This is a genomic window from Falsiroseomonas sp. (assembly GCF_041690465.1).
Classification (GTDB): Bacteria; Pseudomonadota; Alphaproteobacteria; order Acetobacterales; family Acetobacteraceae; genus Falsiroseomonas.
The window spans coordinates 1-54,284 of record NZ_JAWLHG010000022.1 but is presented as its reverse complement, the minus strand read 5'-3'; the positions used below and the strand labels follow the sequence as shown (position 1 = coordinate 54,284).

Here is a 54,284-nt window from a genome sequence, read left to right as displayed (position 1 = left end):
CGTCGAAGGCGCCCTGGCGGGCGCGGGCGTAGCGGCCCTGGTAGCCGGAGGGGTCGTTGTCGGGCCGCGCCTGCGCCTCGAGGTCGGCGCGGGCGTTCGCGATCATCTCGTCCGTGTAGGGCACGCCGATCGCTCGCTGCGCACGCAGGTGATCGGCGATGTCCGCGTAGTCTAGCGGCCGGTCGAGAAAGGCGTAGGGCGGCATGATGCTTTCCGGCACCACCGCGCGCGGGCTGCGCAGATGCGCCGCCTGCCAGTCATCGGAGTAGCGGCCGCCGACGCGCGCGAGGTCCGGCCCCGAGCGCTTCGAGCCCCACTGGAAGGGATGGTCATACATGCTCTCCGCGGCCAGGCTGAAGTGGCCGTAGCGCTCCAGCTCGTCGCGGAAGGGGCGCACCATCTGGCTGTGGCAGGTGTAGCAGCCCTCCCGCACGTAGATGTTGCGTCCGGCAAGTTCGAGCGGGGTGTAGGGGCGCACGCCCTCCACCCGCTCGATCGTGGTGGCCACGGTGAACAGCGGCACGATCTGCGCGAGCCCGCCGATCGAGACAGTGATGAGCGTGAGCACGCCCATCAGCACCACGTTCTTCTCGATGACTGCGTGGTTGAACCATTTCATCTTCCCGCCCTCCTTCACGCGGCGGCGGCCGGCACGGCGGCGATCGGCGCGGGGGCGGCGACCGCCTCCGAGCGCTCGCCGCGGGTGACGGTCATCCAGAGGTTGTAGACCATGATCAGCGCGCCGGTGAGGTAGAGCACGCCACCCATCATGCGGATCACGTAGTACGGGTGCATCGCCGCGACGGTCTCGATGAAGCTGTACTGCAGGAAGCCGTTCTCGTCATAGGCGCGCCACATCAGGCCCTGCAGGATGCCCGACACCCACATCGCGGTGATGTAGAGGACGATGCCCAGCGTCGCGATCCAGAAGTGCCAGGAGATCAGCTTCTCGGAGTACATCCCCCGCTTCGCCCAGAGCTTCGGGAACAGCCAGTACATCGCCCCGAAGGTGATGAAGCCGACCCAGCCCATGGCGCCGGAATGTACGTGGCCGATGGTCCAGTCGGTGTAGTGGCTGAGGCCGTTCACCGCCTTGATGGACATCACCGGGCCTTCGAAGGTGGACATGCCGTAGAAGCCCACCGCGGTGACGGAGAAGCGCAGCGCCGGGTCGGTGCGCAACTTGTCCCACGCGCCCGACAGCGTCATCACGCCGTTGATCATGCCGCCCCAGCTCGGCATCCAGAGCATCACGCTGAACACCATGCCGAGCGTCTGCGCCCAGTCCGGCAGGGCGGTGTAGTGCAGGTGGTGGGGACCGGCCCAGATGTAGAGGAAGATGAGGGACCAGAAGTGCACGATGGACAGGCGGTAGGAGTACACCGGCCGCTCCGCCTGCTTCGGGATGAAGTAGTACATCATCCCGAGGAAGCCGGCGGTCAGGAAGAAGCCCACCGCATTGTGGCCATACCACCACTGGATCATCGCGTCCTGCACGCCGGACGCCAGGCCGTAGCTCTTGGCGTGCCCCATGGTGATCGGCAGCGCGAGGTTGTTGCCGATGTGCAGCATCGCCACGGTGACGATGAAGGCGAGGTAGAACCAGTTCGCCACGTAGATATGCGGCTCCTCACGCCGCGTGATGGTACCGCCGAAGGCCACGAGGTAGTGCACCCACACAACGGTCAGCCACAGGTCCACGTACCATTCGGGCTCGGCGTATTCCTTGCCCTGGCTGATGCCGAGCACGTAGCCGAGCGCGGCGGCGACGATGAAGAACTGGTAGCCCCAGAACAGGAACCACCCCATCGACTCCCCGCCGAACAGCCGCGCGCGGCAGGTGCGCTGCACGACATAGAGGCTGGTGCAAATCAGTGCATTGCCACCGAAGGCGAAGATCACGGCGCTGGTATGCACCGGGCGCAACCGCCCGAAGGTGGTCCATTCGAGATCGAGGTTCAGCAGTGGCCAAGCGAGCTGGGAGGCGATGAGCACCCCCATGAGGAAGCCCACCACGCCCCAGAAGACGGTGGCGATGGCGAAGGCGCGAATCGGCGCCTCCACATAGGCATCGACCCGCACGGCGCTCGGCGCGCCCGTTGCGGGTTCGGCCAGCCCTGCGGCGTAGCCTGTTGCTGACATGAGGTGGTCTCTCCCTCCGCGCGCCCAGGGGCGAAAGCCGAGTCGGGAACCGACCGGCACGTGGCGGCAGAAGACCTCCCATTGCGGGAGGCGTCCTTGATCAGGATCAAGTCCTGCTGCACTGCACTCCGCCTAATGTCGCGCCACAGGGTGAGGACCCCTGGGGAGGAGTGCCGCCATGCCCAACGACATCGTCGAGCCTGCCGGCCCGGCCGCGCCGACGCAGATCCGCCTCGTCTCGAAGGACCGGCCGTGGAAATGGGTGGAGGCCGGCTGGCGCGACCTGATGGCCGCGCCGCATATCGGCTTCTTCTACGGCGGCGCGGTGGTGGCCGCGGGCTGGGCGCTGGTGCTGCTGCTGATCGCGGTCGATGCGATGTGGGCCGTGCTGCCGGCCGTGGCCGGCTTCTTCCTGGTGGCGCCGCTGCTCGGCGCCGGCCTCTACGAGACCAGCCGGCGGCGTGAGCTTGGCGAGCCGATCTCGTTGCCCATCGCCTTCATGGCCTTCCGCCGCAACGCCCCGCAGCTCACCCTGATGGGCGCGGTGCTGCTGATCATCAACCTGTTCTGGGTGCGTATGGCCGGGTTGCTGTTCATGGTGTTCTTCGGCCTCGGCTTCTCGCCTTCCATCGAGCAACTGCCGCTGGCGCTGCTGCGCTCCGACCAGCTGCTGCCCTTCCTGGTCGTCGGCACCGGGGTGGGCTTCGTGCTCGCCTCGATCGCCTTCGCGGTTTCGGCGGTGTCCATCCCGATGATCGTGGACCGCGACATTTCCGCGATCGAGGCGGTGGTGGTTTCGATCCGCGCGACGCTCGACAACTGGCGCGCGATGGCGTTCTGGGCGGGCCTGATCGTGGTGTTCACCGCGATGGCGCTGGTGCCGTTCTTCCTTGGCCTGGCACTGGTGCTGCCGCTGATCGGCCACGCCACCTGGCACGCCTATCGCGACCTGGTGCGCTGATCCGGCCGGGTCTCAGCCGATAAGGATGTCCTGCACGCGGATCGCGCCAGGGCCGAGGCCCTCGATCAGCACCGACCCGCCGAGGGGAAAGGCGAGTTCCAGCCCCCCTCCCACGGCGCGGATCTCGGCGAGAGCGGCAGCGGCGCTGTGATGGCCGGTGCCGACCAGCAGCAGCACATCGAGGCCCGGCGCGAAATCGGCGATCCGGTCGCGCCCTGCCTCGCCGCGTAGCGCGAACACATCCTCCCCCGCGCCGCCCAGCAGCGTGTCGTCGCCCGCCCCGCCATCGAGCGTGTCGGCCGCGCCGCCGCCGGCCAGCAGGTTCGCTGCCCCGTTCCCCGTGATCAGGTTGGCGAGCCCATTGCCGTAGCCCGCGACCACGCCGCCGAGCAGCGCCAGAACCTCGACATTCGCAGGCAGCGCATAGATGCCGCCCGACATCGAGACGCCGACAGTGTCGATGCCGGCCCCCGGCTCCTCCAGCACGCGGTCTTGCGGACCGCGCACGAGATAGGTGTCGTCGCCCAGCCCGCCGAACAGCAGGTTGCCCGCACCGGTGCTGCCAGTGGCGTCCAGCGTGTCCGCGCCCTCGCCGCCGCGCAGTTCCGCACCGCCATCGGGGCCGGCCCGCAGCAGGTCGTTGCCGCCACCGCCGTCCAGCCGGTCGCGGCCCGGCCCGCCCTCCAGCGTATCGGCGCCGAGCCCGCCGACCAGCGTGTCGTCATTGGCATTGCCGCGCAGCAGGTCGTCGCCATCCTCGCCCATCACCAGATCGTTGCCGCCACCGCCTTCCAGCAGGTCATTGCCGCGGCCGCCCGCGAGCACGTCGCTCCCCTGGCCGGCGAGCAGCGAATCGGCCCCTTCGCCGCCCAGCAGCATGTCGTTGCCGAGGCCGCCCTCCAGGCGGTCATTGCCGTCGCCGCCCTCGAGGAAGTCGTCCCCCGCATCGCCGGCGAGCGTGTCGTCGCCGGCCTGCCCGTGCTGCCAGTCATTGCCGGCGCCGCCGGCGAGGCTGTCGGCGCCGCCACCGCCGTCCAGCGTATCGGGGCCTTCGCCGCCGTCGAGGGTGTCGGCGTTGGCGCCACCCAGCAGCAGGTCGTCGCCGTCGCCGCCCAGCAGGGATCCGCGCCCCGCGATGCCGCGCAGCGTGTCGGCGCCGGCGCCGCCTTCCAGCGTGTCCGCACCGGTGCCGCCTTCCAGCAAGTCGTCACCGGCCTCGCCCGCCAGCCGGTCGTCGCCCTCGCTGCCCAAAAGCGTATCGCGCCCCCCGCCACCCAGCAGCGTGTCGGCTTCGGTGCCGCCGTCGAGCCAATCATCCCCATCTCCGCCGGAGAGGCTGTCCGGCCCCGCGGAGCCGAACAGCGTGTCGTTGCCTGCGCCGCCATGCAGCGTGTCGGATCCGGCGCCGCCATCGAGGCTGTCGGCGCCGGCCTCACCGAACAGGAGGTCGTCGCCGGCCTCACCGAAGAGGGTGTCCTCGTCATCGGCTCCGAACAGCAGGTCGTTGCCGCCGCCGCCGAGCAGCAGGGCAGCATCCGCGCCGCCCTCCAGCGTATCGTCACCGCTCGCGCCCTCCAGCGTGTCGGCGCCCCCCTCGCCACGGAGAAGGTTGTTTCCCTCGTTCCCGACGAGCTGGTCGGCCAGCGCGGCGCCGTAGGCAGCCAGGTCGCCGGCGCCCTCACGGATCCGCAGACGCTCGATCCCCGGCAGGATGGTGGCGAGGTAGCGCACCACCATGGTGTCGAAGCCCTCATCGGGCAGTTCCAGCACCAGGTCGCCGTCATCTTCGAGCAGATAGATGTCGTCGCCCTCGGCTCCGGCCAAGCTGTCCGCGCCCTCCCAACCATCGAGCGTGTCCGCCCCCTCCCCGCCGAACAGCGTGTCGTTGCCGAGGCCGCCGAGCAGCTGATCGTTGCCCGCGCCGCCGTCGAGCAGATCGTCCTCGGTGCTTGCATCCAGCACGTCGTCGCCATCGCCGCCGTGCAGCGTGTCGAAGCCGGCGCGCCCCAGCAGGCGGTCATTGCCGTCGCCGCCGTGGAGGAGGTCGTCACCGGTGCCGCCATCCACGATGTCACGGCCGGCGCCGCCATCCAGCGTGTCGGTGCCGTTCAGCCCGCGCAGCGTGTCGTCGCCGTCGCCGCCACGGAGGATGTCGTTGCCGCCAGTGCTGGCTCCGCCGACGATGCTGTCGGCATTCGCACCGCCGTCCAGCGTGTCGTTGCCGAGCCCGCCATCCAGCGTGTCGGCTCCATCGCCACCTTCCAGGATGTCGTTGCCGTTGCCACCGCTGAGCCTGTCATCCCCACCGAACCCGAGCACCAGGTCGGCGCCGGCGCTGCCGTCGAGCGTCTCGCCCGCCTCGGTCCCCTCCTGCAGGAGCACAGCCGGGCCGGGCGCGAGCACGGTGACCGGGAGCAGGTAGGCGACGGGCGGATTGCGGCCGTCCCAGGCCTCGACCATCACCTCCCGCGTGAGGCCGGCGAAGGCGAGCAGGTCCACGCCCGGCAGCAGCGTCAGCACGTCGCCGACCATGCGGAAATAGGCCGAATCCGGCCAGGCGACCTGGTAGGTCAGCGGCGTTTCGGTATCCGGGTCGGTGCCGATGACAGTGCCGATGGGCGCGCCGACATCATTCGCCAGCACCGTGCCGCCGCTGAGCCAGGCGAGGCCGGTGGGCGGCGTGTCGTCGAGGTCGAGCAGCGCCACCTGCCAGCCGTCACCCACCGCCTGCCAGCCAGCGGCGGTGCGCACCGACAGGCCGAAGGCAAAGACCGCGGGGCCCAGCGCCTCGGAGTCGAAGGCCTCGACAGGCGCGAGGGTGAGCGTCTGCCGCGCGCGATCGAACACCGGCTCGAAGCGCATGGCGTCCGGGCCGGTGAGCACGGCTTCGAGCACGCCGCCGGACAAGCGGAGCGTGGCTTCCCAGTCGCCGGGACGGGCATTCTCGAAAATGGTGTCCGGTATCGTCCCGGATACCGTGACGGACATGGCGGCCCCTTCTGGGTCGAGGCCGGGCTTAGCCCCGCAGGGGTTGCGCGGAGGTAAACCCGGTCAGGCGACCAGCCGCCACGCCATCCCGGCCAGCACCGTCGCGTTCAGCGCGAACAGCGCGGCGCCGGCGAGCTGCAGCCCCTCCCCGGCGCGGCGGAGGAACAGCCGGCCCAGCAGCGCCACGCCGACCAGCGCCGGGATGGTGCCGGCGACGAAGGCGGCCATGGCGATGGCGCCGGCCAGCGCGCTCCCGGTCGCGGCCGCGCCCGCCAGCGCCGCATAGAGCAGCCCGCAGGGCAGCGCCGAGAGTGCCAGTCCGAGGCCCACCCCGCGCCAGCCACCCGGTGCGGCGAGCAGCGGCGCTATGAGATTGCCGAGCCGAGCCCCCGGAGCCGGCAGCGCCGGCAGGCGCAGCCACCTGCCGGGGCGGAAGCGCTGCGGCAGGCGGGAGGAGGCCTGGGCCGCCATCAGCAGCGCCGCCGCCAGCAGCAGCGCGGCGAGCAGCCAGCGCAGGCCGCTCAGCTGGCTGATCAGCCCCGCCGTGCCGCCCGCCAGCGCGCCGAGGCCCGCATAGCCCAGCATCCTGCCGAGATGGTACGGCACCAGCGCCGCGCCGGAGAGCCGCGCGAGCATGCCCCCCGCTGCGCTGCGATCCGCCAGTGCGCCGGCCTGGGCCAGCACGAAGGGCGCGCACATCCCCGCGCAATGGGTTACGCCACCGGCCAGCCCGGCGAGGAACAGCGCCAGCGCGACCGCCGGCAGGCCGCCGGGGCCGATCGCCGTCAGGTCGTGCAGGCAATTGGCGAGCATGCCCCCTTCCACCATGGCAAGCCGCGCCCGTCCTTGCGGTGGATCAACCGATGGGACGCTGCGCGCGTACACTCCAGGGTTGCAATCTCGGTCGCCACGGGGTTTGTTGCGGGGATGACAGCGATCCACCTGTGGCGCGGGGCCCTCCCTGCCCTTCTGGCGCTGGCCTGCCTCGGCCCGCATCCCGCCCTCGCCTTCGAACCGCAGCGCGGTACGGCCTCGGTCTATGACGCGGACCAGTTCGCCGGGCGACAGATGGCCAATGGCGACCGCTTCGACCCGGCGGCGAACCATGCCGCGCATCGGCACCTGCCCTTCGGCACGGTGGTGAGCGTCACCAACCTCCGCACCGGCGCCTCCACCATCGTGGTGATCTCGGATCGCGGGCCGTTCATCCCTGGCCGGATCATCGACCTCTCGCCGCGCAGCGCACGGGCCATCGGCATGGGCATCGGCCTCGCCCCGGTGGAGATCCGGCCGCTGGAGGAAGTGGCGCAGGCCCCCTGAAACGGGCCGGTAGAGGTGCCGCCGGGCGTGATGTGCCGGGCGCGCCGTGGCAGCATGGCCGCGGTCACGGAGAGCCCGACATGCTGCACATCCGCAAGCTCGCCACTTGGCGGGAGGAAATCCACGGGGAACTCGGTACCGTGCCGGAGCGGCCTGTGGTGCGCGCCGTGGCCCTCGCGGCCATCCGCAACCCCTTCGCCGGGCAGGCCGCAGTGGAGGATCTGACGCCGCTCTGGGCAGCTGGCGCCGAGTTGGGCGAGCGGCTGATGCCGGGCCTCGTCGCGCTGCTGTCCGGGCCGGCCGTCTCCTACGGCAAGGCCGCGGTGGTGGGCGTCGCCGGGGAGGTGGAGCATGGCGGCGCCTGCGTGCATCCTCGGCTCGGCAAGCCGATGCGCGCGGCGCTCGGCGGCGGCCAGGCGCTGATCGGCAGCGTGGTGAAGGTGGCAGCAGCGGGGACGCCGGTGGACATCCCGCTTGGCCACAAGGACGACCCCTGGAGCTTCGCGCATTTCGACGCGATCACCGTCGCCATGGCCGATGCGCCCCGGCCGGACGAGATCCTGGTGGCCATGGCGATCGCCGATGGCGGCAGGCTGCGCAACCGCTGCGGCGGCGCGCCGGCCAGGTAATCCGCGAGTCCGGGGGAGGCGGCGACCTGCCGCCTCAGCCCGACGTCGAGGGGGCCGGCTCCGTCGGTGCGGTGCGCACGCGGTCCCGCCCGTACAGCACCATCGCCCGCCGCTCGAAGGCGCGGACCATCAGGCGCACCGCCTCGTTGAAGACGGTGCCGATCACCGCCTGCAGCAGGCGCGACTTGAACTCGAAATCCACGAAGAAATCGACCTCGGTCCCGTTGGGGCCGGGGTTGAAGCGCCAATGGTTGTTCAGGTAGCGGAAAGGGCCGTTGAGGTAGCGGACGTGCACGTGGTGCGGGCGCTCCAGCGTGACCTGGCTGCGGAAGGTCTCGCGGAACATCTTGAAGCCGATGGTGAGGTCCGCGATCAACTCGCTGTCGGTGCGGGAGACAACCCGCGCGCCGACGCACCAGGGCAGGAACTCCGGATAGCGGCGCACATCGGCCACCATGTCGAAGAGTTGTTCCGGCGAGTACGCCAGCACCTTCTTCTCGGCATGGGTCGGCATCAGGCGGCCTTGGGTGCCGCGTCGCGCGCCGCACATAGCTGCTCGTCGCGCGCGCTTCGCAGCGCGGCGAAGTCGCGGTCGGCGTGATAGGAGCTGCGAGTCAACGGCGTCGCGGACACCAGCAGGAACCCCTTGCCGCGCGCGACCCTGGCATAGTCCTCGAACTCCTCGGGCGTGACGAAGCGGTCCACCGCGGCGTGCTTCACCGTTGGCTGCAGGTATTGTCCGATGGTCAGGAAATCCACCTCCGCGCTGCGCAAATCGTCCATCACCTGCAACACCTCGATCCGCTCCTCGCCGAGCCCGACCATCAGGCCGGACTTCGTGAAGATGGAGGGGTCGAGCTGCTTCACCCGGTCCAGCAGCCGCAGCGAGTGGTAGTAGCGCGCGCCAGGGCGGATGGTGGGGTAGAGCGCCGGCACGGTCTCGAGGTTGTGGTTGAACACGTCCGGCCGCGCGGCCACCACCACCTCCAGCGCGCCGTCCTTGCGCAGGAAGTCGGGCGTCAGGATCTCGATCGTGGTGGTCGGGGTCGCCTGTCGGATGGCACGGATGGTCTCTGCGAAATGTTCCGCGCCACCATCGGCCAGGTCGTCGCGGTCCACGCTGGTGACGACGACGTGCTTGAGCCCGAGCCTGGCCACCGCGTCACCCACGCGCCGCGGCTCGTCCGCATCGAGCGGCCTGGGAATGCCGGTGGCGACATTGCAGAAGGCGCAGGCGCGGGTGCAGGTCTCGCCCATGATCATCATGGTGGCGTGGCGCTGCGACCAGCACTCGCCGATGTTCGGGCAGGCGGCTTCCTCGCAGACGGTGACCAGCTTGTGCTCGCGCATCAGCGCCTGGGTCTCGCGATAGACCGGGCTGGTGGGCGCCTTCACCCGGATCCAGGCGGGCTTCCGCTGGATCGGGTTGTCGGGACGGTTTGCCTTCTCCGGGTGCCGTTCGGCCCCGGTCCGGCGATGGTCGATTTCCACGCGCGTGGTCATGGCCGTGACTTGGCGCTGCCGGTGCCCCGCGTCAATCAGATGTGGATGACCCGGCCATAGGCGTCCAGCACCGCCTCGTGCATCGTCTCCGACACGGTCGGATGCGGGAAGACGGTATGCATCAGCTCGACCTCGGTGGATTCCAGGGTACGGGCGATGCCGTAGCCCTGGATCAGCTCGGTGACTTCCGGCCCGGCCATGTGGGCGCCGAGCAGCTCGCCGGTCTTCGCATCGAACACCGTCTTCACCAGCCCTTCCGGCTCGCCCATGGCGATGGCCTTGCCGTTGCCGATGAAGGGGAAGCGGCCGACGCGGACCTCATGGCCGAGTTCCTTCGCCTTCGCCTCGGTGAGGCCGACGCTGGCCACCTGCGGCCGGCAATAGGTGCAGCCGGGGATGTTCAGCACGTCCATCGCATGCGGGTGCCTGCCTGCGATCGCCTCGACGGTGATGATCGCCTCGTGGCTCGCCTTGTGCGCCAGCCAGGGCGGACCGCAGAGGTCGCCGATGGCGTACACGCCGGGCTCGCCCGTGTTGCCGAAGGGGTCGGTGACGACATGCGTCTTCTCGACCTTCACCTTCGTGCCTTCCAGCCCGAGATCCTCGACATTGCCGACGATGCCGACGGCGGAGATCAGGCGGTCGGCCGTGATCTCCTGCACCTTGCCGCCAGCCTCGATCACGGCGGTGACGCTGTCGGCGTTCTTCCGCACGCCCTGCACGCGGGCGCCGGTCAGCAGCTTCATGCCCTGCTTGGTGAAGGACTTGGCGACGAAGGCCGAGATCTCCTCATCCTCCACCGGCAGGATGCGATCCACCACTTCGACGAGCGTCACCTGCGCGCCCATGTTGAGGTAGAAGCTGGCGAACTCCGACCCGATGGCGCCGGACCCGACCACGATCAGCGACTTCGGCATGGCGGCCGGCGTCATCGCCTCGCGGTAGGTCCAGATCAGCTTGCCGTCCGGCTCCATCCCAGGGATGACTCGCGCGCGCGCGCCGGTGGCGAGGATGATGTGCTTGGCCGCGATCTCCGCGACCGGCTTGCCGTCCTTGGTGACGGCCAGCTTGCCAGGCCCAGCGAGCTTGCCGTGGCCATCGAACACCGTCACCTTGTTCTTCTTCATCAGGTGCTTCACGCCGGCCGAGAGCTGGCCCGCCACGCCGCGGCTGCGCTTGATGACCTTGTTGAAGTCGAACCGGATGTTGTCGGCGGCAAAGCCGTACTGGTCGAGCGAGTGCAGCAGGTGGTTGATCTCGCTGGCCCGCAGCAGCGCCTTGGTCGGGATGCAGCCCCAGTTGAGGCAGATGCCGCCGAGGTTCTCGCGTTCGACCAGCGCTGTCTTCATGCCGAGCTGGCTGGCGCGGATCGCCGCGACATAGCCGCCGGGTCCGCCGCCCACCACCACGATGTCGAATGTCTCGGCCATGGGTGTCATCCTTGCCGTGCGGCGAGCGCGGCAAGCGCATCACCGGTCAGTTGCTGCAGCGTCCAGCCCTCGCGCGGCTTCGCGCCGATGGCGCGGTAGAAGGCGATCGAGGGCGCGTTCCAGTCCAGCACGGACCATTCCATCCGCCCGCAGCCCTGCGCCAGCGCACGCGAAGCGAGATGGCCGAATATCGCCGTGCCGATCCCCTTCCCGCGCAGCGCCGGATCCACGAAGACATCCTCGACATAGAGCGAGGGGCGGCCGATGAAGGTCGAGAAGCTGTAGTACCACACGGCGAAGCCAACCGGCTCGCCATCCCATTCCGCGATCAGGGCTTCGGCGCGGCGCGGTTCCTCGAACAGGAACCTCGCCAGCGTCGCTTCATCCGCGCGGACTTCGTGCGCCAACCGCTCGTACTCCGCGAGCGCACGGATGAAGCGAAGCACGAGGCGCAGATCCTCGCGCCCCGCATCGCGCAGGCGAAGGCGGTCCGCCATGCCTACAGCATCAGGCTCAGCGGCTGCTCGACGATGCGCTTGAACTCCGCGATCCACTCCGCCGCCAGCGCACCATCCACGATGCGATGGTCAACGCTGAGCGTGCAGGTCATCACCGTGGCGACCGCCAGTGCGCCGTCCTTCACCACCGGTCGCTGCTGGCCTGCGCTCACTGCCAGGATGCCGGCCTGCGGCGGATTGATGATCGCGCTGAAGTCGCTGACGCCGTACATCCCCATGTTGGAGATGCTGAAGCCGCCGCCCTGGAACTCCTCAGGCTTCAGCTTGCCGGATTTCGCGCGCGCGGCAAGGTCCTTCATCTCGGCGCTGATCGCGGCGAGGCCCTTCTGGTCGGCCTTGCGGATGATCGGCGTGATCAGCCCGTCCGGGATGCTGACGGCGACCGAGATGTCCACATCGTCGTAGAGGATCGCCGCCTCGTCCGTCCAGGAGGCGTTGACCTTCGGGATGCGCCGAAGCGTCACCGCCGCCGCCTTGATCACCAGGTCGTTGACCGAGAGCTTGAACGCGCCCGGCCCTTCCTTGGGCGAGGCAGCGTTGAGCTGGCCGCGCAGCTTCAGCAGCGCATCCAGCTCGATATCCATGGTGACGTAGAAATGCGGGATGGTCGCCTTCGACTCCGAGAGCCGTCGCGCGATGACCTTGCGCATCGTGCTGTGCGGCACCGCCTGGTGCGGCCCAAGGGCGGCAAGGTTGACCGGGGCTGCCGGCGCCCTCGGGGCCGGTGCGGGTGCGGCTGCCGGTGCAGCCTGGGCCTGCGGGGCCGGGGCGGCCTTGGCTGCCGGCCCCTTCGCCAGCGCCGCCTCGATATCCGCTTTCACGATGCGTCCGTTCGGGCCGCTGCCGTTGAGGCCCGACAGCTCGATCCCCGCCTGCTGCGCCATTCGCTTCGCGAGCGGCGAGGCGATGATGCGGTCGCCGCCGGAGTGGCCATTCGCCGCTGGCGCCACGGAAGGCGTGGTGGCCTGCACGGGCGCCTCCGCCCTCGGCGCAGGCGCAGGCGCCGGCTCGGTCTTTGGCGTGGCCGGCGCCGGCGCGGGCTTCGCGGCGGGCACGGCATCGGCCTTCTCGCCGGGTTCGACCAGCACGGCGATCACGTCATTGACCTTCACGCCCGCGGTGCCGCCGGCAACGACGATCTTGCCGAGGACGCCCTCATCCACGGCTTCCACTTCCATGGTCGCCTTGTCGGTCTCGATCTCGGCGATGATGTCGCCGGCCTTGACCGCCTCGCCTTCCTTCTTCAGCCAGCGCGCGAGGGTGCCCTCCGTCATGGTGGGCGAGAGCGCTGGCATCAGGATGTTCGTGGCCATCTGTGCGCGCTCCTACTTGTAGGTGACTTTGCGCACCGCCGCGACGACCTGCTCGAGCCGCGGCAGCGCCAGCTTCTCGAGGTTCGCCGCATAGGGCATCGGCACGTCTTCGCCACAGACGCGCACCGGCGGCGCGTCGAGGTCGTCGAAGCAGTTCTCGAGCACCTGCATCACGATCTCCGAGCCGATCCCGGCGAAGGGCCAGCCTTCCTCGACGGTGACGATGCGGTTGGTCTTCTTCACGCTGCGCGCGATGGTCGCGATGTCGAGCGGACGGATGGTGCGCAGGTTGATCACCTCCGCGCTGATGCCCTGCGCCGCCAGCGCCTCGGCCGCCTGCATGCAGAGCCCGACGGTGATGGAGAAGGAGACCAGCGTGACGTCGCTGCCCGCGCGCTCCACCTTCGCCTGGCCGATCGGCAGCACGAAATCCTCGTCCGTCGGGCAGTCGAAGGTCTGCCCGTAGAGGATCTCGTTCTCCAGGAAGATCACCGGGTTGGGGTCGCGGATGGCGGCCCGCAGCAGGCCCTTCGCATCCGCCGCCGACCAGGGTGAGATCACCTTCAGCCCCGGTATATGCGCATACCAGGACGCGTACTCCTGGCTGTGCTGCGCGGCGACGCGCGCGGCGGCGCCGTTGGGGCCGCGGAAGGTGATCGGACAGCCGAGCTGGCCGCCGGACATGTAGAGCGTCTTGGCGGCGCTGTTGATGATCTGGTCGATCGCCTGCATCGAGAAGTTGAAGGTCATGAATTCGACGATCGGCTTCAGCCCGGTGAAGGCCGCGCCGACTGCCATGCCGGTGAAGCCGTGCTCGGTGATCGGCGTGTCGATCACCCGCTTCGGGCCGAACTCCTCCAGCAGGCCCTGGCTGATCTTGTAGGCGCCCTGGTACTGGGCGACCTCCTCGCCCATCAGGAACACGTCCTTGTCGGCGCGCATCTCAGCCGCCATGGCGTCGCGCAGCGCCTCGCGCACGGTAATGGGCTTCGTCGCGCCCCAATCCTTCTCGGGCGCCGCGGCCTTGGGCTGGGCGGGCAGGCTGGCGGCACCCTCATTCCTGTCCTGGCCCCGGGCCGCGACGGCGCCGTGATCCTCGGCCTTCGGCAGCGGGGCGGCGGCTTCGCGCTGCGCGGGCGCCTTCTCGGTGGGCCCTGCCGCACCGGCACCGGCGCCGCCGTTCAGCTCCGCGATCGGCGTGTTCACCGCGACGGCATCGGTGCCCTCGGGCACCAGGATCGCGGTCAGCGTGCCCTCGTCCACCGCTTCGACCTCCATGGTCGCCTTGTCGGTCTCGATCTCGGCGATGACGTCCCCGGCGCGCACGTTGTCGCCTTCCTTCTTCAGCCAGCGGGCAAGCTTGCCTTCCGTCATGGTCGGCGACAGCGCAGGCATCAGGATCTGCGTCATCTCAGCGCGCCTTCTCGAGCAGGATGTCGGTGTAGAGCTCGCTTTCATCCGGCTCGGGCGAGGTCTGCGCGAAATCCGCGGCGTCCTGCACGATGCCCTTCACCTCGTCGTCGATCACCTTCAGTTCAGATTCCGGCACGCCATGCGAATCCAGCAGCAGCTTGCGCGCGGTCTCGATGCAGTCGTTCTGCTCACGCATCTTCTGCACTTCCTCCCGGGTTCGGTATTTCGCCGGGTCGGACATGGAGTGGCCGCGATAGCGGTAGGTCTTCATCTCCAGCAGGTAGGGGCCGTTGCCGGCGCGGCAGTGGGCGACGGCGCGCTCGCCGGCTTCCTTCACCGCGATCACGTCCATTCCGTTCACCTGTTCGCCCGGGATGCCCCAGGGTGCACCGTTCCTCGACAGGTCGCGCGAGGCGGAAGCACGCTCGACGCTGGTGCCCATGCCGTACTTGTTGTTCTCGATCACGAAGATCACCGGCAGCTTCATCAGCGCGGCCAGGTTGAAGCTCTCGAAGACCTGGCCCTGGTTCGACGCGCCCTCGCCAAAATAGGTGACGGAAACGTTGTCGGTGCCGCGATACCAGTTCGCGAAGCCCAGCCCGGTGCCAAGCGAGACTTGCGCGCCGACGATGCCGTGGCCGCCGAAGAAGCCCTTCTCGCGGCTGAACATGTGCATCGAGCCGCCCTTGCCCTTGGAGTAACCGCCGATGCGTCCGGTCAGCTCTGCCATGACGCCGCGCGCCTCCATGCCGGTGGCCAGCATGTGTCCGTGATCGCGGTAGGAGGTAATGACCTGGTCGCCCTCCTTCAGGCACATCTGCAAGCCCACCACCACGGCCTCCTGGCCGATATAGAGGTGGCAGAAGCCGCCGATCAGGCCCATGCCGTAGAGCTGCCCGGCCTTCTCCTCGAAGCGGCGGATCAGCAGCATATCGCGATAGGCGCGCATCAGCTGCTCGCGGGTGATAGCGGGCTCCTTCGCCCCCTTTCCGCGCGGCTTCCGGGTGGCAGCCTCGGCCATGCCGTTTTCCTCCTTGGCGAGCTCAGCTTCGCGCATCTACGCGGCCCAGCGGGTCGGTGCAAGTTCGGCTCCTCGGCGGAAAGCACTGATGGTGCAACGCAAAATGCGAATTAACCGAAGAGAAGTTAACCGCGATCGGGGCGTCGCTTCCGAAGGCGCGAGGTCACGCAGCCGGATTGGCAGGCCTGAGGGCGCCCCTGCCCAGGCGAAGCGGACCCGCAACGACTATGGTTTCAGCGCGCGGGGAGCTACACCGGGCGCGACGTGGCCGACCAGATCGCCCCGATCAACGATGTTGCTCGGTGGTGAAGAGGGTAAGGCTCGGAAGATAGCCCCTCTCGCCGGCGGCTATTCGGCGGCCTTCAGCTTGTCCTGGGTCTTGGTGTCGAAGTCGCTGGCGTCGTGCCGCTCCCAGAGCTGGCTCGCAGGGTCGCCAGATGTGCGGTTGACCATGCGTCCGCGCTGCACCGCCGGACGCTCGCCGATCAGGTCCGCCCAGCGCTGCACATGCTTGTAGGATTTCACTTCGAGGAACTCGGCGGCGCCATAGAGCCAGCCCTTCACCAGACCGCCATACCACGGCCAGATCGCCATGTCGGCGATCGTGTACTCGTCCCCGGCCACATAGGGGCTGCCGGCCAGGCGACGATCGAGCACATCCAGCTGGCGCTTCACCTCCATGGTGAACCGGTCGATCGGATACTCCATCTTCGTCGGCGCATAGGCATAGAAGTGGCCGAAACCCCCGCCGAGATAGGGCGCGCTACCCATTTGCCAGAACAGCCAGGAGAGGCATTCCGCACGCGCAGCCCCCGCCGTCGGCAGGAAGGCACCGAACCCCTCCGCAAGATGGACGAGGATCGCGCCGGACTCGAAGATCCGGATCGGCGTCGGTCCGCTGCGGTCGACCAGCGCCGGGATCTTCGAGTTGGGGTTCACTGCAACAAAGCCGCTGCTGAACTGCGCGCCCTCGCCAATCCGGATCAACCAGGCGTCATACTCGGCGCCTTGATGACCGAGGGCGAGGAGCTCCTCCAGCATGACGGTTACCTTCACCCCATTCGGCGTTCCCTGGGAGTAAAGCTGGAGCGGGTGACGGCCGACCGGCAGTTCCTTCTCATGGGTCGGTCCCGCGATCGGGCGGTTGATGTTCGCGAAGCGGCCGCCGTTGGCCTTGTTCCAGGTCCAGACCTCGGGCGGGACGTATTCAGACGGGCCATTCATGCAACCAGCTCCAGGTAGCGCTCAGCGGGACACTCCCGCTGCAGCGTGGCCGCTCATAGGTGGTTGCAGCTCGGCGAGCGACGAGGGGTCAGGTGGCTCGCGCAAGCGTGGAAGCCGGCCGGCGGTGTGCCTCCAGCCCGAGCTCGCAACGCCCCTGCTCCATGGTCGAGAGCCGACACAGCTCGACCGCGTAGCGCAGGGCGCCTGCCCCGCCCGGCCCGGCGGATGCGGTCGGCGACCTCGACCGTGACGCCCTGATGCGTCTTCAGGCAGGCGAAAAAGCCGCGGACCGTGTGCGGCTGGCCTGGGCGGATGGCGCCGACGTGCCGCTGTCCGACATCAGCATCTGCCCGTTGGTCCAGCCAGGCGCCCGCCACCGACCCGCTGCCTCAGCCAGCCGCCGATCGGGTCGATGCAATGGGGCGCCGGCGACCGGCAATCCCCTGGTCTACGGCCGCTCGATGCCCGGACCGATGGCCTTGGCCGGCGCGGCCGGCATCGAGGCGTTGAACCCGTCGACCAGCTGCCAGGGCGCGGTCGACATCTCCGGCTGGATCATGACCGACGTGGAGTGGCTGCACGCCTACTCGGCGAACCTCACCGCAGCGCATCTCGGCAGCCGCGCGCTGCGCAACGTCCCGCGCCCTGTGCTGCGCCCGACGTCCACCGGCGCGGCGCGGTTGATGCTCCAGGCCGCACGCATTTCGCCGGCGGTAGAAGTGCGCACCGGGGAATTCGCGCAATCACGCGCGATGACGGTTTGCTTTCGAAGTCGGATCTTGCAGGAACTGCAGTTTCGTTCTTCCATCTAACCTCAACGCCCGGAGCGGGCAGTGGGGGAAACGCCATGAACATGAGACGCCTTGTGCTTGGCCTGGCTGCGGCCCTCCTTGCAGGCCCGGCCTTCGCGCAGCAAGCCGCGCCGGTGCCGGGATGGGCAGTCGGACGGCCGGAGGGCTCCACCCTTGCGCCGCACGCGCCGCGCCTGACGGTGACGCCGCGGGAACAGGTTCCCGTATCGGCGCTCCGCTTGCCTGCGGGCTTCCGCGCCGAAATCTACGCGCACGGGATTCCCGGCGCCCGGATGATGGCCGAGGGGCCGAACGGCACGATCTTCGCCGGCACGCGTGCGATCGGCCGCGTCTATGCCGTCAGCCGCAACGCGGACGGCACCACGCGCACGCGCATCATCGCGCAGGGCCTGCCTCAGCCGAACGGCCTGGTGATGATCGGCGACAGCCTCTACGTCTTCGCCGTCAACCGCGTGCTGCGCTACGACAACATCGAGGCGAACCTCGACAACGTGCCCGCGCCTGTGGATCTCACGGCAGCCTTCGCCCTGCCGACGGAGCAGGATCATGCCGGCAACCATCATTGGAAATTTGCCGCGCTCGGCCCGGACGGCCGGATCTACCTGAACGTCGGCGTGAAGTGTAACATCTGCGAATTCGATCGCGACCAGTTCGCGCTGCTCGTCTCCTTCAAGCCCGACGGCAGCGACCGCCGGATCGAGGCGCGCGGCATCCGCAACAGCGTCGGCATGGCGCACCACCCCGTCACGCGCGAGCTCTGGGCCACCAACAACGGCCGCGACTGGGCCGGCAATGACTGGCCGAACGACACGCTGCACCGCATCCGGCGCAGCGGCGAGGATCACGGCTTCCCCTTCTGCTCCGGCGGCAGCGCCGATCCGCAGCACAACGCCGGGCGCAACTGCAGCGAATTCGTCCAGCCCGCGGCGCTGCTCGGCCCGCATGTTGCCGCGCTCGGCATGCGCTTCTACACCGGCACGATGTTCCCCGAGCAGTACCGGAATCAGATCTTCATCGCCCGCCGCGGCTCCTGGAATCGCGAGCGCCTGACCGGCTACGACGTGGTGGTCGCGCATCTCGACGCACAGGGCAATGTGGCGCGGATCGAGGAATTCATGACCGGGCTGCGCGACGACGCGAACCAGCGCTTCCTCGACCGGCCGGTCGACGTGCATGTGATGCGCGATGGCTCGCTGCTTGTCGCCGGCGAGCAGATGGGCGCGATCTACCGCATCACTTACCAGCGCTGATGCTGCTGAGCCTGCTGGCGGCGGCCGTGATGGCCGCCGCCTTTTCCGGCGCGGCCGTGGCTCAGGATGCCCGGCGCGGCGCCGAACTCGCCGCGCACAGCTGCGGCAACTGCCACGGCGCGGATGGCCGCAGCCAGATGGCCGACATCCCCTCTCTCGCCGGCCAGCCAGCCGGCTACGTCACGGTGCAGCTGATCCTGTTCCGCGAGGGGATACGCCAAGTGCCTGCGATGCTCGCCTTCGCGGCGAACATGCCGGACAAGGACGTGGAAGACTTGGCAGCATATTATGCCAGCCTGCCGCCCGGTCCGCCGGATGACCGCGGGCCCCGCGAGGATGCGCTGTTCGCGGCCGGCCGGGCGGTGGCCGAGGCGCGGAACTGCGGCGTCTGCCACCTACCCGGCTTCGCGGGCCGCGAGCAGGTTCCGCGCCTCGCCGCACAGCGGGAGGAGTACCTCGTCCGCGCCATGACCGAGTATCGCGATGGAAACCGCGTCGGCGTCGACTCGCAGATGAACGGGGCGGTCTTCGGCCTCTCCAACGCCGACCTCGCGGCGCTCGCGCATTATCTCTCGCATCTGGACTGAGCCCGGCCGGGAGCCGACGGCCGGTCCGGTCGCCGTGCTGCTTGGGCGTCAGCCGAACTCGCGGTAGCGGAACTCGGCTTGGCCTGCCTCCGCAAGCGCAGCGGCGAGCAATCCGTGGTGGGGTGAGAGGGCGCAGGCGGGATCCGTGGCCGCGGCGTCGCCGATCAGGGCGAAGGCCTGGCAGCGGCAGCCGCCCCAGTCGCGTTCGGCGCGTTCGCAGCCCCGGCAGGGTTCGGGCATCCAGGCCGTGCCGCGGAAGCGGTTGAAGGCCTCGCTGTCCTCCCAGGCCTCTCGGAGCGAGGTATCCCGCACATTCGGGAAGGCCATGCCGGCGACGGATTCCGCGGCGTGGCAGGGCAGCACGCGGCCGGCGGGCGAAACGCCGAGGAAGCGGTTGCCCCAGCCGCCCATGCAGGCCTTGGGTCGCGCCGCATGGTAGTCGGGCACCACGTAGTCGATGACCAGGCGGCCACGATGAGCCTGCCGCGCCGCATCGACCACGTGCGTCGCGGCGTCGAGTTGTTCGCGCGTCGGCAGCAGTGCGGCGCGGTTTGCGAGCGCCCAGCCGTAGTACTGCACATGCGCGACCTCGAGCCGTGCGGCGCCCCAGGCGAGCGCCGTCTCGATCAGCCGCGGCAGGTTGTGCAGGTTCTGCCGGTGGACGACGGCGTTCAGCGTCAGCGGCAGCCCGGCCTCGCGAACCATGCGCGCTGCGGCGTCCTTGCGGGCGTGGGCACCCTTCATGCCGCCGATGCGCTCGGCGCCGGAAGGGTCCGCGTCCTGCACCGAGAGCTGGACGTGATCGAGGCCCGCCGCCTTCAGCCGCGCCACGAGCGGCGAGTCGAACAGCACGCCGGCCGTGATCAGGTTGGTGTACAGGCCGGCGCCATGCGCGGCGGCGGTGATCTCGACGATGTCGCGCCGCGCAGTGGGCTCCCCGCCGGAGAGATGCACCTGCAGGCAGCCGAGCGCCGCGGCTTCCTCGAAGACGCGCGCCCATTCGGCCGTCGTCAGCTCGGCCGAGGCGCGCGTGAGCTCGACCGGGTTCGAGCAATAGGGGCAGCGCAGCGGGCACCGGTGCGTGAGCTCCGCCAGCAGCGCGAGCGGCGCGGTCATGCCAGCAGCGCGCCGCGCGCGATCAGGTCGTCCAGCATGGCGAGCACGTCGGCCGCGATGACGTCCCGTGGCGCCTCGAACCTGGCGGCCAGCGCGTCGACGATCGCATCGACATCGCGTGCGCCGTCGACCAGGCGGAGCACCTCCAGCGCCGTCTCGTCCGGCACGAACATCCGCTCCGGCGCCATGACCACCCAGCGCTCGCGCGCCTTGTCATGGTGCAGGCGAACCCCGGGGGCGAAGCGCGGCGTCATGGGCGGAAGGCGCCGGGCGGCGGCAGCCCGGGCGCCACATAGGCGAAGTGCAGCGCGTCCAATTGCGCCCAGAGGAGATCGCATTTGAAGCGAAGCGCCGCCAGGACCTGCGCCTGCTTCTCCGCCGTGTCGGCGTTTTCCTTCACGTAGGAGAGCGCGAAGGCGACGTCCTGCGGCGCCTGGGTCAGACGCGGCGTGAAGTAGGCGAGCGTGTCCTGCGTCACGAAGTCGTAGTTCCGCAGCATGCCCGAGACGCGCTGCGTGATGATGTCGGGCGAGAACATCTCCGTCAGGGACGAGGCGATCGCCTCCAGCAGCGATTTCTCCCGCACGAAGCGGACATACGCGTCCACCGCGAAGCGCGTCGCCGGCAGCAGGCCCTCCAGCGAGACGACATAGTCGCGGTCGAGGCCGAGTCCGTCGGTCAGCGCGAGCCAGCGATCGACGCCGCCGGGATGCACGCCGTCCCCGTCATGGTCCACCAAGCGCCGGCGCCATTCGCGGCGGAGGTCCGGCGTCGGCAGCCGCGCGAGCAGCGAGGCGTCCTTCGCGGGGATGGAGGCCTGGTAGTAGTAGCGGTTCAGTGCCCAGGCCTGAACCTGGCCCTTCGTCAGCCTCCCGCCATGCAGCATGTGATGGAAGGGGTGGAGGATGTGGTAGCGCTCCTCCCCGATCGCGCGCAGGGAGGCTTCGAGCGCTTCCGGCGACAGCAGGCTCACAGGCGGATCTCCATCCCGTCCTCCGCCACCTCCCAGCCCGCGGCCGCGAGGTGCGCGCGTTCGGGGCTGTCCGACAGCAGGGCGGGGTTCGTGTTGTTGATGTGGACGAAGATGCGGCGCGCGACGGAGATGGAGGCGAAGGCCTCGAGCGTCGAGCCCGGTCCCGTCATCGGCATGTGGCCCATGCGGCGACCGGTCTTGGGGCCGGCGCCGATGCGGATCATCTCGTCGTCGGTGAAGAGCGTGCCATCGAACATGACGCAGGCCGCGCCGGCCAGGCGCGCGCGGAGCGCGTCCGTCATCGTCGCGCAGCCCGGGACGTAGTGCAGCGTGCCGCCGCCGGCGGACAGCGCGACGCCCATCGCCTCCCCGCCCTCCGCCACGCCGGGGTCGCCGGCGCCTTCGGCGAAGAGCGGCACCTTGCCCGGCACCGCATAGGCCGTGACGGAGATGCCGAGCGCCTCGAAGGGTTCGTCGAGCGCGACGGCCCGGCGCAGGACGACGTCAGGGCTTAGCGCGCGGAAGATCGGGTTCGCATCGAGCACAGCAAGCGTCGATGGCGCGCCCAGCAACGTGAAGGCTTGCCGTTCCCGCAGGTGCAGAAGGCCCGCAATCGCATCGATCTCCGCCCCCGTCAGCAGCACTGCCTGGATCGGCGAATTGCGCAACGTGCCGGGTCGCGGATGCAGCGCACGCGTTTCGGAGATCTGTTGTCGCAGGTCCGGGCTGGCGTTCACCACCAGCCAGCGCTCGCCGTCGGTAGATACGGCTATGCTGGCTTGGCTCCGCGATGGGGCGGCGCGATCGCCTGCGCGCGACCGCAAACAGCCCGGCCCAGCGGAATTCCATTGCGGGAACCCGCCGCCGGCACCGGCGCCAAGCACGATGACCCGGAGCATGCAGTCAGGCCCCGGGCGGCAGCCTCAGCCGATCTCGGCGCAGGCGTAGCTGTTGATCTCGAGCGCGAGGGAGACTTCGACGATCTTGGGGGCCTTCCAGGCCATAACGATTTCCTCCGAGAGCAACCGGCGGAGCGCCGGCGCGGCAATGATGCAGCGTCCATCGGGCCACATCAAGCTGGTCCTGTTCCCGGCCGTTCGGGCGGCGACCATCTATGGCACGCCGATCATGGCGAGCCCCCCCCCCGCGAATGCCGCGGCGGTGGTGATGCCGAGCGCGCACATCGCGGTGGGCGGCGGCGCGCGGCGCGGCGCTGATTCAGTCCTCCAGGTGGCGGAGGGCACGGCGAGGATGGGCGAGCGGCAGGTCGGGCAGGAAGCGCTGTTGTACGGCTTCAGCCTCGAGGAGCCTGCCGGCGCTGCTGGGGAGGGCTGCTCTGCTGCTGGGGCCGTCAGCACGCCGGACGTCAGCAAGGTCAGCGCCTTCGCCTCCGCCAGCTCGGGCCGCTCGGCGAGCCTCCTGGCCCGCTTCCTGGCACGACAGGCGCGGGCACGCTCGGTGGAAGTCATGGGACGAGGGCCGATTGGTGGGCGGCCGGACCGGGGCATAGCGTTACTCCGCTTCCATGATCTGCCGCATTGACGTGTAGAGCTAACCCCAATGCTGTTCACTCTATGAGCCTGATTGCGGCGGTGAAGTTGACGCGGGTGGTTGGCTGCGGTGCGCGGGGTCGCAGTGGGTAGTTGCTCATCTGCGATAGCTGAGACTTGATCGGCTTGATCGCCAGCTTGTGGCCGATCGGGATGTCCGACTTGGCGTCGAACTCGATCATCTTGTCCTGGTCCATGATCCAGCCATTGAGGCGGGTGCCAGACTTCAGGCCCTCCACCACCACCACGCCTACGCTGTCGCCCTCGTCATGGACGACGAAATGAATGGCCACGTCCGTTCTCCTGGTCTCGTGCTGCATGCAGTATCAGGCCTCTTCAGCCGGCAGGCCGAAGGTCCTGCCCGGCGGCGCATACCTCCGGCAGCGACAACCTTGCGCCGGGCCCCACGGGGGACGCTGGCGGCAAGGCTGCCGCCGGGCGCGAGCCGGCAGCTGCCGATTGGCGCTCGATGCGCCGTTCCCGCTCATGAGCGGCCCCGCTCACTCGATCCGCGTAGCCACGGCGCGGGCGATCGCGCCAAAGCGCTCGGTATCGGTCCGGAGCAGCTGTGCCAGCACCTCCGGCCCTGTGGCCTGCACCTCCATCCCCAGCTCGGCCAGCCTGGCGCGCAGCGCCGGCTGCGAGGTGACAGCGATGAGTGCGTTGCTGAGCGTTGCCAGGGCCGGTGCGGGCACCCGCGCCGGCGCGAAGAAGGCGAACCAGGTGGTAGAGGTGTAGCCCTGCACGGTCTCCGCGATGGCCGGCAGGTCAGGCAGCGAGGCGATGCGCCTCGGTGTCGCGATCCCGATCAGCTTCACCTGCCCTTGGCGCCCGCGCAGGACTGCGCCGGGGCCGCTGTCCATGTGCAGATCCACCCGACCGGCCAGCACATCCGGCACGGGCGAGGCCCGATAGGGGACGTGCAGCAGCCTGATCCCGGCCTGCTGCTGGAGCAACTCCATCGCCAGATGGATGGGCGTCCCATTGCCTGGCGTGGCAAAGCTGATCGCTCCGGGCCGCGCCCGCGCCGCCGCCACCAGCCCGGCCATGTTGTCCACACCGAGGTGCGGGGAGGCAGTCAGTATGAGAGGTACATCGCCCAGCAGGCTGAGCGGTGCGAAATCCCGCATCGCGTCGTAGCTCAGCTGCGGCATCGTGGCGGGCGCGGAGGCGAGCGCCGCCGAGGTGAAGAGGATGGTGTGGCCATCCGGCATGGCAGTGGCGGCGGCGGCGGTGCCGATGGTCGCGCCCGCACCGGGCCGCGTCTCCACCACGATGGGCTGTCCCAGCACCTCGGAAAGCGGGGTCGTGATCATCCGGGCAATCAGATCAACCACCCCACCCGGCGGAAAAGGCACGATCATGCGCACCGGCCGGGTCGGAAAGGCCTGCGCCCGTGCCGCGCCGGAGAGCGGGATGGCGGAAGCGGCGAGCAGCAGCCCACGGCGTTGCAGGGTCATGGCATGTCCTCCGTCTTGCGGGGATGGTCGAGCGGCACGGGAGGCACGAAGGGCAGGCGGGAGCGGATCTTGGTCAGCGTCGGGCTGTCGCCGCTGCGGACATACTGCTTCGCCGCGTCGTTCGTCGGCTGCCAGTCCCACGGCGGCCGCTGCCCCTGCGCCAGCGCCGTGCGCAGCATGAGCCGGCGCTTCTGGCTGGCGAGCACGGCCGCGTGGAGACCCGGGACGTCCCAATGCGCGCGGATCGCAGCGATCATGGTGGCGACCTCCTCCGCATGCGCGGGCAGGTCGGCGAGGTTGCGGCTCTCATGCGGGTCGGTGGCGAGATCGAAGAGCTGCGGTCCGTGCGTCTCGCTCCAGATCATCTTGCGCGCGCCGCGCCGCAGCATGAGCCAAGGTTCGTCGCAGCCCTCGGCGGTGTATTCGCAGTGGACATCCAGCGGCCAGTCCGGTGCCTCGCCGCGAGCGAGCGGCAGCAGGTCCCGCCCCTCGAACGCGGTGGCGCGCGGCGCCTGCGCGGCCTGCGCCAGGATGGTGGGCGCGAGGTCGAGCAGCGAGGTGTTCTCCGCGCGTGCGACACCTTGCGGCCAGCCGGGCCCGGCGATGATCAGCGGCACGCGGACCGAGCCCTCGAAGAGGCACATCTTGAACCACATACCCCGCTCGCCGAGCATCTCGCCGTGGTCGGAGGTGAAGATCACGATGGTGTCCTCCGCCAGGCCCGCGGCCCGCAGCGTCGCCATCAGCTTGCCGAGCTTGTCGTCGATGTAGCTGGTCATCCCGTAATAGGCGTGGCGGGCGTTGCGCAGCCGCTCGGCCGTCACGTCATGCTCGTCGCAGCGGGTCAGCAGGTAGTGGCGCTGGCTGCGGCCATCCTGCTCCGCAAAGGGGATCGGCCCCTGTGCCGGCATGTCGATCTCCGCCGGGTCGTAGCGGTCCCAGTACTCGCGCGTGGTCACGAACGGGTTGTGTGGATGGGTGAAGGAGACGGTCATAAAGAAGGGCCGCTTGTCCTGATCGCGCGCCAGGTCGAAGAGCTTGCGCTCGGCGGCGTAGGCGACCTCCTCGTCGTAATCGAGCTGCAGGCTGCGCGCGCAAAGGCCGGCTTCCACCACGCCCAGCAGGCTCATCCTTGCGCCGGAGACCGGCGGGCCCGGCCTCTGCCAGTCGGGCGTCCAGGTGAAGTCGGAGGGGTAGATGTCCGTCGTCACCCGCTCCTCGTAGCCATGCAACTGGTCGGGGCCGACGAAGTGCATCTTGCCGGCGAGGATGGTGCGATACCCCTCGAGGCGCAGATGATGCATCAGCGTGGGCGTGGAGGAGGGGAAATCCGCGCCGTTGTCGAAGGCGCCGACCGCCGTCGCGCGCTGGCCGGTCAGCATGGAGGCGCGCGAGGGCGCGCAGATCGGGAAGTTGCAGTAGGTGTTGCCGAACACGGTGCCCTGCGCGCAGAGCGCGTCGATATGCGGCGTCCTGGCGACCTTGTTGCCATAGGCGGGCAGCACGCCCGCCGTCAGCTGGTCGGCCATCACCAGGAGGATGTTCGGCTTGCGCATGCGCTGTTCCTGTTGCGTCAGGGGAGGAGGATGATCTTGGCGGCGGCGGCAGCGCCGGCATCGATGTCCGCGACGGCGCGCGCGCCCTCGGCCAATGGCCGCGTCTCAAGCCAGTCGAGCGCGCCGAGGCGGCCCGTCACGAGAAGGCCGACGACGGTCCGGAACTCCTCCGGCGTGTAGCAATAGGTCCCGGTGAAGGTGATCTCCTGCAGCGTCAGGCGCCGGATATCGAGGCCCTCGGCGCCGGGGAGCAGGCCGGCGTGGACGATCACGCCGCCCGGACGCGCCAGTCGGCATGCGCTCGCGCGTGTCGCCGCCGCGCCGACCGCGTCCACGACCAGGTCGCAGGAGCCGTCCTCGGGGCCGCTCTCCGGCGGATGGCTGCGGGCGATGCCGGCACGCGCCGCGGTCTCGCGCCGGGCCGGGTTCGGCTCGACCAGCCAGACCTCGCCCGCGCCGGCCTGGACCAGCACGAGCCCGGCCGCGAGCCCGATGGCGCCGCCGCCGAGCACGGCGCAGCGCGCCGCAGGCAGCGGCCGTCCCAGCAGCCGGGCGCCATGATGCACCGCGTGGTAGGAGACGGCGACCGGCTCGGCGAGTGCGGCCTGCGCGGCCGGCATGTCCTCCGGGATCTCGGCCAGGTTCTCCTCCGGCGCGCGCAGCAACTCGGCGAAGGCGCCGGGGCGCGGCGGCATGGACAGGATCTCCCGGCGCGGCGAGAGATGCGGCCGGCCCTCGCGCGCGAAGGGGCAGTCCGCAGGCACGACGAGCGGGTTCACCGCCACGCGCTTCCCTGAAAGGCGCCCGGTCAGCACACGCCCCGCCGCCTCGTGGCCGAGGATTATCGGCGCCGGCCGGCGCGAATCATGGCCGTGGATCGCATGCATGTCGGAGCCGCAGATGCCGACCGCCTCCACGCGGATGATCGCCTCGCCCGGCGCGGGCGCGGGATCGGGCTCGTCCCGGTAGAGCAGGGTGTTCGGCGCGGTCTGGACGAGCGCTTTCACGGGCGATCCCTCACTTGGCCAGGAATCCGCCATCCACCGCGAGCACCTGGCCGGTGACATAGGCGGAGGCGTCGGATGCGAGGAACACGGCGGTGCCGTGCAGGTCCTCGAGCCGGCCGTTGCGGCCGATGCAGGTCTGCGCGGCGAGCTGCGCCGCGCGCCCGGCATCGGCGAAGACGGGCGCGGTCAGCTGCGTCGGAAAGAAGCCCGGCGCGATCGCGTTGCAGGTGATGCCGTGGCGCGACCAGGCCTCGGCCATGGCGCGCGTCAGCTGGGCGATGCCGCCCTTGGCGGCGCCATAGGGCGCGCTGTCGGGAAAGGCGCGGAAGGATTGCAGTGAGGCGATGTTGATGACGCGCCCCCAGCCGCACGCGGCCATGGCGGGGGCGAGCTTCTGCACCAGCAGGAAAGGCGCGCGCAGGTGCAGCGCCATGTGCAGGTCGAAGGCCTCGGCGGTGACCTGCGCGAAGGGCTGGCGCAGGTTCACGCCGGCGGCGTTGACCAGGATGTCTGGCGTGAGGCCGAGCGTGCCGAGCCGCGCGGCGACACGCTCCGCCGCGTCCGCTGCGGCGAGGTCGGCGGAGACGGTGTCGGCCTGCATCTGCTCGGCCCGCAGGGTGGACGCCGCGGCCTCGAGCTCCGCCGCGCGCCGCGAGCAGAGCACGAGGCGCGCGCCAGCCAGCCCGAGGGCGCGCGCGATGGCGAGGCCCAGCCCCGAATTGCCGCCCGTGACGAGCGCGGTGCGGCCCTCGAGCGAGAAAAGCTGCGCGAGACGGCTCATGGCGTGCGCGCCGCCGCCAGCTCGTCGCCGACGACCAGGCCGATGGTGGCGCAATCCGCCTCGGTCAGCGTCAGGGGGATGCGCATGTCGCAGAGCTGTGCGAGCACCGCGGCCGTACGTGGCGGCGATTGCGATTCGTGCAGGAAGCGCCAGTGGCGCGGCGCGCTGGTGTAGCCCTCCGCGGCCTCGGCGCCGAACCACTTCAGGAACACGCCGCGCGACCGGCAGCCGGCAAGGAAGCGGCGGAAGCCCTCCGCATCGAGCCCGGGCACGGCGAACTGGATTGAGCTCTGCACATGCTCCTCCTGTTGCGGCCGATGCGGCAGGCGGATGCCGGGAATCGCACCGAGCAGCGTGGCGAGCCGCGCATGGCGGTCATTCCAGACCCGCGCGCGCTCGGCCAGCAGGCGCAGCTGAGGACGTGCCAGCGCCGCGGCGAGGTTCGACAGCCGCAGCGAGAAATTGGGCGTGACGTCCTTCCAGCGCGCGAACACCTCCTCCGGTGGTCGGGCGCGATGCTGGCCGTAGAGCATGTAGCTGCCGGAGGCGAGGATCGCGCGCGCCGCCAGATCCGCGTCATCGGTGGCGAGCAGCCCGCCCTCGCCCGCATTGACGTGCTTGTAGGATTGCAGGCTGAAGCAGCCGGCGCGGCCGAAGCGGCCGGTCGGGTGGCCCGCCCAGCGCGCGCCCATGGTGTGGGCGCAATCCTCGATGACGGTCAGGCCCCGTTCGTTGCACAGCGCCATCAGCCGGTCCATGTCGGCGATGTGGCCGCGCATGTGCGACAGCAGCAGGTGCCGCGCGCCGCTCGCCTCCGCCTTCCGTGCCAGGTCCTCGATGTCGATGACGAGGTCCTGCGTCACCTCGACGACGACGGGTTGCGCGCCGGCATGGGCGATGGCGCCCGGCACCGGCGACAGCGTGAAGCCGTTCATCAGCACGCGGTCGCCCGGCTGCACGCCGCTGGTGTAGAGCGCCAGGAACATGGCGCTGCCGCAGGAGTTCACGCCGACGCAGTAGCGCGCGCCCAGCCCGGCGGCGAACTCCTCCTCGAGACGCGCGGCATCCGATGAATCGCCGAGCGTCTCGCCATAGCGGTGCAGCCAGCCGCCCCGCAGCAGCGCCTCGGCGGCCGCGATCGCCTCCTCCGGCACGGGAGGCGGCGCGCCGAGGTCGAGCGCGAGGCGAGGCGGCGCGTCGTGCCGCATCAGCCCTGCACCGGCTCGCCGAGCGGCAGGTTGTGGCCCGGGAACCAGCGCGCCAGGCGCAGATCCGCGGTGCGGGCATGCGCCTCCATCCCCTCGAGGCGGGAGATGCGCGCGGTGATCTCCGACAGGCGCTTCGCGCCCTCGCGCGTCGCGCTCTGCCAGGTGAGCGGCTTGAGGAACTTGTGCACCGAGAGCCCCGCCGAGTAGCGCGCGGCGGCCTTGGTCGGCAGCACGTGGTTGGGGCCGCTGCACTTGTCGCCGAAGGCGACCGTGCTCTCCTCGCCGAGGAAGAGGCTGCCGTAGTTCACCAGCCGCTCGCGCCACCAGCCGAGATCGGCGCATTGCACCTCGAGATGCTCGCTGGCGTAGCGGTCGGAGAGGGAAGCGGCTTCCTCGCGCGTGTCGCAGACCGCGACCTCGCCATAGTCGCGCCAGGCGGCGTCGGCGGCGTCGCGCGCGGTGGGCGGAAGGGCGGCGATAAGTTCCGGCACGCGCGCCATCGCCGCCTCGGCCAGCGCGCGGTCCAGCGCGATCAGCCAAGCCGGGGATTCATGGCCGTGTTCCGTCTGGCCGACCAGGTCGGCGGCGACGATCTCGGCATCGGCGGTGCCGTCGGCGATCACCGCGACTTCCGACGGGCCGGCGAAGACGTCGATGCCCACGCGGCCGAACAGCATGCGCTTGGCCTCGGCGACGAACTTGTTGCCGGGCCCGACGATCACATCCGCCGCGCGCCCGCTGAACAGCCCGAGCGCGAGCGCGGCGATGGCCTGCACGCCACCGAGCGTCAGGATGGTGTCGGCGCCTGCGCGGTGCATGGCGTAGAGCACCAGCGGATGGATGGGGCCCCCGCGATAGGGCGCGCTGCAGGCCACCACATCCTTCACGCCGGCGGCCTTCGCCGTCGCGATGCCCATATACGCGCTGGCGATATGCGCGTAGCGCCCGGTCGGCACATAGGCGCCGACGCACTCCACCGGCACCACGCGCTGCCCGGCCATGACGCCGGGCGCGACCTCGATCTCGAAGTCGGTGATGCTGGCGCGCTGGGCCTCGGCGAAGCGCCGCACATTGGCGATCGCCGCGTCGATGTCCTCGCGCGCCTGGGCCGGGATGGCCGCGGCGTTGCGGGCGATCTCCTCCTCCGTGACGAGGATCTCGCCCTCCCATTTGTCGAGCTCGCGGGCGAAACGGCGCGCGGCCGCCTCGCCCTCGGCCTCGATGGCGGCGATCATCCGTCCCGCCACCTCGCGCGCCGCATCCTCGTTGCTGGCGGGCGTCCGGGCGGCGCGCTTCAGCCAGGTGACCGCCATGGTTCAGCGCGCCTCCGCGAAGGCCGAGAGCCGCGCATCGTCGGCGACGCGCTTCATGTGGTCGTCGCTGATGTAGCTGCGCGGCTCCGGCACCTGCTGCAGCGTGCCCACCGCCTTGAGGTAATCGCCAAGCTTGCCGAACCAGCCATCCACCGTGGAGGCGCCGGCGGAGCGGTCCAGCAGGCGGAGCTGCTCGCGCAGCGTGAAGGTCGGCCGCGTGTCGATCTCCTTCTCGAGGTACTTGTCCGGCAGCGTCACGCCGCCCTGCTGGTAGAAGCGCGCCATCATCCGGACGGTCTCCGCGCGGTTCTGCTTCTGCCAGGCGACGGAGCGCAGATAGACGGCGAGGTAGGCGGCGGCGAGCGCCGGCTGCTCCCGCGCGAAATCGGCGCGGAGGATCAGCGCGCCCGGCACCGTCGCACCGGCATCCCTGCCCGAGCAGATGACGACGCCCTCCGCGCGCTCCTCCAGCGTATAGATGTTGGGCGCCCAGACGCCGGCCAGCGCGCCGTTGCCCGAGGAGAAGGCGCTGATGATCTGCGCCTGGCCGAGGTTGACGAAGGTGACGTCGCGCCGCGACAGGCCCCATCTCTCGAGGCAGGCGAAGGCGGCGTATTCGCCGGTGGAGTTCGTGGTCAGCAGGATCTGTTGCCCACGCAGCGAGGCGGGGTTGGCGCGGATGCGCTCCACATCGCCGCGGCGCGCGACCAGCGCGTTGCCGGCGCTCTCGTCATTGGTGATGCCGACGGTGAGCAGCCCGAAGCGCTGCGCGCCGAGCACGGCCGGCGCCGAGCCGGTGCCGCCCGCATCCCAGGCGCGCGCGGCAAGGGCTGCCACCTGCGGCGCGCCGGCGGCAAAGGTGGAGAATTCCGGCTGCAGCCCGACCTCGCGCCACCACCCCTTTTCGGTGGCGATGAAATAGGGCAGCGCCCAGTAGAGCGCGGGCTGGTAGCTGACCTTGATGGTGGTGAGCCCCTGGGCGGTCGCCGGGCGGATGGCGGGCAGCGCCAGCGTGGCGGCGAGCAGCATGCGACGGTTCATGACGGTTCCTCTCCCTTCCCTGTGGTTGGTTCAGTCGTCGGGACGGATCTGGTCGCGCAGCAGGCGCCAGATATGCGTCCTGAGATGGGTGAAGCTGGGCAGGTCCATGACCGCGTCGATCGGCATGCCGTCCCAGGCCTCGGCCTCGCGCAGCGGGCGGATGTCCACGATCTCCCGCAGGCGGCCCGGATCGCGCGCCAGGACCACGACGCGGTCGGCGAGATAGACCGCCTCCTCCACCGCATGGGTGATGAAGAGCGTCGTGCGCGGCTCGCGCCGGGTCAGGCGCACCAGCTCCTCCTGCATCACCGTGCGTGTCTGCGCATCCAGCGCGCCGAAGGGCTCGTCCATCAGCAGCACGTCGGGCTCGATCGCGTAGGAGCGCGCGATGGCGACGCGCTGCTGCATGCCGCCCGAGAGCTGGTGCGGATAGCGGTCCTCGGTGCCCTGCATGCTCATCAGCCGGAGGTAATGCGCCACCACCTCGTCCTGCCGCGTGCGCGACGCGCCCTGGCAGCGCAGGCCGAAGGCGATGTTCTCGCGCACCGTCTTCCACGGAAACAGCGCGAATTGCTGGAACACCACCGCGCGGTCGGGGCCGGGCGCGGTCACCTGCTTGCCGCCCACCGTCACGCGGCCCGAGGTCGGATGGTCGAGGCCGGCCGCCATGCGCATCAGCGTCGTCTTGCCGCTGCCGGAGGGTCCGACGACCGCGACGAATTCGCGTTCCTCCACCACGAGCGAGACGTCGTCGAGGGCCACGAAGTCGCGTCCCGCGCGGGTCGGGAAGGCCTTGCCCACGCCTTCGAAGCGGATGTCCTTCATGCCTGCCCCCAGCGCGATTTCACCACCGCCTCGACGCGGCGCAGCGCAATGTCGAGCAGCAGCCCGACCACGCCGACTGCGAGCATGCCCGACATCACGATGGCAGGCGCCAGGTTGGACTGCGCCTGCACCATCACGTAGCCGATGCCCGCCGAGGCGACGATCAGCTCCGCCCCGATCAGCGACTGCCAGGCGAGCCCGGCGGAAACGCGCAGCCCCGCGACGATGGAAGGCAGGCTGCCGGGCAGCAGCACCTCCGCCATGATCCGCGGGCCGGATGCGCCGAGCACCTGCGCCGCCTCGACGATGCGCGGCTCCACGAGCTTCGCGCCGCGATAGGCGTTGATCAGGCAGGGCGGGAAGGCGCCGGCGAAGATCACCATCACGGGCCCGCCGATGCCGGTGCCGAACCACAGCGCCGCGAAGGGCACCCAGGCGAGGGGTGCGACGAAGCGCAGCATCTCGAAGAGCGGGCTGACGATGTCGTCCAGCAGCCGCCAGCGGCCCATGGCGAGGCCGAGCGGCACGCCGACCAGCGCGGCCAGCACGAAGCCCATGCCGAAGCGCCCGAGGCTTGCCGCCAGGTGCTGCAGCAGCGTGTGGCCGGCGAAGGGCTCGAAGGCCAGCCGCCAGGCGGTGGCGAGCACCGCGCCCGGCGTCGGCAGCGCATTGGCCGAGACAAGGCCAAGTGCGGCGACGCCCTGCCAGATGCCGAAGAAGCCGAGCGTGCCGAGCAGCGTCAGCACCCAGCGCTCGAGCGGCTTCAGCTGCGCCATGGGATCAGCCTCCGCTCTGCGATGGCGACGAGCCGCGTGGTAGCCGCGCCGAGGATGCCCACGACCACCATCGCCACCGCGATCATCGGCGGGTTGATGTCGCGATAGGCGGCGTCCAGCACGCGGCCGAGGCCGTAGAAGGCGCCGACCAGTTCGGCCGCCACCAGCGTCGTCCAGGAGGCCTGCAGCGAGAGCCGGAGACCGGTGAAGATCATTGGCAGGCTGCCCGGGATGATCACCTCGGTCAGCAGCCGCCCTGGCCCGGCGCCGTGCACGCGCGCCGCGGCGATCAGCGTCCGGTCCACGCCGCGAACGCCCGTCCAGGTGTTGATCACCGAGGGGACGAAGGCGGCGAACCAGATGACCAGCACCTTCGCGGCGTCGCCCAGGCCGAGCCAGACGATGGCAAGCGGGATCCAGGCGAGCGGAGGGATCGGGCGAACCAGCAGGAAGGCGGGGTTGAGCAGCGCCTCGGCGCGCGGCGAGACGCCCATCACGAGGCCGAGCGGCACCCCGGTGACGACCGCGACCGCAAAGCCCATCAGCACCAGCCGCGTCGAATGCCACGCCTGCACCCAGAGCGTGCCACCGGCATAGCCATCGGTCAGGAACTGGTTCAGCGCAGCCCAGAACTCGGCCGGCGAGGGGAAGCGGAAGGGGCTGACGAGGCCGGTCGCGCTGGTCAGCAGCCACCACAGCAGCAGGACACCGATGAGGCTCGCCGCGCCGATCAGCGGCCTCTGCCGCGCGCTGATGCGCGGCAGGCGCCCGGCCGGGTGCGGCGGCGCGAGCACGCCCGCTTCGGGGCGGCCCGGCACCGGCATGTCGGGTGCCGACATCTCTGGCGTTTCCTGACCCTGTCATTTGTAAGCGTTTTCATGATGCCATCATGGCCTAGACCCTTTTGTCAACGAAAAATGTGCCCGGTCCTTCCGGCCGGACGGAAAATCGCTTACTTTGGCTGGGTGATCGCGCGCATCGGCATACAGGAGGTCGCGGAAGCGGCAGGCGTCTCCGTCGCCACCGTCAGCCGTGCCCTCAACACCCCGGGCCGCGTGACGCCGGCGCTGCGCGCGCGGGTCACCGAAGCTGCGCGGCGCCTCGGCTATCTCGGCAATGGCGCCGCGCGCGCCCTCGCCTCGCGGCGCAGCGGCGCGATGGGCGCTCTGGTGCCCACGCTCGACAACCCGGTCTTCGCCGCCTGCATCGACGCCTTCCAGCAGCGCCTCGACGCGCATGGCACGTCGCTGCTCGTGGCCACGGCCGGCTATGACGCGGCGGCAGAGACGCGCGGGCTCCGTACCCTGCTGCAGCGTGGCGTGGATGGGATCCTCCTGGTCGGTGCAGCGCACGAGCCCGAGACCTGGGCGCTCCTGCCGCCCGGCCTGCCCGCGGTGGTCACCTGGATGCATCGCGCCGAGGGCTGCGCCTTGCCTTGCATCGGCTTCGACAACCAGGCCGCCGCGGCGCGCATGACGCGCCACCTGGTCGAGCTCGGCCATCGCCGCATCGCCATGATCGCCGGTCAGTCGCGCGGCAACGATCGCGCCGCGGCGCGCATCGCCGGCGTGCGCCAGGCGCTGGCCGAGGCTGGCCTTTCCCTCTCCCCGCCGCTGCTGGCCGAGCGCGCCTACACCGTTGCCGACGGGCGCGCCGCGATGGAGGCGCTGCTCACCTTGCCCGATCCGCCGAGCGCCGTGGTCTGCGGCAACGACCATCTCGCCTTCGGAGCGCTGGTCGCGGCGCGGCGTGCCGGGCTTGCCGTGCCGGACGACATCTCAGTTACGGGCTTCGACGACCTGGATTTCCTCGCGCATGGCGAGCCGCCGCTGACCACGGTGCATGTTCCGGCCGCGGAGATGGGCCGTCGCGCCGCCGATCATCTTGTCGCTCTGGCCGCCGGGCAGACGCCGCCGCCGCCTGCGGAGCTGGAGGCGCCAGTGGTGCTGCGCGGGACCACCGCGCCGCCGGCGCACCGTCAGCCGGGCGCTGCCGCGAAAGGAGCGAGAGGCGCTTAGCGGTCCTCCGGGACCGGCAAGCTATACCCTCGCGCATGGCAGTCGAGTGCAGAGGCGATGCTGCTGGTATCCAGCGAGGCATCGGCGAAGTCCCCCCGCCGCGCGCCAAGCACCGTGATGACGACGTTCGCCGTCGCGCCGGCGGCCAGACTCGGCACCACCTCGAGACTCTCGCCCGGCTGCAGGGCGAGGTTCTCGACGCTGTTCCTGGCCCACAGATCGCGATGCGCCTGCTCGGCCCGGGCCTTGGCCTCGGCGGCGTCCAGCACCACGGCGATGTCGTAGGCCGCCTTGGCCAGGCCCGAGCCGTCCTGGCGGGTGCTGCGCACCGTGCCGGGCTGGTAGTCCCGCGCCGGGTCCATGTGGGTCAGCGTCAGCTCGCGCGGCAGGCCGTTCTCCTCAGCCCGGGCCATGGTCCAGCGATCGGCGTCGGCATCGCCCTCGGCGCTTGCGCCGAAGGCGTCGGCCTCCATGCCGCCGAGCGCGGCGACGCCCCTGGGCTTCACCGCCACCCCGCCCGGCACGGCGCAGCCGACGAGAGAGTAGGCCAGCATCAGCTCCTCGATGGCGGCGCGGGCGCTGGTGGGACGCGCCACGGCATAGCCGGCCAGTGGCCGGGCGGTGGAGGCAGAGTCCGCCGCGGCGACGCCGGCGCGGCTGGCCAGGGCGTGCAGGGTCCTGGCCAGGTCAGCCCCGCCGGCCTCGATCTCGGCGGTGATCTGCGGGATGCGGTTGGCGAAGTCGGCGAGTTGCAGGCCCTCGAAGACCAGGTAGCAGAGGCCGCGATAGGCCGGGCAGTTCGCCGCCCCGACGTCGGCCGCGATCAGCGCGTCCGCCGCTTGGCTGTCCGTCCCCGAGTAGATGCGGATGTTGGCCGCGAGGGTCTGCGGCGGTGAGGCGCTGCTGTCGTAGAACAGCTTGCCATCGGCCCAGATGCGGCGAATGCCGGCGACCGGCCCCTCGCAGAAGGCGACCGCGAAGTTGGCGCTGTAGCTGTAGGTGGTGCTGGTCTGTCGCTTGCCGCCGCCCTTGCCGCCGCTGCGCTTGTTGGAGGCGGTCTCGATCAGCGGCATGGCATAGATGATGTTGCCGCCCATGCGGATGCGCTGGCCATAGGCGAGCGGGATGGCGGCGCCGTAGGTCGAGGTGGTGACGGTAAGGTCGCGCGGCCCCTCGACGCGCTGGCCGCCGCCAGTACCGAACAAGGGGTTTGTCGATCGCCGAGCCGGCGAGCGCGCCGAGGCCGCGACCGAGGGCCGCACCGAGCGGCCCACCGATGGCGCCACCAACGACGCTGCCTACGACCCAGAGGGCAAGCGTGGCCATGGCTCAGAGCCTCTGTCGGGATGAACGCGGACGGTCATGGTTGGGCGGGAAGCGGAACTGCATTCAGAGGCGCAGTGAGTGCGACATGACGAGCGGACTAGCTCGGCCGGACGCCGAGATCACACGCACGGCATAGCGCAGCGAGCCGAACGCGGGCGGTGCCGTGTCCACCCGAAGCGCCCCGCGTAGCGGACGTGGCGCGACGCGCCGCTCGGGGTTGAGGCGCAGCAGTTCATTGTCCGTCATCAGGTGGTTTGAGACACGCGGGGTGCTGAGCTAGAGGAGGATTTGGCTCACCTGGGTTGCGAGATTATGCGGCCTGGCGGTGGTGCAGCAAGCGGTGTTGCTGGATGGTCTGCCGCTTGGTGCGCTCGCGCTCGAGCAGGATCCCCTGTCGTCTGCCGAAGTAGACGTCGGCCGGGATGAGGTTATCCAGGCTCTCGTGCACGCGTTGGTGGTTGTAGTGCTCGATGAAGGTCGCGATCTGCGCCTTGAGCTCGCCGGGCAGGTAGTAGTTCTCGAGCAGGATGCGGTTCTTCAGCGTCTGGTGCCAGCGCTCGATCCTGCCCTGGGTTTGGGGGTGCGAGGGCGCACTGCGGACGTGCTCCATGCTCCTCGCGGCGAGCCAGGAGGCGAGCTCGTCGGCGATGTAGCCTGGCCCGTTGTCGGACAGCAGTCGTGGTCGGTGGTGCACGCGGGCGTCGCTGCAGCCCGAGGCCTCGAGGGCGAGTTCGAGGGTGTCGGTGACGTCGCTGGCGGCCATGGTCGTGCAGAGCTTCCAGGCGATGACGTAGCGCGAGAAGTCGTCGAGCACGGTCGAGAGATAGAACCAGCCCCAGCCAGTGACCTTGAGATAGGTGAAGTCGGTCTGCCAGAGCTGGTTGGGTGCCGTGGTCTTGGTGTGGAACTCGGTTGCCGCCTTCACCACGATGAAAGCCGGGCTGGCGATCAGGCCATGGGCGGCGAGCAGGTGGTAGACCGAGGCCTCGGAGACGAAGTAGTGCTCATGGTCAGTGAAGCGCACGGCGAGTTCGCAAGGCGACAACTCGGGCTCGACCAGCGCAAAGTCGACAATCTGATCCCGCACCGCATCGGGGATGCGGTTCCAGACGCGATTGGGCCGGGACGGCTGGTCCTCGAGCGCCTCCGGCCCGCCGGTGCGGCAGAGATCATACCAACGATGGAACGTTGCTGGCAGGTGTCGAGATGCTGCAGCGTTCGGCGCACCGACAAATGCGATTGCTCGACCACGCGGATGATCTCGAGCTTCTCGGCGGCGGGGTATTTCATTCGCGCCCGTCCCCTTCTGCGATCATGCCTTTTTTGATCAGGCGCAGCTCGAGCGCCTGCTCGGCGACAACCTCCTTCAGCGCCCGGGCTTCCTGGCGCAGCGCCTTGACCTCATCGGTGGTCGCAGCCCGCGCCGTGTCGCCGGTCAGGCGGCGCTTGCCGGCTTCGAGGAATTCCTTGGGCCACGAGTAGTAGAGGCTCTCGGCAATGCCTTCGCGCCGGCACAGCGCGGCAATGCTCTCCTCGCCGCGCAGGCCTTCCAGCACGATGCGGATCTTCTCCTCGGCCGTGTGGTGCTTGCGCGCACGGCGGCGGATGTCGCGCACCACCCGCTCGGCGGACGGCTTCTTGGAGAGCGGGACAGCTGGTTCCCGGGCGGCCGGGGCGGAGGATTTCTGGCTCATCTTCACTCCATCGATGGTTACGATGAGCCAGAAATCCTCCGCTCCTCAACAGCCCAGATCTGTCTCATAGGCGCCGACGCCGGACAACGGGAACATTCCCTGCGTGGCCGCAGGCCTGGCCACGGTCGAGATCCTCGAGCGCGACGACGGCGCGGCGCTGCGCCGCATCGCCGAACTCGGCCGAGTGTTGCGCGACGGCCTGGCACGCCTCGGCGAGAGTCACGGGCTGCCGTTGCGGATGCAGGGACCGGGCCCGATGTTCCATGCCGGCTTCTCCGCGCTTCCGCGCGCCACCGAGTTCCGCCACGTTGCCGCCGACGGCAAGGCCTCCGATCACGCCTTCTGCCGCGGGATGCTGCTGCGCGGCATCCACCTGATCGAACGCGGCCTCTGGTACGTCTTCGCAGCACACACCGAAGCGGATGTCGCGGCGACGCTCGATCGCGCCGACAGCGCCCTCGCCGCACCCGCCGAAGATCGACCATGGACCGCGACCGGCGGTCAGCGCCGTCGGCCGGCCAGGGGGAAGACGCCCGGTCAGGCACTCCCGCGGGCGGCGCCGGCCCGATTGGCACCTGACGGGGCGACAAGACGACCGAGCAGATGGATCACGTCGCTTCCCGGATGCATGTACTGGTCGAGGATGTCGAAATGGTGCTGGCGCGGCGTCACCAGCAGGCCAGGCTTGAGCCCGTGGCGCGCGAGGTGCCGTGCATAGCGCACGGACTGGTCGATCCAATGCTCCGGCTCGTCGCCGCCCGCCATGACCCAGGCCGGGCAGGCACAGCGCGGCGGCAGGGCCTCGTAGTCGTGGCGGGCGCTGATGTCGGGCGTCAGGCGGATATCGGCATTCACGCTGGTGCGCATCGCGGGGGCGGGATCGAAGATGCCGCTGATCATCAGGGCACCCTTGATCATGTCCGCGCCCAAGCCCCGTGCACGCCAGTCGGTCGCGAGCCCGGCGGCGACGAGATGCGCGCCGGCGGAATGCCCGGACATGGTGATCCGGGACGGGTCGCCGCCATGGCCGGCGATGTTGCGCGCCACCCACTCCATCCCGGCAATCGCGGAGGCGACGGTGCCGTCGAGCGTGACGGCCGGACAGAGATCGTAGTTCATCACCGCCACCATCACGCCCTGCGCCACCAGCCAGGGCGCGAGGAAGGCGAAGTTGCGCTTGTCCTGGGCGCGCCAGTAGCCGCCGTGGAAGAAGAGATGGACAGGAAAGGGTCCCTGCCCGGGCGGGCGGAACAGATCGAGCTTGTGCAGCGGGCCGGCCCCGAAGGCGATGTCCGTCTCGGGCTTCAGCGCCGCGATGGCCGCTGCATTGGCCGGCTCGCGACGGCGGCGCGCGGCCTCGAAATCAGGCACGCTGCGCTGCGGGTTGTACTGCGCCTCGTGCTCCTCGGCGGAGAGCCCTTCCCAGATCGGCGTCGTCATGCTGGCTGCAGCGCTGTGAGTGTGTCGAAGAACTGGCGCGCGGCGGTGCTGCGCGGCTTCGCGGCCTCCTCCGCGTCCCAGGCACGGAAGGTCGGACGGCCGTGCAACTCCGCATCAAGCACCATGCAGCGGATGAAGGCGCTGCCTGGCAGCAGCGCCCGGCCGATGACCGGATCGAAGCCGGTCTCGAACCAGGCATCGCCGGCATCGATGCGGTGCGCCGCCTCGCCGACCTCGGCCAGCAGTCGGCCGCCCAGCAGCCGGCGGATCCCAGGACCGGCATGGCCATGCTTCGGCGTCGCGCCCTCGGGCGGGAAATCCACGCGGTCCATGCGCAGGACGAAGGGCGCGGCCGCATCGCGCTGCAGCGGATGAGCAAGGATGAGCCGCGCATATTCCTCCGGCGCGGCGAGCGTCGGGACGTCGGAGACGTCGAAGCGCCAGACCTCGCCGCTGCCCGCGAGCACGGCGGGACCGGTAGCGAAGATGGCCGTATCCGGCGCAAGCGGCGTTCCATCCAGCGTCACGCTGCCGTGGCGCAGATAAAGGCCGCGCACCGCCGGTGGCAGGGCGCGCGACTCCTCCTCCAGCAGGTCCTCGAACAGGGCAAGACGGATCATCGGCCGAGTTTCTCCCTGAGGCCCTGGCCGAGCAGCATCATCGCGGCGGCGGAGAGCAGCACGAACAGCCCGGGCCAGAGCGACATCCACCACGCGACCAGGATGAAGTTCTTCCCCTGCTCGAGGATCGCGCCCCAGTCCGGCGTCGGTGGCACCACGCCGAGGCCGAGGAAGCCGAGCGCTGCCTCGATCTGCAGCGCGAGCGGGAAGACGATGACGAACTGCAGCACCAGCACTGGCAGTGCATTGGGCAGGATCTGCCGTACCAGGATCGAAGACTCGGTGAAGCCGGCAGCGCGCGCGGCCTCGACATAGGTCAGCTGCACCTCCGCCAATGCGGCGGAACGGCCGATGCGGAAGAAGGTCGGCAGGTAGATCACGGCGAGCGCCAGGATGAGGTTCGCCGCGCCGGGGCCGAGCACGCCCGTGATCATCACCCCCGCGATGATGGGGGGAAAGGTCTGCACCATGTCCGCGGCACGTCCCGCCGCCAGGTCGAACCAGCGCCCCGCGAAGCCCGCCACGATGCCGAGCCCCCCGCCGATGACGGCCGCGATCAGCAGCGAGAGCGTGACCAGGCCAAGCGTGATGCGCGTGCCGTGGATGACCCGCGCGAAGACGTCGCGGCCGACATCGTCGGTGCCGAACCAGTGCGCGGCGCTCGGCGGCTGCAACGCGCGAGAGGGGTCGAGCGCGAAGGGCGATTGCGGCGCCACCCATCCGGGGGCGACGATCAACACGGCGAAGAACGCCAGCAGCACCAGACCCAGTCGCCATGCCGTCATGGTCTCAGCCGCGGGTCCAGCAGCCCGTAGAGCAGATCGACGGCCAGGTTGATCGTCGTGGCGATGATCACGACGAAGAGCAGGGCGCCCTGCACCACCGGATAGTCGCGTCCCTGGATCGCCGAGAGGATCAGCCGCCCGAGGCCCGGCAGGGAGAAGAGGGATTCGATCACCACGACGCCGCCCAGGATCTGCACCAGGATCAGCCCCATGAAGGTGACGAGCGGGATCATCACGTTCGCCAGCGCGTGCTTGAAGTACAGCTCGCGCGGCGTGAGGCCCTTGGCGCGGCCGGCGCGGATGTAGTCCTTGCCGAGTTCCTCGATCATCAGCCCACGGACGAACTGGCTGTAGGCGGCCGCCTGCAGCACCGCGAGCGAGAGCACGGGCAGCACCAGGATGGCGATGTTCTCCTCCAGGTCCTCATGCGGTCCGGACCAGGCGAAGGGCGGTGACCAGTCGAGCGCGGCGGATGTGCCGACCAGCAGCATCAGCCCCAGCCAGAACACGGGTGCCGACAGCCCGATCAGGTTGAAGGTCTGGATGGCGCGATCGATGCGCGTGCCCTGGGCGATGCCGGCGACCACGCCGAGCGGCACGCCGACCAGCGTCGCCAGCGCAAGCGTCAGCACCGCGAGTTGCAGCGTGACAAGGAAGGCGTCCCACACCATCGCGGAGACAGGCCTTCCCTGATACCAGGAACGGCCGAGATCCCCCTGCACCGCACCGCCGACCCATTCCGCGAACTGCGCCCAGAGCGGGCGGTCGAGCCCGAAGAAGGCGCGCAGCGCCTGCTCCGCCGCGCGGTCGCTGCCGGTCTGGCCCAGCATCTGCCCGATGATGTCTCCGGGTACCGCGCGCATGAGCAGGAACACGGCAAGGCTCGAGAGCAGCGCGGCGATCGCCGCCGCGCCGAGCCTGCGCCCGAGGAATCCGGCCATGCCGGGCTCAGCCCTCCACCCACGCCTTCGCCAGACCGAAATACCAGCCGGTGCCGTGCTGCACGTAGTTCTTCAGCCGCGTGCGGTTGGCCGTCAGCAGGTCCGAGGAGAACATCATGATCGTCGGCACCTCCTCCGCCAGGATCTTCTGGAACTCGGCGTAGATCGCCTTGCGTGCGGCGGGATCGGCGGTCTCCTGGCCACGGTCGAGCAGCGCGCTGGCCCGGGCGTTGTTCCAGTTGCGGAAGTCGGCGCCTTCCGGGGCAGCGCGGAAGTGGCGGTAGTAGAGCAGGCTGGGGTCAGGCGTCGTGCCCCAGTCGTTGAAGGTGAAGCCCATCTCGCGCGCCCGGAAATTGCGGATCCAGACGCCGAGGTCCAGCTTGCGGATGTTGACCTGGATGTTGATGCGACGCAGCTGCTCCGCGATGGTCACGGCCGCGGCATCCATCCAGTCGTAGCCGATGATGGTCGTCAGATCGATGTCGAAGCCGCTCGGATGCCCCGCCGCGGCCAGCAGCGACCGCGCGCGGTCGAGGTCCACGCGCTGGTTCGGCAGCTGGTCGATCGGCACGCCCCAGGCCTCCTGCATGCCCGCGACCATCGTGCCGATGACCGTGCCGTAGCCGGAGATGGACGCGTCCATCACGGTCTTCTTGTCGATGGCGAGCGCGATGGCCTGGCGCACGCGCATGTCGCTGAGCTGCTGGTACTTGCAGTCCAGGTCGACGGTCTTCTGGTTCAGCGAGGGCCAGCGGTGCACCTGGACGCCCGGCGCATTGGCCAGCGCCTGGGTGTCCTGCGGACGGGAGAACATCGCGAGGTCGATGCGCCGCGACTGCAGCCCGACCACCATCGCCGCGCTGTTCGGCATGGTGACGAAGGTGACCTCGTCCAGGTAGGGCAGGCCCGGCTGCCAATAGTCGGGATTGCGCTCGAAGGTCAGGGTGCTGTTGGGGCGGAACTGCTTGAGCTTGAACGGCCCCGTGCCGACCGAGATCTCGTTCATCCGCGTGCCGGAGTTCGGGGTCTCGAAGAAGCCGCGGGGCACCACCGCGCCGTATTTGTTGGTCAGCGTCATCGGCAGCGCGGCGTTCGGGCGCGAGAGGTTGAACACGACCGTGTGCTCCTCCGGCGCATCGATGCTCGCGACGGAGGAGAGATCGCCCGCGCCGGGCGACCCGTTCGCCGCATTGCGCATGAAGTCGTAGGAGTATTTCACGTCGGCCGAGGTCATCGTCTGCCCGGTATGAAACTTCACGCCGCGGCGCAGCCGGAAGGTCCAGCTCTTTCCATCGGCCGAGGCCGCTGCACTCTCCGCGAGCAGGGGCCGTGCGACGCCCGACTGGTCCTCGTAGAAGAGGCCCTGGTACATCAAGACCGAGACGCGGATGCGCGCATCCGCCGCCTGGCGGAACGGGTCGAGCGCCGGCGGCTCGACCAGGCTGCCGATCGTCACGCGCCCGCCGCGGCACGCGCCGGGCGGGGTCGGGCCAGAGATCAGCGGGTCGATTTGCGCCTGCTGCGCGCGGGCGACGCCTGGCAGCGCGAGCGAGCCGAGGGCGAGGTGAAGCGCCGTGCGGCGCGGAAAGGTGAGGTTGCGCATTCCGTCTGCTCCCTTGTCACTGCACCGAAGTCACGAACTCGATCTCGACCGGCACGTCGCGCGGCAGGGCGGCGACGCCGACCGCCGAGCGGGCATGTCGGCCGGCATCGCCGAAGATCTCCGCAAGCGCGCGGGATGCGCCGTCCACGACGGCCGGCTGATCGAAGAAGCCCGGCGCGGAACTGACGAAGCCCACCACCTTCACCACCCGCTTCACGCGATCCAGCGTGCCGAGCGCCTCCCGCAGCACGGCCAGGCCGTTGAGCAGGCAGCAGCGCGCGACGGCGCGGCCGGTCTCGACATCCACGGCCTCGCCAAGCCTGCCGCGGGCCATCAGCCCGTCGCCGTCCCAGGGGAGCTGGCCCGACACCCAGGCAAGCCCGCCCTCCACCACCACCGGCACATAGCCGAAGGCCGGCGGCCGCGGTGGCGGCAGCGTGATCCCGAGGTCCTTCAGCCGCTCTTCGAAGCTCATGCACGGTGCTCCAGCAGGTCACGCAGCGTGCTGCGCAGGTCGTGGGCGCAGGCGAAGCCCGTATGCTGTTCCAGCCGGAGCTGGCTGACCAGGGGCCAGACGAGGCCAGGTGCGGCCACCACCCGCGGCGCGTAGCCCGGGACGAGGTCGGCAAGCGTCGCGGCGACCTCGGCCCAGGATGTCGTGAAGCCCGCCAGGTGGTAGATCGGCGCGGGCGCGGATGCCCGCAGCAGATGCGCGAAGAGCCGCGCGACGTCCTGCACATGGGCGGCGTCGAAGGGTGCTTCGGGCAGCGCCTCCTCGGGCGTCGCGCCGGGCGCGGCGGCGGTCACGAGCCGCGTGACCGCCGCTGCCGCGCCGGCATACCAAAGGCCCGGCCCGAAGATGAGAGGCAGCCGAACGCCCGTGACATCGAGCCCATGGGCGCGCCGGACGAACAGCGCCGTCTGCTCGGCAAGGTGCTTGGTCAGGCCATAGGTGGTGGCCGGCGCGCAGGCGACCTCCTCCGTCACGCGCGCACCGACCCGGTCCACCGGTCCGATCGCGACGGTGGAGCTCGACCACAGCAGGCGCCTCACGCCGGCCTCGGTCGCCGCCTGCATCAGCCGGCGGAAGCCGAGCAGGTTGATCGCGAGCGCACGCTCCGGCTCCGCCTCGCCCGACCGCGCCAGGCCGACGCCACCGGTGGAGAAGGCGGCGAAGTTGAGGATCGCGGCGGGGCGGGCTTCGGCGATGGCGGCACGCAGGCTGCCGATCTCCTCGATGCTGCCCGGCAGCCAGCGCGCGCCGGCAGGCAGGGCATCGCGGCGATCCGGCTCGATGACATGCACCGCGTGGCCCTGCGCCAGCAGGTGCCGCACGCAGGCGCCGCCGACGAAGCCGCCGCCACCGACGACGAGGAGGCTAGAAGGCGAGGTCGTCACGGATGCAGGCCTTCTCGTGTCGTGCTGCGACGCTGCGCAGCGCCGGCACCTCCTTCGCGCAGTCGGGCAAGGCGAAGGGGCATCGCGTGCGGAAGACGCAGCCCGAGGGCGGCGCGGCCGGCGAGGGGATCTCGCCCTGCAGCACCATCTCCGGCCGCTTCGACCCGGGTGCGGCGGCCAGCAGCGCGGCGGTGTAGGGATGCCGCGGCGCGGTGAAGAGGGCGCGCGCCGGCCCCGACTCCATCACGCGGCCGAGATAGAGGACCACCACGCGGTCCGCCATCGCCTCCACCACCGTCAGGTCGTGCGAGATGAACAGCATGGCGAGGCCGAGCTCGCGGCGGAGGTCCTGCATCAGCTTCAGGATGCCGGCCTGCACCGACACGTCGAGCGCCGAGACCGGCTCGTCCGCCACCAGGAAGCGTGGCCGCACCGCCAGCGCCCGGGCGATCGCGATGCGCTGGCGCTGGCCGCCCGAGAACTGCCGCGGCCGCCGCCGCATGTCCGACGCTTCCAGGCCGACGCGCGTCAGCGATGCGGCGACCTCGGCCTCCCCATGCGGCAGGCCATGCAGCTTCATCACCTCCGCGATCGCGCCGCCAATGGAGCGGCGTGGGTTCAGCGAGGCGAAGGGGTCCTGGAACACCATCTGCATGTGCCGCCGCAGCGCCCGGCGCTGCGCCGGGCGAAGGGCGCCGAGCTCCGCTCCCTCGAAGAGCACCGCACCCGCGCTGGCCGGCAGCAGGCCGAGCGCCACGCGGCCGAGCGTCGACTTGCCGGATCCCGATTCGCCGACGAGCCCGAGCACCTCGCCGACCGCGACCTCGAAGCTCACCTGCTCGACGGCGCGCAGCACCGGGCGCGCGAACAGCCCCTGACGCGGCAGCAGGAAGTGGCGGGAGACGCCGCGGAGTTCGAGAAGCGCCGTCACGCCAATGCGTCCCAGCGTCGGCAGCGCGACTCGTGAGCCTCCGTGACGCGGTCCAGCGCCACCGGGCCGGCGGTGCAGGCAGGCTCCGCCAGCGCACAGCGCGCGGCAAAGCGGCAACCGGCGGGAAACATGCCCCGCGGCGGCGCGCCCGGGATCGGTGCGAAATGCACGAGACCATCCGGGCCGCGGTGCGGGCGGCATTCCAGCAGCGCACGCGTGTAGGGATGGTGCGGCTGCGCCAGGACGTGTCGGGCCGGCCCGGTCTCCACCACCTGGCCGGCATACATCACGGCGATCCGGTCCGCGATGTCGGCGACCAGTTCCAGGTCGTGCGTGATGAACAGCATCGCCATGCCGGTGCGCGCCTGCAAGGCCTTCAGCAATCGCAGGATCTGGGCCTGGATCGTGACGTCCAGGGCCGTGGTCGGCTCGTCCGCGATCAGCAACTGCGGCGAACAGGCCAGCGCGACTGCGATCATCACGCGCTGGCGCATCCCGCCCGACAGCTGGTGCGGGTAGGAACGGATGCGCTGTTCCGGATCCGCGATGCCGACATCGCGCAGCAGGTCGAGGCTCCGCCCGGCGGCCTGCGCCTTCGACAGACCCTCATGGCGGCGCAGCACCTCCGCGATCTGCTCGCCGATGGTGAAGACGGGGTTCAGGCTGGCGCCAGGATCCTGGAAGATGATCGCGATCTCGCGCCCGCGATAGCGCCGCAGGGCAGCCTCGGGCATCGGCAGCAGGTCCTCGCCCCGCCACAGGATCCGCCCGCGCGCCACCGCGCCATCGTCCCGCCCGAACAGGCGCAGGATGGCGAGCGCCGTGACCGACTTGCCCGATCCGCTCTCCCCCACCACGGCGAGGGTTTCGCCCGCGCCGATGACGAGATCGACACCATCCACCGCCTGTATGCCGCCCCCGCGGAAGGCAACCGAAAGGTCGCTGATCGCCAGCAGCGGGGCTGCGGCACTCATGCCGGTGCGAAGCGTGTCAGTGCATCCGGCGCCAGCGCGATGCCGAGGCCGGGTCCCTGCGGCACGCGCAGCCGGCCCGCGGCGTAGTGCAGAGGCTCGGCCAGCACCCCGTCGCGCAGCGCATTGTCGCCGGTGTCGTATTCCAGCATGGCGGGAAAGGCGACGTGCTCGCCCGCCGGATAGGAAGGCTGGGCCGCCATGAAGTGCAGCGCAGCCGCAAGACCGACGCCCGTGCCCCAGCAATGCGGCGAGAGACGAAGGTGCTCCGCGCAGACCAGGCTGCCGATCGTGCGCGCCACCTCGAAGCCGCCGCAGAGCGTCAGGTCGGGCTGCAGCACCGCGGCCAGCCGGCCGTCGATGATCCTGCGGTGGTCGAACAGCGCGTAATGCGCCTCGCCGGTCGCGACGGGGATCGGCGCGCGGCCGCGCAGCTCCGCATAGCCGCCCCAATCCTGCGGCGCCACCGGCTCCTCGTACCAGTGGATGTCGTGCTCGGCGATGCGATGCATGCTCTCGAGCACGGCATCGGCCGTGTAGTTCCCGTTGGCGTCGACCGTCAGGATCGCCTCGGGCCCGATGATGCGCCGCGCAAGCGCGCAGCGTTCCGCATCCTGGCGCGGATTGCGGCCGATCTTGATCTTGTGCGCGACATGGCCCGCGGCAACGGCGCGTTCGAGCTGGCGGGCAAGCGCGGCGGCCTGGTCGTCCTCGGTGGTGAAGTACCCGCCTGACCCGTAGACCGGAATCTCCTCCCGCAGCCGGCCGCCGATGAGGTCCGCCACCGAGAGGCCGAGACGCTTGCCCATCGCGTCATGCGCAGCGATGTCGATGCCGCCAAGCAGCGCCACGAGCCCGTTCGCCGTGCCGAAATGATAATGGCTCGCGAGGATGGATTGCGCGACGCCACGCTGCGCGAAGAGGCTGGCGCCGATGAAGCGCGCCCGCACGACATCGAGATACGCCCTGCTGATCGGGGCAGGTCCCCAGGCTTCGCCGATGCCCTCGATGCCGTCATCGGTCAGCAGCCGCACGATCCCCGCTCCGCGCTTCGGGACCAGGCCGCGCGACGATCCGTAGGGAACCGCGACGGGATACTCGACCGCGAGGAGTTCGATGGCAATGATGCGTGTCACGGCTCGGCCACGATGCGGATTGACTACGGACGTGCCGGGACCATCGGGAAGTGTCCGACGGGATATCCGGCAGGCAACGGCAGCGCGATGCTATACGAACGCGCGGGGCTGGCAATCCGCGCCGGCGCGCGCGCCGCCAGCGACGTGCCCCGCGAGCTATCGCTGCCTTGGCTCATCCAGAAGCCAGTAGAGGATGTTGTTGCATAGGGTCGGGTCACGGGTGAGTTCCAGATGCTCACGCGGCAGTAAGATGCCGCGCTGGATGCCCATCGGCATCATGGCGCCATGCCCGCGTGTCTCCATGCCCTGCCGCAGGTCGAGCAGCACCGAATCGCGCAACACGACGCCGTCGCCCGCTGCCGTCCGGGATAACAAGGAGCTTGGCGCCAGTGGGGCGTTAGGCAACCACCGCCTGTGCACAGACGCTGCTCGCCTGCGATCCTGGGCGTGCGCGACGGGACGGTGCGGCTACGGATGGGCAAAACCGCACTCTGCGTGGCATTGGAGAGGCCATGACGCGCCCGACGCCGACAGTCTACTTCGTCACGCATCCCGACGTGCTGATCGACCCGTCGGTGCCGGTCGCAGACTGGCCGCTGTCGCCGCGGGGCCGCGAGCGGATGGCCCGCGCCCTCGCACTGCCCTGGGTCGGCCGCGTGGGCGCGGTGTGGTGCAGCACAGAGCGCAAGGCGCGCGACGGCGCGGAGATCCTCGCGGGCCACCTCGGCCTGCCCGTCCAGGTGCTGACCGAGCTTGGGGAGAACGACCGGTCGGCCACGGGCTACCTGCCGAAGGCCGAGTTCGAGGCGGTGGCGGACGAATTCTTCGCCCGCCCGCACGAGAGCGTCCGCGGCTGGGAGCGCGCAGTCGACGCGCAGCGCCGGATCGTGGGCGCCGTCGAGAAGGTGCTCGATGCCTCCGCGGGCGGGAAGGGCGACGTCGCCATCGTCGCGCACGGCGGGGTCGGGACGCTGTTGCTGTGCCACCTGCGCGGCGACCCGATCGGACGGACGCACGACCAGCCGCCCAACAACGGCGGCAACTACTTTGCCTTCGACGCTGCGACGCGCCGCGTCCACCACGGCTGGAGGGCAATCGACTCCTGATGCCTGTTCGCGCGCCACGTGACGAACTGGTGGCCATGGCAGCAGAGCGACGGGGATACGGGAGAGGGCGACAGGATCCTCTGGTAGCTGCGGGAAGGCCACGTCCAGCTCTCGAGGATGACCCCCTTCATGTCCCGGCCATCCTACACTGCGTGCGCCCGCGTACGCATTGAACGCCCCATGACGAACGATGTTGACACCAGGTGCCTGCGTCAGTCAGACTATGCATACGTTACTGGATACGAATGTGATGGTCATCCGCCTCCTCGCCGTCAACGCCCGGGCACGCGGCTGAACGGCCGCGGCGCGAGCGCAACGACGCGTCCCGCCCTGGCCCGAGCCCGCCCCGCCACCGCGGCGGACGTGGCCTACCAGCAGATCAGGCGGCTTATCCTGGACAATGCACTGCCGCCCGGCACGCAGCGCCTGGAAGCGGAGCTCGCGATGGAGCTCGGCGTCTCGCGCACGCCGGTGCGGGAGGCGATGCTGCGGCTCGCGCAGGACGGGCTGGTGGCGGTCACGCCGCGGCACGGCATGCGCGTGCTGCCGGTCTCGCTCGCCGACATGCGCGACATCTACGATGTGCTGGAGAGCCTCGAGCCGAAGGCGGCGGAACTCCTGGCGCGGCGCGGCCTGCCGCCGGAGCGCCTGGCCACGCTGCACGCAGCCTGTGATGCAATGGAGGCTGCGCTCGCCAGCGGCGACAGGCAGGCCTGGGCAGCGGCTGACGAGGCCTTCCATCGCGACCTCCTCGCCCTCTGCGGCAACGGGCGTCTCGCCGCCATGGTCATGCAGGTCTGGGACCAGTCGCACCGCGCGCGGATGCTGACGCTCAACCTCCGGCCGCTGCCGGCCGCCTCCACCAACGAGCACCGCGCGATCATGGTCGCGATCGCCAGCGGCGACGGCGACGGGGCGCGCGAGCTGTTCCGCGTGCACCGCCGGCGCGGCGGCGCCGAGCTGATGTCCCTGATCGAACGGAGTGGCCTCGCATGGCTCTAGCTTCCAATTCCGTGCGTGTCGCCCTGATGCCCGGCGACGGCATCGGCGTGGAGGTGACCGAGGCGACGATGGGCGTGCTGGAGAAGCTGGCGCGCCGCCACGGCCTGGGCCTGCGCACGGAAACGCTGCAGGCCGGCGCCTTCGTCTATCAGGCCACCGGAACGGCGATGAGCGAGGAGGTCTTCCGCAGCGCCGAGGCGGCGGATGCGATCCTGCTCGGCGCCATGGGCTGGCCCGGCATCCGATATCCGGACGGCACGGAGATCGCGCCGCAGCTCGACCTGCGTTTCCGCCTGGGTCTCTACGCCGGCGTGCGGCCGATCCGCGCCATCCCGGGCGTGCCGCTTGCGCTGGCGCATCCGCGCGCCAAGGAGATCGACTTCGTCGTGCTGCGCGAGAGCACCGAGGGCCTCTTCTGGTCGCGCGGCCGCGGCGAGGTGATCGAGGACCGCGAGGCGCGCGAAACCATGGTGATCACGCGGACCACCACCGAGCGCCTCTCCCGCTTCGCCTTCCGCCTCGCGGAGCGTCGTTCGCAGCGGCTCGGCCGGCCGCAGAAGGTGACGCTGGTGGACAAGGCCAATGTCTTCACCTCGATGGCCTTCATGCGGAAGGTGTTCGAGGAGGTCGCGCGCGAGTTCCCCGCCGTGCCCTCCGGGACGCACTACATCGACGCCATGGCGCTCGACCCCGTGCGCCGCCCCTGGGACTTCGACGTGCTGCCGATGGAGAACATGTTCGGCGACATCATGTCGGATCTGGGTGCGGGACTGGTCGGCGGCATGGGCTATGCGCCCTCGGCCGATATCGGCGACGAGCATGCGGTCTTCCAGCCGAGCCACGGCACGGGGCCGGACATCGCCGGCAAGGGCATCGCCAACCCGACCGCGATGATCCTGTCGGCCGCGCTGATGCTGGACTGGCTCGCCGCCCGTGGCGCCGGACAGGTCTGGGCGGATGCGGCGGCCGAGCTCGAATCCGCCGTGGACGGCGCCTTCGCCGCCGGTCTGCGCACGGCGGAGTTCGGTGGTGTCGGCACGCGGGAGGTGGCGCGCGCGGTGGCGGAGCGCATCCCGGGATGAGGGTCGCGATCATCGGCTGCGGCTACTTCGCGCAGTTCCACCGGGATGCCTGGGCGCGGCTGCCGGTGGAGGTGGTCGCGCTCTGCGACGCCGAGCGCGCGAAGGCGGAGGCGGCGGGCCGGGATGTCCCGGGTGCGCGTGCCTTCACAGACGCCGCCGCGATGCTGGAGGAGGCGCGGCCGGAGCTGGTGGACATCGTGACGCCGCCCGCCACCCATGCCGACCTGGTCGCGCTCTGCGCCGCGCACGGCATCCCGGCCATCTGCCAGAAGCCGCTGGCGCCGGACTGGGCGACCGCCGTCGGTATCGTGGAGACGGCCGAACGGGCCGGAACCCCGCTCCTCGTTCACGAGAACTTCCGCTTCATGCCCTGGTTCGCGGAGGCGGAGCGGCTGGTGCGCGACGGCGCGGTGGGCGAACCGCTCGACATCTCCTTCCGCCTGCGCTCCGGCGACGGGCAGGGACCCGAGGCCTACCTGTCGCGCCAGCCCTATTTCCGCAGCATGAAGCGCTTCCTGGTGCATGAGACGGTCATCCACCTGATCGACGTCTTCCGCTTCATCTTCGGCGAAGTCGCCGGCGTCTTCGCGCGGCTGCGCCGGCTGAACCCGGCGATCGTCGGCGAGGATGCGGCGACGGTGCTCTTCGCCTTCGCCGAGCCGCGACGCAGCGGCATCGTGGACGGCAACCGGCTGCTGGACCACCCGAGCGACGATCCGCGGATGACCAACGGCGTGCTGCTGGTGGAGGGCACGGGCGGCCAGCTTCGGCTCGACGGCTTTGGCCGGCTCTTCCTGCGGCCGCATCGCGGCGAGGAGCGCGAGCACCGCTACGCCTGGGAGAGGCGCGGCTATGGCGGCGACTGCGTCTTCCGCCAGACCTCGGCGGCACTGGCGCATCTGCGCGACGGCGCGCCCGTGCCGAACACGGCGCGGGCATGGCTGCGCAACATGGAGGTCGAGGAAGCCATCTACCGGTCGGCCGAGGAGGGCCGCTTCGTCAGCGTCTGAACGACATGCGTTTCCACAAGGGAGGAAGGACATGAACGGCCTCAAGGCAACGCGCCGGGCGACCCTGCTCGGCGGATTCGGGATGCTCGCCGCGCCGGCGATCGCCCAGGGGCAGCAGGTGCGAACGCTGCGTCTGAACCACACGGATACCGACATCGGGGCGCGGCAGGAAGCGGCGCTGCTCTTCGCCCGGCGCATGCAGGAACTCACGGATGGGCGATTCCGCGTGCAGGTCTTCCATTCCGGCCAGCTCGCCAACGACGCGCGCAGTCTGGAGCAGGTGGCCGTCGGCTCCGTCGACCTGGCGATCACCGGCGTCGTCACCTATGCCACGCACACGCGCCCGCTCAACCTGTGTACGTGGCGGCGCGAAAGTCGGCCAATGGAGCGGCGCCATGGCGGCGCTGCGGGCGGAGTGAAATCCAGCCATTGGTAGGAGTGCCTCCCGGTGGGGAGGAGGCTCCGGAGGATGTATGCCGTGGAGGTCTACGCGACGGTCCGGCAGCTGGTGTTCGCGGAGGGGTTGAGTCGGTGGGAGGTGGCGCGGCGGCTGGGTCTGAGCCGTGACACGGTGGCGAAGATGTGCCGGTTCTCGGAGCCGCCGGGCCGTGTGCGGACGAAGCCGGTGGAGCGGCCGAAGCTGGGTACGCTGACCGGGGTGATCGACGCGATGCTGGTGGCGGACCGGAGTGCGCCGGCGAAGCAGCGGCACACGGCGAAGCGGATCTGGCAGCGGCTGCGGGACGAGCACGGCTTCGCTGGCGGCTAGAGCACGGTGAAGGACTACGTGTGGCTGGCACGTGGGCGGGCGCAGGAAGCGTTCGTGCTGCTGGTCCATCCGCCGGGGGACGCGCAGGTCGACTTCGGTGAGGCGGTTGCGGTCGTCGCCGGCGAGACGGTGAAGGTCCACTTCTTCTGCATGGACCTGCCGCACTCGGATGCTGCCTTCGTCAAGGCCTACCCGGCGGAGACCACGGAGGCGTTCCTCGATGGCCATGTCTCGGCCTTCGGCTTCTTCGGCGGGGTGCCGCGGTCGGTGCTGTATGACAACACCCGGCTGGCGGTGGCGCGCATCCTTCCCGACGGCACGCGGGAGCGGACGCGGCCCTTTACCCGGCTGGTCAGTCCACTATGCCTACAAGGATCGGTTCGGGCGGCCTGGCAGGGGCAACGACAAGGGGAAAGTGGAGGCGCTGGTGAAGCACGCGCGCCGGGCCTTCCTGACGCCGGTGCCGTGGGTGGCGTCCTTTGCGGCGCTGAACGCCGAGCTTGAGCGGCAGTGCCTGGCGCGGCTGCGCGAGACGGCCGGCCGGGACCCGCGTCCGGTGGGCGAGCGGCTTAACGCCGATCTTGCCGCGCTGATGCGGCTGCCGGCGGGTCCATTCGAAGCGTGCGACATCGTGGCCGCGCCCGGCGCGGCCACGAAGGACGGAGCCAACATACTTGACGCTCGCGATTAGAGAACTTCGCGGGGGGAGGATCAATCCTGGCGAAGCCGGCCGATGGGCCGGCACCCCTGGCGATGATGATGGGGTGTGCATAGGCTGTCGACGGAGAGGAGACGAGCATGGAAAGACTGACGAAGCGGCTGGCCGAAATCGGCGAGGCCTATCCGTTCAAGACGCGCTGGCACGTGAAGGACCTCGCCACCGGACGGGAGGCGCATCACGAGGGCGATGTACCGATGCCGTCTGCCAGCACACGCAAGACCTCGATCCTGATGGCGGCGATGGCGGCCGTGCATGCAGGCAAGCTGCGGCTGGAGGACCCCGTCGTGCTGGAGGAGCGGCTGCAGAAGGATGTCGCCTCCGGCACCTACCGCTACATGACGCCGGGCTGCGTCATTCCTTTCCGCGACGTGCTGGTGAACATGATCATCACCAGCGACAATGTCTGCACTCAGGCGGTGCTGGAAAGACTGGGGCCGGAAACGATGGACGGCTACTGCCATGGCATCGGCATGACGCGCACGCACCACCGGGGACTGATCCCGCCGCTCGGCATCGGCTGGGACCATCCTGCGGAGGCGGTGGCGACGACGACGCAGTCGGACCAGGTGCTGCTGCTCGACCTGATCCTGCGCGGCACCGAGGACGAAGCGGTCGCACGACGGCTCGGCAGCACGCCGGAGCTCTGCCGCCTGGCGATGGACATCCTGAGCTGGCAGATCCTGCGGAACCTGATCCCCTCGCTGCTGCCCTACGGCACCAAGGTTGCGCACAAGACCGGGCGTGGCCGGCGCGGCCGCATGGATGCCGGGATTGTCTTCGACGGCGCCAGGCCGCTGTTCATCCTGGCGGCCGCGACCGACTGGGTTCCGGAAACGATGCCGGACGGGTTGCCGGGCTTCGCGTCCTCCTTCGCGAGCATCGGCCGCGTCGCGCGCGCCTGCTGGGAAGAGCTGCGGAGCTAGGAGCCTGTCCTTGTAACGGGTGATGAGGCTCGACAGGTAGGGCGCGGGGTGATTCGCTCTTCGGCATGAGGAAGAGCTTCCGGCCGTGGAG

Annotated in this window: 56 protein-coding genes and 2 pseudogenes (1 of these 58 running past the window's edge); 15 read left to right on the top strand and 43 right to left on the bottom strand. The window is 70.2% G+C overall.

Annotated elements, in window-relative coordinates; all coding sequences use genetic code 11:
- Together ccoO and ccoN are read right to left on the bottom strand one after the other, a co-directional pair.
- On the bottom strand, positions 1-619 hold the 5' portion of the coding sequence (gene ccoO, locus ACESM1_RS19350) for a cytochrome-c oxidase, cbb3-type subunit II (protein ID WP_372622848.1). It extends 110 nt beyond the left edge of the window; 619 of the gene's 729 nt are visible here — the first part of the coding sequence; its start codon is at positions 617-619; its stop codon lies beyond the left edge, outside the window.
- Between the two features lie 14 nt (positions 620-633).
- Positions 634-2,142, bottom strand: a complete 1,509-nt coding sequence (gene ccoN / locus ACESM1_RS19345; protein ID WP_372622847.1) for a cytochrome-c oxidase, cbb3-type subunit I — start codon at positions 2,140-2,142, stop codon at positions 634-636.
- Between the two features lie 178 nt (positions 2,143-2,320).
- On the opposite strand from ccoN, the gene ACESM1_RS19340 reads away from it, so the two are divergent.
- Complete coding sequence (locus ACESM1_RS19340) at positions 2,321-3,103, top strand: DUF2189 domain-containing protein (RefSeq protein WP_372622846.1); 783 nt, start codon at positions 2,321-2,323, stop codon at positions 3,101-3,103.
- Positions 3,104-3,115: 12 nt separating this feature from the next.
- On the opposite strand, the gene ACESM1_RS19335 is transcribed toward ACESM1_RS19340, so the two are convergent.
- Complete coding sequence (locus ACESM1_RS19335) at positions 3,116-6,091, bottom strand: calcium-binding protein (RefSeq protein ID WP_372622845.1); 2,976 nt, start codon at positions 6,089-6,091, stop codon at positions 3,116-3,118.
- A gap of 63 nt (positions 6,092-6,154) precedes the next feature.
- Positions 6,155-6,904, bottom strand: coding sequence for a sulfite exporter TauE/SafE family protein (locus ACESM1_RS19330; protein WP_372622844.1), 750 nt, complete (start codon positions 6,902-6,904; stop codon positions 6,155-6,157).
- A 114-nt stretch (positions 6,905-7,018) separates the two neighbouring features.
- On the opposite strand from ACESM1_RS19330, the gene ACESM1_RS19325 reads away from it, so the two are divergent.
- Together ACESM1_RS19325 and ACESM1_RS19320 are read left to right on the top strand one after the other, a co-directional pair.
- Positions 7,019-7,411 carry a septal ring lytic transglycosylase RlpA family protein gene (locus tag ACESM1_RS19325; RefSeq protein WP_372622843.1) on the top strand — a complete coding sequence of 131 codons (393 nt, stop codon included), beginning with the start codon at positions 7,019-7,021 and terminating at the stop codon, positions 7,409-7,411.
- Between the two features lie 80 nt (positions 7,412-7,491).
- Positions 7,492-8,040: an amino acid synthesis family protein gene (locus tag ACESM1_RS19320; protein WP_372622842.1), complete on the top strand. Its 549-nt coding sequence runs from the start codon at positions 7,492-7,494 to the stop codon at positions 8,038-8,040.
- 34 nt (positions 8,041-8,074) lie between these two features.
- Here the strand turns inward: ACESM1_RS19320 and ACESM1_RS19315 are convergent, their stop codons facing one another.
- From ACESM1_RS19315 to yghU, 8 genes are all read right to left on the bottom strand, one after another.
- Positions 8,075-8,554, bottom strand: coding sequence for a type II toxin-antitoxin system RatA family toxin (locus ACESM1_RS19315; protein ID WP_372622841.1), 480 nt, complete (start codon positions 8,552-8,554; stop codon positions 8,075-8,077).
- Positions 8,554-9,543 carry a lipoyl synthase gene (gene lipA / locus ACESM1_RS19310; protein WP_372622840.1) on the bottom strand — a complete coding sequence of 330 codons (990 nt, stop codon included), beginning with the start codon at positions 9,541-9,543 and terminating at the stop codon, positions 8,554-8,556. Before lipA ends, ACESM1_RS19315 begins: the two co-directional genes overlap by 1 nt.
- 35 nt (positions 9,544-9,578) lie before the next feature.
- Positions 9,579-10,973 (bottom strand): dihydrolipoyl dehydrogenase, encoded by a 1,395-nt coding sequence (gene lpdA, locus ACESM1_RS19305; RefSeq protein WP_372622839.1) that lies wholly within the window; start codon positions 10,971-10,973, stop codon positions 9,579-9,581.
- Between the two features lie 5 nt (positions 10,974-10,978).
- Positions 10,979-11,470: a GNAT family N-acetyltransferase gene (locus ACESM1_RS19300; RefSeq protein WP_372622838.1), complete on the bottom strand. Its 492-nt coding sequence runs from the start codon at positions 11,468-11,470 to the stop codon at positions 10,979-10,981.
- Between the two features lie 2 nt (positions 11,471-11,472).
- The gene (locus ACESM1_RS19295; RefSeq protein WP_372622837.1) at positions 11,473-12,804 is read right to left on the bottom strand and encodes a pyruvate dehydrogenase complex dihydrolipoamide acetyltransferase; all 1,332 of its coding nucleotides are present in this window, start codon (positions 12,802-12,804) and stop codon (positions 11,473-11,475) included.
- 12 nt (positions 12,805-12,816) lie between these two features.
- Complete coding sequence (locus tag ACESM1_RS19290) at positions 12,817-14,214, bottom strand: pyruvate dehydrogenase complex E1 component subunit beta (RefSeq protein ID WP_372622836.1); 1,398 nt, start codon at positions 14,212-14,214, stop codon at positions 12,817-12,819.
- A gap of 1 nt (position 14,215) precedes the next feature.
- On the bottom strand, positions 14,216-15,238 hold the full coding sequence (gene pdhA, locus ACESM1_RS19285; protein WP_372622835.1) for a pyruvate dehydrogenase (acetyl-transferring) E1 component subunit alpha: 1,023 nt from the start codon (positions 15,236-15,238) through the stop codon (positions 14,216-14,218).
- Between the two features lie 348 nt (positions 15,239-15,586).
- The gene (gene yghU, locus ACESM1_RS19280) at positions 15,587-16,462 is read right to left on the bottom strand and encodes a glutathione-dependent disulfide-bond oxidoreductase (RefSeq protein ID WP_372622834.1); all 876 of its coding nucleotides are present in this window, start codon (positions 16,460-16,462) and stop codon (positions 15,587-15,589) included.
- Between the two features lie 257 nt (positions 16,463-16,719).
- On the opposite strand from yghU, the gene ACESM1_RS19275 reads away from it, so the two are divergent.
- From ACESM1_RS19275 to ACESM1_RS19265, 3 genes are read left to right on the top strand one after another with little or no spacing between them, the layout of a single operon-like run.
- Positions 16,720-17,274: a hypothetical protein gene (locus tag ACESM1_RS19275; RefSeq protein WP_372622833.1), complete on the top strand. Its 555-nt coding sequence runs from the start codon at positions 16,720-16,722 to the stop codon at positions 17,272-17,274.
- 41 nt (positions 17,275-17,315) lie between these two features.
- Positions 17,316-18,524 (top strand): PQQ-dependent sugar dehydrogenase, encoded by a 1,209-nt coding sequence (locus ACESM1_RS19270; protein WP_372622832.1) that lies wholly within the window; start codon positions 17,316-17,318, stop codon positions 18,522-18,524.
- Positions 18,524-19,111 carry a c-type cytochrome gene (locus tag ACESM1_RS19265; protein ID WP_372622831.1) on the top strand — a complete coding sequence of 196 codons (588 nt, stop codon included), beginning with the start codon at positions 18,524-18,526 and terminating at the stop codon, positions 19,109-19,111. Before ACESM1_RS19270 ends, ACESM1_RS19265 begins: the two co-directional genes overlap by 1 nt.
- A gap of 48 nt (positions 19,112-19,159) precedes the next feature.
- On the opposite strand, the gene pqqE is transcribed toward ACESM1_RS19265, so the two are convergent.
- Genes pqqE through pqqA form a run of 5 tightly spaced genes read right to left on the bottom strand, consistent with a single transcriptional unit; the run spans position 19,160 to position 22,204 of the window.
- On the bottom strand, positions 19,160-20,227 hold the full coding sequence (gene pqqE, locus ACESM1_RS19260) for a pyrroloquinoline quinone biosynthesis protein PqqE (protein WP_372622830.1): 1,068 nt from the start codon (positions 20,225-20,227) through the stop codon (positions 19,160-19,162).
- The gene (gene pqqD / locus ACESM1_RS19255) at positions 20,224-20,481 is read right to left on the bottom strand and encodes a pyrroloquinoline quinone biosynthesis peptide chaperone PqqD (RefSeq protein WP_372622829.1); all 258 of its coding nucleotides are present in this window, start codon (positions 20,479-20,481) and stop codon (positions 20,224-20,226) included. The genes pqqE and pqqD overlap by 4 nt, the downstream gene beginning before the upstream one ends.
- Complete coding sequence (gene pqqC, locus ACESM1_RS19250; protein ID WP_372622828.1) at positions 20,478-21,200, bottom strand: pyrroloquinoline-quinone synthase PqqC; 723 nt, start codon at positions 21,198-21,200, stop codon at positions 20,478-20,480. The genes pqqD and pqqC overlap by 4 nt, the downstream gene beginning before the upstream one ends.
- Positions 21,197-22,099 carry a pyrroloquinoline quinone biosynthesis protein PqqB gene (gene pqqB / locus ACESM1_RS19245; protein WP_372622827.1) on the bottom strand — a complete coding sequence of 301 codons (903 nt, stop codon included), beginning with the start codon at positions 22,097-22,099 and terminating at the stop codon, positions 21,197-21,199. The genes pqqC and pqqB overlap by 4 nt, the downstream gene beginning before the upstream one ends.
- Positions 22,100-22,123: 24 nt before the next feature.
- Positions 22,124-22,204, bottom strand: coding sequence for a pyrroloquinoline quinone precursor peptide PqqA (gene pqqA / locus ACESM1_RS19240; RefSeq protein ID WP_372622873.1), 81 nt, complete (start codon positions 22,202-22,204; stop codon positions 22,124-22,126).
- Positions 22,205-22,328: 124 nt separating this feature from the next.
- Between pqqA and ACESM1_RS19235 the strand changes: the two genes are divergently transcribed.
- Positions 22,329-22,742, top strand: coding sequence for a hypothetical protein (locus ACESM1_RS19235; RefSeq protein ID WP_372622826.1), 414 nt, complete (start codon positions 22,329-22,331; stop codon positions 22,740-22,742).
- 25 nt (positions 22,743-22,767) lie between these two features.
- On the opposite strand, the gene ACESM1_RS19230 is transcribed toward ACESM1_RS19235, so the two are convergent.
- The 11 genes from ACESM1_RS19230 to ACESM1_RS19180 all read right to left on the bottom strand — a co-directional run bounded on the left by ACESM1_RS19230 (position 22,768) and on the right by ACESM1_RS19180 (position 33,556).
- Complete coding sequence (locus ACESM1_RS19230; RefSeq protein WP_372622825.1) at positions 22,768-23,043, bottom strand: hypothetical protein; 276 nt, start codon at positions 23,041-23,043, stop codon at positions 22,768-22,770.
- Positions 23,044-23,250: 207 nt separating this feature from the next.
- Entirely contained in the window at positions 23,251-24,210 is a 960-nt protein-coding gene (locus ACESM1_RS19225; protein ID WP_372622824.1) for a Bug family tripartite tricarboxylate transporter substrate binding protein, read from the bottom strand.
- The gene (gene betC, locus ACESM1_RS19220) at positions 24,207-25,766 is read right to left on the bottom strand and encodes a choline-sulfatase (RefSeq protein ID WP_372622823.1); all 1,560 of its coding nucleotides are present in this window, start codon (positions 25,764-25,766) and stop codon (positions 24,207-24,209) included. The genes ACESM1_RS19225 and betC overlap by 4 nt, the downstream gene beginning before the upstream one ends.
- A 17-nt stretch (positions 25,767-25,783) precedes the next feature.
- Positions 25,784-26,773 carry a zinc-dependent alcohol dehydrogenase gene (locus tag ACESM1_RS19215; RefSeq protein ID WP_372622822.1) on the bottom strand — a complete coding sequence of 330 codons (990 nt, stop codon included), beginning with the start codon at positions 26,771-26,773 and terminating at the stop codon, positions 25,784-25,786.
- Positions 26,774-26,783: 10 nt separating this feature from the next.
- Complete coding sequence (locus tag ACESM1_RS19210; RefSeq protein WP_372622821.1) at positions 26,784-27,554, bottom strand: SDR family NAD(P)-dependent oxidoreductase; 771 nt, start codon at positions 27,552-27,554, stop codon at positions 26,784-26,786.
- Complete coding sequence (locus tag ACESM1_RS19205) at positions 27,551-28,762, bottom strand: DegT/DnrJ/EryC1/StrS family aminotransferase (RefSeq protein WP_372622820.1); 1,212 nt, start codon at positions 28,760-28,762, stop codon at positions 27,551-27,553. Before ACESM1_RS19205 ends, ACESM1_RS19210 begins: the two co-directional genes overlap by 4 nt.
- Complete coding sequence (gene hisD / locus ACESM1_RS19200; protein WP_372622819.1) at positions 28,762-30,075, bottom strand: histidinol dehydrogenase; 1,314 nt, start codon at positions 30,073-30,075, stop codon at positions 28,762-28,764. Before hisD ends, ACESM1_RS19205 begins: the two co-directional genes overlap by 1 nt.
- A 3-nt stretch (positions 30,076-30,078) precedes the next feature.
- Complete coding sequence (locus ACESM1_RS19195; RefSeq protein ID WP_372622818.1) at positions 30,079-31,116, bottom strand: ABC transporter substrate-binding protein; 1,038 nt, start codon at positions 31,114-31,116, stop codon at positions 30,079-30,081.
- 30 nt (positions 31,117-31,146) lie between these two features.
- Positions 31,147-31,941: an ABC transporter ATP-binding protein gene (locus tag ACESM1_RS19190; RefSeq protein ID WP_372622817.1), complete on the bottom strand. Its 795-nt coding sequence runs from the start codon at positions 31,939-31,941 to the stop codon at positions 31,147-31,149.
- A complete protein-coding gene (locus ACESM1_RS19185) occupies positions 31,938-32,717 on the bottom strand; it encodes an ABC transporter permease (protein WP_372622816.1) in 780 nt (259 codons plus the stop codon). Before ACESM1_RS19185 ends, ACESM1_RS19190 begins: the two co-directional genes overlap by 4 nt.
- Complete coding sequence (locus ACESM1_RS19180; RefSeq protein WP_372622815.1) at positions 32,705-33,556, bottom strand: ABC transporter permease; 852 nt, start codon at positions 33,554-33,556, stop codon at positions 32,705-32,707. Before ACESM1_RS19180 ends, ACESM1_RS19185 begins: the two co-directional genes overlap by 13 nt.
- 126 nt (positions 33,557-33,682) lie before the next feature.
- Between ACESM1_RS19180 and ACESM1_RS19175 the strand changes: the two genes are divergently transcribed.
- Positions 33,683-34,735 (top strand): LacI family DNA-binding transcriptional regulator, encoded by a 1,053-nt coding sequence (locus ACESM1_RS19175; protein WP_372622814.1) that lies wholly within the window; start codon positions 33,683-33,685, stop codon positions 34,733-34,735.
- Here the strand turns inward: ACESM1_RS19175 and ACESM1_RS19170 are convergent.
- The 15 genes and pseudogenes from ACESM1_RS19170 to ACESM1_RS19100 all read right to left on the bottom strand — a co-directional run bounded on the left by ACESM1_RS19170 (position 34,732) and on the right by ACESM1_RS19100 (position 47,922).
- Positions 34,732-35,940, bottom strand: coding sequence for a phage tail protein (locus ACESM1_RS19170; protein WP_372622813.1), 1,209 nt, complete (start codon positions 35,938-35,940; stop codon positions 34,732-34,734). The genes ACESM1_RS19175 and ACESM1_RS19170 overlap by 4 nt on opposite strands.
- A gap of 184 nt (positions 35,941-36,124) precedes the next feature.
- Positions 36,125-36,307 (bottom strand): hypothetical protein, encoded by a 183-nt coding sequence (locus ACESM1_RS19165; RefSeq protein ID WP_372622812.1) that lies wholly within the window; start codon positions 36,305-36,307, stop codon positions 36,125-36,127.
- A 64-nt stretch (positions 36,308-36,371) separates the two neighbouring features.
- Positions 36,372-37,755, bottom strand: a pseudogene (locus ACESM1_RS19160) (IS3 family transposase).
- 64 nt (positions 37,756-37,819) lie between these two features.
- Entirely contained in the window at positions 37,820-38,128 is a 309-nt protein-coding gene (locus tag ACESM1_RS19155; protein ID WP_372622811.1) for a hypothetical protein, read from the bottom strand.
- Between the two features lie 164 nt (positions 38,129-38,292).
- Positions 38,293-39,195, bottom strand: a complete 903-nt coding sequence (locus tag ACESM1_RS19150) for an alpha/beta hydrolase (RefSeq protein ID WP_372622810.1) — start codon at positions 39,193-39,195, stop codon at positions 38,293-38,295.
- Positions 39,192-39,815: a hypothetical protein gene (locus tag ACESM1_RS19145; protein ID WP_372622809.1), complete on the bottom strand. Its 624-nt coding sequence runs from the start codon at positions 39,813-39,815 to the stop codon at positions 39,192-39,194. The genes ACESM1_RS19150 and ACESM1_RS19145 overlap by 4 nt, the downstream gene beginning before the upstream one ends.
- Complete coding sequence (locus ACESM1_RS19140) at positions 39,812-40,600, bottom strand: ABC transporter permease (RefSeq protein WP_372622808.1); 789 nt, start codon at positions 40,598-40,600, stop codon at positions 39,812-39,814. Before ACESM1_RS19140 ends, ACESM1_RS19145 begins: the two co-directional genes overlap by 4 nt.
- On the bottom strand, positions 40,597-41,541 hold the full coding sequence (locus tag ACESM1_RS19135) for an ABC transporter permease (RefSeq protein WP_372622807.1): 945 nt from the start codon (positions 41,539-41,541) through the stop codon (positions 40,597-40,599). The genes ACESM1_RS19140 and ACESM1_RS19135 overlap by 4 nt, the downstream gene beginning before the upstream one ends.
- 7 nt (positions 41,542-41,548) lie before the next feature.
- Positions 41,549-43,144 carry an ABC transporter substrate-binding protein gene (locus tag ACESM1_RS19130; protein ID WP_372622806.1) on the bottom strand — a complete coding sequence of 532 codons (1,596 nt, stop codon included), beginning with the start codon at positions 43,142-43,144 and terminating at the stop codon, positions 41,549-41,551.
- A 16-nt stretch (positions 43,145-43,160) separates the two neighbouring features.
- Positions 43,161-43,619 carry a RidA family protein gene (locus ACESM1_RS19125; protein WP_372622805.1) on the bottom strand — a complete coding sequence of 153 codons (459 nt, stop codon included), beginning with the start codon at positions 43,617-43,619 and terminating at the stop codon, positions 43,161-43,163.
- Entirely contained in the window at positions 43,616-44,542 is a 927-nt protein-coding gene (locus tag ACESM1_RS19120) for an NAD-dependent epimerase/dehydratase family protein (RefSeq protein WP_372622804.1), read from the bottom strand. The genes ACESM1_RS19125 and ACESM1_RS19120 overlap by 4 nt, the downstream gene beginning before the upstream one ends.
- Positions 44,523-45,473, bottom strand: a complete 951-nt coding sequence (locus tag ACESM1_RS19115) for an ABC transporter ATP-binding protein (protein WP_372622803.1) — start codon at positions 45,471-45,473, stop codon at positions 44,523-44,525. The genes ACESM1_RS19120 and ACESM1_RS19115 overlap by 20 nt, the downstream gene beginning before the upstream one ends.
- Entirely contained in the window at positions 45,470-46,447 is a 978-nt protein-coding gene (locus ACESM1_RS19110; RefSeq protein ID WP_372622802.1) for an ABC transporter ATP-binding protein, read from the bottom strand. The genes ACESM1_RS19115 and ACESM1_RS19110 overlap by 4 nt, the downstream gene beginning before the upstream one ends.
- The gene (locus tag ACESM1_RS19105; RefSeq protein WP_372622800.1) at positions 46,444-47,580 is read right to left on the bottom strand and encodes a mandelate racemase/muconate lactonizing enzyme family protein; all 1,137 of its coding nucleotides are present in this window, start codon (positions 47,578-47,580) and stop codon (positions 46,444-46,446) included. The genes ACESM1_RS19110 and ACESM1_RS19105 overlap by 4 nt, the downstream gene beginning before the upstream one ends.
- Positions 47,581-47,736: 156 nt before the next feature.
- A complete protein-coding gene (locus ACESM1_RS19100) occupies positions 47,737-47,922 on the bottom strand; it encodes a hypothetical protein (RefSeq protein WP_372622798.1) in 186 nt (61 codons plus the stop codon).
- A gap of 170 nt (positions 47,923-48,092) precedes the next feature.
- On the opposite strand from ACESM1_RS19100, the gene ACESM1_RS19095 reads away from it, so the two are divergent.
- The 7 genes and pseudogenes from ACESM1_RS19095 to ACESM1_RS19065 all read left to right on the top strand — a co-directional run bounded on the left by ACESM1_RS19095 (position 48,093) and on the right by ACESM1_RS19065 (position 54,193).
- Positions 48,093-48,686: a histidine phosphatase family protein gene (locus ACESM1_RS19095; RefSeq protein WP_372622796.1), complete on the top strand. Its 594-nt coding sequence runs from the start codon at positions 48,093-48,095 to the stop codon at positions 48,684-48,686.
- A gap of 363 nt (positions 48,687-49,049) precedes the next feature.
- Positions 49,050-49,688: a GntR family transcriptional regulator gene (locus ACESM1_RS19090; protein ID WP_372622794.1), complete on the top strand. Its 639-nt coding sequence runs from the start codon at positions 49,050-49,052 to the stop codon at positions 49,686-49,688.
- Entirely contained in the window at positions 49,679-50,770 is a 1,092-nt protein-coding gene (locus tag ACESM1_RS19085) for an isocitrate/isopropylmalate dehydrogenase family protein (RefSeq protein ID WP_372622792.1), read from the top strand. Before ACESM1_RS19090 ends, ACESM1_RS19085 begins: the two co-directional genes overlap by 10 nt.
- Positions 50,767-51,780 carry a Gfo/Idh/MocA family protein gene (locus tag ACESM1_RS19080; protein ID WP_372622790.1) on the top strand — a complete coding sequence of 338 codons (1,014 nt, stop codon included), beginning with the start codon at positions 50,767-50,769 and terminating at the stop codon, positions 51,778-51,780. Before ACESM1_RS19085 ends, ACESM1_RS19080 begins: the two co-directional genes overlap by 4 nt.
- A 31-nt stretch (positions 51,781-51,811) precedes the next feature.
- Entirely contained in the window at positions 51,812-52,216 is a 405-nt protein-coding gene (locus tag ACESM1_RS19075) for a hypothetical protein (RefSeq protein ID WP_372622788.1), read from the top strand.
- Between the two features lie 33 nt (positions 52,217-52,249).
- A pseudogene (gene istA / locus ACESM1_RS19070) lies at positions 52,250-53,177 on the top strand (IS21 family transposase); the annotation flags it as partial.
- A 170-nt stretch (positions 53,178-53,347) separates the two neighbouring features.
- Positions 53,348-54,193 (top strand): serine hydrolase, encoded by an 846-nt coding sequence (locus ACESM1_RS19065; protein WP_372622786.1) that lies wholly within the window; start codon positions 53,348-53,350, stop codon positions 54,191-54,193.
- The last annotated feature ends 91 nt before the right edge of the window (positions 54,194-54,284 follow it).

Excerpts from the sequence above, each read along its gene's own strand:
- ccoN (WP_372622847.1), bottom strand. The coding sequence starts at position 2,142 with ATGTCAGCAACAGGCTACGCCGCAGGGCTGGCCGAACCCGCAACGGGC.
- ACESM1_RS19340 (WP_372622846.1), top strand. The coding sequence starts at position 2,321 with ATGCCCAACGACATCGTCGAGCCTGCCGGCCCGGCCGCGCCGACGCAG.
- ACESM1_RS19335 (WP_372622845.1), bottom strand. The coding sequence starts at position 6,091 with ATGTCCGTCACGGTATCCGGGACGATACCGGACACCATTTTCGAGAAT.
- ACESM1_RS19330 (WP_372622844.1), bottom strand. The coding sequence starts at position 6,904 with ATGCTCGCCAATTGCCTGCACGACCTGACGGCGATCGGCCCCGGCGGC.
- ACESM1_RS19325 (WP_372622843.1), top strand. The coding sequence starts at position 7,019 with ATGACAGCGATCCACCTGTGGCGCGGGGCCCTCCCTGCCCTTCTGGCG.
- ACESM1_RS19320 (WP_372622842.1), top strand. The coding sequence starts at position 7,492 with ATGCTGCACATCCGCAAGCTCGCCACTTGGCGGGAGGAAATCCACGGG.
- ACESM1_RS19315 (WP_372622841.1), bottom strand. The coding sequence starts at position 8,554 with ATGCCGACCCATGCCGAGAAGAAGGTGCTGGCGTACTCGCCGGAACAA.
- lipA (WP_372622840.1), bottom strand. The coding sequence starts at position 9,543 with ATGACCACGCGCGTGGAAATCGACCATCGCCGGACCGGGGCCGAACGG.
- lpdA (WP_372622839.1), bottom strand. The coding sequence starts at position 10,973 with ATGGCCGAGACATTCGACATCGTGGTGGTGGGCGGCGGACCCGGCGGC.
- ACESM1_RS19300 (WP_372622838.1), bottom strand. The coding sequence starts at position 11,470 with ATGGCGGACCGCCTTCGCCTGCGCGATGCGGGGCGCGAGGATCTGCGC.
- ACESM1_RS19295 (WP_372622837.1), bottom strand. The coding sequence starts at position 12,804 with ATGGCCACGAACATCCTGATGCCAGCGCTCTCGCCCACCATGACGGAG.
- ACESM1_RS19290 (WP_372622836.1), bottom strand. The coding sequence starts at position 14,214 with ATGACGCAGATCCTGATGCCTGCGCTGTCGCCGACCATGACGGAAGGC.
- pdhA (WP_372622835.1), bottom strand. The coding sequence starts at position 15,238 with ATGGCCGAGGCTGCCACCCGGAAGCCGCGCGGAAAGGGGGCGAAGGAG.
- yghU (WP_372622834.1), bottom strand. The coding sequence starts at position 16,462 with ATGAATGGCCCGTCTGAATACGTCCCGCCCGAGGTCTGGACCTGGAAC.
- ACESM1_RS19275 (WP_372622833.1), top strand. The coding sequence starts at position 16,720 with ATGCGTCTTCAGGCAGGCGAAAAAGCCGCGGACCGTGTGCGGCTGGCC.
- ACESM1_RS19270 (WP_372622832.1), top strand. The coding sequence starts at position 17,316 with ATGAGACGCCTTGTGCTTGGCCTGGCTGCGGCCCTCCTTGCAGGCCCG.
- ACESM1_RS19265 (WP_372622831.1), top strand. The coding sequence starts at position 18,524 with ATGCTGCTGAGCCTGCTGGCGGCGGCCGTGATGGCCGCCGCCTTTTCC.
- pqqE (WP_372622830.1), bottom strand. The coding sequence starts at position 20,227 with ATGACCGCGCCGCTCGCGCTGCTGGCGGAGCTCACGCACCGGTGCCCG.
- pqqD (WP_372622829.1), bottom strand. The coding sequence starts at position 20,481 with ATGACGCCGCGCTTCGCCCCCGGGGTTCGCCTGCACCATGACAAGGCG.
- pqqB (WP_372622827.1), bottom strand. The coding sequence starts at position 22,099 with ATGCTCCGGGTCATCGTGCTTGGCGCCGGTGCCGGCGGCGGGTTCCCG.
- pqqA (WP_372622873.1), bottom strand. The coding sequence starts at position 22,204 with ATGGCCTGGAAGGCCCCCAAGATCGTCGAAGTCTCCCTCGCGCTCGAG.
- ACESM1_RS19235 (WP_372622826.1), top strand. The coding sequence starts at position 22,329 with ATGGCGAGCCCCCCCCCCGCGAATGCCGCGGCGGTGGTGATGCCGAGC.
- ACESM1_RS19225 (WP_372622824.1), bottom strand. The coding sequence starts at position 24,210 with ATGACCCTGCAACGCCGTGGGCTGCTGCTCGCCGCTTCCGCCATCCCG.
- betC (WP_372622823.1), bottom strand. The coding sequence starts at position 25,766 with ATGCGCAAGCCGAACATCCTCCTGGTGATGGCCGACCAGCTGACGGCG.
- ACESM1_RS19210 (WP_372622821.1), bottom strand. The coding sequence starts at position 27,554 with ATGAGCCGTCTCGCGCAGCTTTTCTCGCTCGAGGGCCGCACCGCGCTC.
- ACESM1_RS19205 (WP_372622820.1), bottom strand. The coding sequence starts at position 28,762 with ATGCGGCACGACGCGCCGCCTCGCCTCGCGCTCGACCTCGGCGCGCCG.
- hisD (WP_372622819.1), bottom strand. The coding sequence starts at position 30,075 with ATGGCGGTCACCTGGCTGAAGCGCGCCGCCCGGACGCCCGCCAGCAAC.
- ACESM1_RS19195 (WP_372622818.1), bottom strand. The coding sequence starts at position 31,116 with ATGAACCGTCGCATGCTGCTCGCCGCCACGCTGGCGCTGCCCGCCATC.
- ACESM1_RS19190 (WP_372622817.1), bottom strand. The coding sequence starts at position 31,941 with ATGAAGGACATCCGCTTCGAAGGCGTGGGCAAGGCCTTCCCGACCCGC.
- ACESM1_RS19185 (WP_372622816.1), bottom strand. The coding sequence starts at position 32,717 with ATGGCGCAGCTGAAGCCGCTCGAGCGCTGGGTGCTGACGCTGCTCGGC.
- ACESM1_RS19180 (WP_372622815.1), bottom strand. The coding sequence starts at position 33,556 with ATGTCGGCACCCGACATGCCGGTGCCGGGCCGCCCCGAAGCGGGCGTG.
- ACESM1_RS19165 (WP_372622812.1), bottom strand. The coding sequence starts at position 36,307 with ATGACGGACAATGAACTGCTGCGCCTCAACCCCGAGCGGCGCGTCGCG.
- ACESM1_RS19150 (WP_372622810.1), bottom strand. The coding sequence starts at position 39,195 with ATGACGACGCCGATCTGGGAAGGGCTCTCCGCCGAGGAGCACGAGGCG.
- ACESM1_RS19145 (WP_372622809.1), bottom strand. The coding sequence starts at position 39,815 with ATGATCCGTCTTGCCCTGTTCGAGGACCTGCTGGAGGAGGAGTCGCGC.
- ACESM1_RS19140 (WP_372622808.1), bottom strand. The coding sequence starts at position 40,600 with ATGACGGCATGGCGACTGGGTCTGGTGCTGCTGGCGTTCTTCGCCGTG.
- ACESM1_RS19135 (WP_372622807.1), bottom strand. The coding sequence starts at position 41,541 with ATGGCCGGATTCCTCGGGCGCAGGCTCGGCGCGGCGGCGATCGCCGCG.
- ACESM1_RS19130 (WP_372622806.1), bottom strand. The coding sequence starts at position 43,144 with ATGCGCAACCTCACCTTTCCGCGCCGCACGGCGCTTCACCTCGCCCTC.
- ACESM1_RS19125 (WP_372622805.1), bottom strand. The coding sequence starts at position 43,619 with ATGAGCTTCGAAGAGCGGCTGAAGGACCTCGGGATCACGCTGCCGCCA.
- ACESM1_RS19110 (WP_372622802.1), bottom strand. The coding sequence starts at position 46,447 with ATGAGTGCCGCAGCCCCGCTGCTGGCGATCAGCGACCTTTCGGTTGCC.
- ACESM1_RS19095 (WP_372622796.1), top strand. The coding sequence starts at position 48,093 with ATGACGCGCCCGACGCCGACAGTCTACTTCGTCACGCATCCCGACGTG.
- ACESM1_RS19085 (WP_372622792.1), top strand. The coding sequence starts at position 49,679 with ATGGCTCTAGCTTCCAATTCCGTGCGTGTCGCCCTGATGCCCGGCGAC.
- ACESM1_RS19080 (WP_372622790.1), top strand. The coding sequence starts at position 50,767 with ATGAGGGTCGCGATCATCGGCTGCGGCTACTTCGCGCAGTTCCACCGG.
- ACESM1_RS19075 (WP_372622788.1), top strand. The coding sequence starts at position 51,812 with ATGAACGGCCTCAAGGCAACGCGCCGGGCGACCCTGCTCGGCGGATTC.
- ACESM1_RS19065 (WP_372622786.1), top strand. The coding sequence starts at position 53,348 with ATGGAAAGACTGACGAAGCGGCTGGCCGAAATCGGCGAGGCCTATCCG.